Origin of the sequence: Tenacibaculum amylolyticum (assembly GCF_964511145.1) — a bacterium.
Lineage (GTDB): Bacteria > Bacteroidota > Bacteroidia > Flavobacteriales > Flavobacteriaceae > Polaribacter > Polaribacter amylolyticum.
In genome coordinates this window covers 1-43,809 of record NZ_CAZEFZ010000072.1, presented here as the reverse complement: position 1 = coordinate 43,809, position 43,809 = coordinate 1, and the positions used below count along the sequence as shown (strand labels likewise).

43 protein-coding genes and 1 pseudogene are annotated in these 43,809 nt (G+C 29.3%); 17 read left to right on the top strand and 27 right to left on the bottom strand.

The genetic code is table 11. The features are described 5' to 3' along the window. Nucleotides 1-550: 550 nt before the first annotated feature. Nucleotides 551-925, top strand: a complete 375-nt coding sequence (locus ACKTTC_RS17410; protein WP_408041134.1) for a helix-turn-helix domain-containing protein — start codon at nucleotides 551-553, stop codon at nucleotides 923-925. Between the two features lie 5 nt (nucleotides 926-930). Here the strand turns inward: ACKTTC_RS17410 and ACKTTC_RS17405 are convergent, their stop codons facing one another. The 12 genes from ACKTTC_RS17405 to ACKTTC_RS17350 all read right to left on the bottom strand — a co-directional run bounded on the left by ACKTTC_RS17405 (nucleotide 931) and on the right by ACKTTC_RS17350 (nucleotide 11,842). Further along, nucleotides 931-1,206, bottom strand: a complete 276-nt coding sequence (locus ACKTTC_RS17405; protein WP_408041133.1) for a hypothetical protein — start codon at nucleotides 1,204-1,206, stop codon at nucleotides 931-933. 2 nt (nucleotides 1,207-1,208) lie between these two features. Continuing rightward, on the bottom strand, nucleotides 1,209-1,928 hold the full coding sequence (locus ACKTTC_RS17400; protein ID WP_408041132.1) for a hypothetical protein: 720 nt from the start codon (nucleotides 1,926-1,928) through the stop codon (nucleotides 1,209-1,211). Next, nucleotides 1,876-2,049, bottom strand: a complete 174-nt coding sequence (locus ACKTTC_RS17395) for a hypothetical protein (RefSeq protein WP_408041131.1) — start codon at nucleotides 2,047-2,049, stop codon at nucleotides 1,876-1,878. Before ACKTTC_RS17395 ends, ACKTTC_RS17400 begins: the two co-directional genes overlap by 53 nt. 191 nt (nucleotides 2,050-2,240) lie before the next feature. Further along, complete coding sequence (locus ACKTTC_RS17390) at nucleotides 2,241-2,990, bottom strand: hypothetical protein (RefSeq protein WP_408041130.1); 750 nt, start codon at nucleotides 2,988-2,990, stop codon at nucleotides 2,241-2,243. A 267-nt stretch (nucleotides 2,991-3,257) separates the two neighbouring features. After that, nucleotides 3,258-4,706 carry a hypothetical protein gene (locus ACKTTC_RS17385; protein WP_408041129.1) on the bottom strand — a complete coding sequence of 483 codons (1,449 nt, stop codon included), beginning with the start codon at nucleotides 4,704-4,706 and terminating at the stop codon, nucleotides 3,258-3,260. A 203-nt stretch (nucleotides 4,707-4,909) separates the two neighbouring features. Then, nucleotides 4,910-5,833 (bottom strand): hypothetical protein, encoded by a 924-nt coding sequence (locus tag ACKTTC_RS17380; protein ID WP_408041128.1) that lies wholly within the window; start codon nucleotides 5,831-5,833, stop codon nucleotides 4,910-4,912. Between the two features lie 742 nt (nucleotides 5,834-6,575). Then, nucleotides 6,576-7,499, bottom strand: a complete 924-nt coding sequence (locus tag ACKTTC_RS17375; RefSeq protein ID WP_408041127.1) for a geranylgeranylglycerol-phosphate geranylgeranyltransferase — start codon at nucleotides 7,497-7,499, stop codon at nucleotides 6,576-6,578. A gap of 3 nt (nucleotides 7,500-7,502) precedes the next feature. After that, the gene (locus tag ACKTTC_RS17370) at nucleotides 7,503-8,429 is read right to left on the bottom strand and encodes a mevalonate kinase family protein (protein ID WP_408041126.1); all 927 of its coding nucleotides are present in this window, start codon (nucleotides 8,427-8,429) and stop codon (nucleotides 7,503-7,505) included. Nucleotides 8,430-8,470: 41 nt separating this feature from the next. After that, nucleotides 8,471-8,962 (bottom strand): toxin-antitoxin system YwqK family antitoxin, encoded by a 492-nt coding sequence (locus ACKTTC_RS17365; protein ID WP_408041125.1) that lies wholly within the window; start codon nucleotides 8,960-8,962, stop codon nucleotides 8,471-8,473. 10 nt (nucleotides 8,963-8,972) lie between these two features. Next, nucleotides 8,973-10,061 (bottom strand): diphosphomevalonate/mevalonate 3,5-bisphosphate decarboxylase family protein, encoded by a 1,089-nt coding sequence (locus tag ACKTTC_RS17360; protein WP_408041124.1) that lies wholly within the window; start codon nucleotides 10,059-10,061, stop codon nucleotides 8,973-8,975. Nucleotides 10,062-10,095: 34 nt separating this feature from the next. After that, complete coding sequence (locus tag ACKTTC_RS17355) at nucleotides 10,096-10,791, bottom strand: LytR/AlgR family response regulator transcription factor (RefSeq protein ID WP_408041123.1); 696 nt, start codon at nucleotides 10,789-10,791, stop codon at nucleotides 10,096-10,098. Continuing rightward, nucleotides 10,784-11,842 carry a sensor histidine kinase gene (locus ACKTTC_RS17350; protein WP_408041122.1) on the bottom strand — a complete coding sequence of 353 codons (1,059 nt, stop codon included), beginning with the start codon at nucleotides 11,840-11,842 and terminating at the stop codon, nucleotides 10,784-10,786. The genes ACKTTC_RS17355 and ACKTTC_RS17350 overlap by 8 nt, the downstream gene beginning before the upstream one ends. A 200-nt stretch (nucleotides 11,843-12,042) precedes the next feature. Between ACKTTC_RS17350 and ACKTTC_RS17345 the strand changes: the two genes are divergently transcribed. From ACKTTC_RS17345 to ACKTTC_RS17325, 5 genes are all read left to right on the top strand, one after another. Further along, on the top strand, nucleotides 12,043-12,423 hold the full coding sequence (locus tag ACKTTC_RS17345; protein WP_408041121.1) for a MotA/TolQ/ExbB proton channel family protein: 381 nt from the start codon (nucleotides 12,043-12,045) through the stop codon (nucleotides 12,421-12,423). Between the two features lie 510 nt (nucleotides 12,424-12,933). After that, nucleotides 12,934-13,845 (top strand): DUF6624 domain-containing protein, encoded by a 912-nt coding sequence (locus ACKTTC_RS17340; protein ID WP_408041120.1) that lies wholly within the window; start codon nucleotides 12,934-12,936, stop codon nucleotides 13,843-13,845. A gap of 80 nt (nucleotides 13,846-13,925) precedes the next feature. Beyond that, nucleotides 13,926-14,159: a hypothetical protein gene (locus tag ACKTTC_RS17335; RefSeq protein WP_408041119.1), complete on the top strand. Its 234-nt coding sequence runs from the start codon at nucleotides 13,926-13,928 to the stop codon at nucleotides 14,157-14,159. 43 nt (nucleotides 14,160-14,202) lie between these two features. Continuing rightward, nucleotides 14,203-14,826 (top strand): hypothetical protein, encoded by a 624-nt coding sequence (locus ACKTTC_RS17330; RefSeq protein ID WP_408041118.1) that lies wholly within the window; start codon nucleotides 14,203-14,205, stop codon nucleotides 14,824-14,826. A gap of 19 nt (nucleotides 14,827-14,845) precedes the next feature. Next, the gene (locus ACKTTC_RS17325; RefSeq protein WP_408041117.1) at nucleotides 14,846-15,145 is read left to right on the top strand and encodes a hypothetical protein; all 300 of its coding nucleotides are present in this window, start codon (nucleotides 14,846-14,848) and stop codon (nucleotides 15,143-15,145) included. Nucleotides 15,146-15,314: 169 nt separating this feature from the next. On the opposite strand, the gene ACKTTC_RS17320 is transcribed toward ACKTTC_RS17325, so the two are convergent. From ACKTTC_RS17320 to ACKTTC_RS17310, 3 genes and pseudogenes are all read right to left on the bottom strand, one after another. After that, nucleotides 15,315-16,526 carry a BaiN/RdsA family NAD(P)/FAD-dependent oxidoreductase gene (locus ACKTTC_RS17320; protein ID WP_408041116.1) on the bottom strand — a complete coding sequence of 404 codons (1,212 nt, stop codon included), beginning with the start codon at nucleotides 16,524-16,526 and terminating at the stop codon, nucleotides 15,315-15,317. Then, nucleotides 16,523-17,452 carry a GYDIA family GHMP kinase gene (locus ACKTTC_RS17315; protein ID WP_408041115.1) on the bottom strand — a complete coding sequence of 310 codons (930 nt, stop codon included), beginning with the start codon at nucleotides 17,450-17,452 and terminating at the stop codon, nucleotides 16,523-16,525. Before ACKTTC_RS17315 ends, ACKTTC_RS17320 begins: the two co-directional genes overlap by 4 nt. A 557-nt stretch (nucleotides 17,453-18,009) precedes the next feature. Then, a pseudogene (locus ACKTTC_RS17310) lies at nucleotides 18,010-19,278 on the bottom strand (hydroxymethylglutaryl-CoA reductase, degradative); the annotation flags it as partial. Nucleotides 19,279-19,427: 149 nt separating this feature from the next. Here ACKTTC_RS17310 and ACKTTC_RS17305 point away from each other — a divergent pair. The 4 genes from ACKTTC_RS17305 (at nucleotide 19,428) to ACKTTC_RS17290 (ending at nucleotide 25,219) form a co-directional block, all read left to right on the top strand. Beyond that, entirely contained in the window at nucleotides 19,428-21,617 is a 2,190-nt protein-coding gene (locus ACKTTC_RS17305; RefSeq protein ID WP_408041114.1) for a S9 family peptidase, read from the top strand. 19 nt (nucleotides 21,618-21,636) lie between these two features. Beyond that, nucleotides 21,637-22,995 carry a peptide MFS transporter gene (locus ACKTTC_RS17300; RefSeq protein ID WP_408041113.1) on the top strand — a complete coding sequence of 453 codons (1,359 nt, stop codon included), beginning with the start codon at nucleotides 21,637-21,639 and terminating at the stop codon, nucleotides 22,993-22,995. Between the two features lie 43 nt (nucleotides 22,996-23,038). Further along, a complete protein-coding gene (locus ACKTTC_RS17295) occupies nucleotides 23,039-24,610 on the top strand; it encodes a peptide MFS transporter (protein WP_408041112.1) in 1,572 nt (523 codons plus the stop codon). A 93-nt stretch (nucleotides 24,611-24,703) separates the two neighbouring features. Continuing rightward, complete coding sequence (locus ACKTTC_RS17290; protein ID WP_408041111.1) at nucleotides 24,704-25,219, top strand: thioredoxin family protein; 516 nt, start codon at nucleotides 24,704-24,706, stop codon at nucleotides 25,217-25,219. A 6-nt stretch (nucleotides 25,220-25,225) separates the two neighbouring features. Here ACKTTC_RS17290 and ACKTTC_RS17285 read toward each other — a convergent pair whose 3' ends face one another. The 4 genes from ACKTTC_RS17285 to ACKTTC_RS17270 all read right to left on the bottom strand — a co-directional run bounded on the left by ACKTTC_RS17285 (nucleotide 25,226) and on the right by ACKTTC_RS17270 (nucleotide 31,297). Next, the gene (locus ACKTTC_RS17285) at nucleotides 25,226-27,250 is read right to left on the bottom strand and encodes a ComEC/Rec2 family competence protein (RefSeq protein ID WP_408041110.1); all 2,025 of its coding nucleotides are present in this window, start codon (nucleotides 27,248-27,250) and stop codon (nucleotides 25,226-25,228) included. A 90-nt stretch (nucleotides 27,251-27,340) separates the two neighbouring features. Continuing rightward, a complete protein-coding gene (locus ACKTTC_RS17280; protein ID WP_408041109.1) occupies nucleotides 27,341-28,420 on the bottom strand; it encodes an energy transducer TonB in 1,080 nt (359 codons plus the stop codon). A gap of 357 nt (nucleotides 28,421-28,777) precedes the next feature. Next, on the bottom strand, nucleotides 28,778-30,472 hold the full coding sequence (lysS, locus tag ACKTTC_RS17275; RefSeq protein ID WP_408041108.1) for a lysine--tRNA ligase: 1,695 nt from the start codon (nucleotides 30,470-30,472) through the stop codon (nucleotides 28,778-28,780). Between the two features lie 324 nt (nucleotides 30,473-30,796). Further along, nucleotides 30,797-31,297 (bottom strand): DUF456 domain-containing protein, encoded by a 501-nt coding sequence (locus ACKTTC_RS17270; protein ID WP_408041107.1) that lies wholly within the window; start codon nucleotides 31,295-31,297, stop codon nucleotides 30,797-30,799. Between the two features lie 206 nt (nucleotides 31,298-31,503). On the opposite strand from ACKTTC_RS17270, the gene ACKTTC_RS17265 reads away from it, so the two are divergent. From ACKTTC_RS17265 to ACKTTC_RS17240, 6 genes are all read left to right on the top strand, one after another. Further along, nucleotides 31,504-31,980, top strand: a complete 477-nt coding sequence (locus ACKTTC_RS17265; RefSeq protein WP_408041106.1) for a hypothetical protein — start codon at nucleotides 31,504-31,506, stop codon at nucleotides 31,978-31,980. Next, nucleotides 31,973-32,344 carry a BlaI/MecI/CopY family transcriptional regulator gene (locus tag ACKTTC_RS17260; protein WP_408041105.1) on the top strand — a complete coding sequence of 124 codons (372 nt, stop codon included), beginning with the start codon at nucleotides 31,973-31,975 and terminating at the stop codon, nucleotides 32,342-32,344. The genes ACKTTC_RS17265 and ACKTTC_RS17260 overlap by 8 nt, the downstream gene beginning before the upstream one ends. Beyond that, complete coding sequence (locus ACKTTC_RS17255; protein ID WP_408041104.1) at nucleotides 32,344-33,840, top strand: M56 family metallopeptidase; 1,497 nt, start codon at nucleotides 32,344-32,346, stop codon at nucleotides 33,838-33,840. Before ACKTTC_RS17260 ends, ACKTTC_RS17255 begins: the two co-directional genes overlap by 1 nt. Before the next feature lie 119 nt (nucleotides 33,841-33,959). Continuing rightward, entirely contained in the window at nucleotides 33,960-34,847 is an 888-nt protein-coding gene (locus tag ACKTTC_RS17250; protein WP_408041103.1) for a hypothetical protein, read from the top strand. An 11-nt stretch (nucleotides 34,848-34,858) separates the two neighbouring features. Next, nucleotides 34,859-36,109, top strand: a complete 1,251-nt coding sequence (locus ACKTTC_RS17245) for a tetratricopeptide repeat protein (RefSeq protein WP_408041102.1) — start codon at nucleotides 34,859-34,861, stop codon at nucleotides 36,107-36,109. 164 nt (nucleotides 36,110-36,273) lie between these two features. Next, complete coding sequence (locus ACKTTC_RS17240) at nucleotides 36,274-36,738, top strand: hypothetical protein (RefSeq protein WP_408041101.1); 465 nt, start codon at nucleotides 36,274-36,276, stop codon at nucleotides 36,736-36,738. Here the strand turns inward: ACKTTC_RS17240 and ACKTTC_RS17235 are convergent. The 3 genes from ACKTTC_RS17235 to ACKTTC_RS17225 form a co-directional block, all read right to left on the bottom strand. Next, complete coding sequence (locus ACKTTC_RS17235) at nucleotides 36,713-37,252, bottom strand: hypothetical protein (protein WP_408041100.1); 540 nt, start codon at nucleotides 37,250-37,252, stop codon at nucleotides 36,713-36,715. The genes ACKTTC_RS17240 and ACKTTC_RS17235 overlap by 26 nt on opposite strands. Nucleotides 37,253-37,319: 67 nt before the next feature. Further along, nucleotides 37,320-37,880 carry a Crp/Fnr family transcriptional regulator gene (locus ACKTTC_RS17230; protein ID WP_408041099.1) on the bottom strand — a complete coding sequence of 187 codons (561 nt, stop codon included), beginning with the start codon at nucleotides 37,878-37,880 and terminating at the stop codon, nucleotides 37,320-37,322. 3 nt (nucleotides 37,881-37,883) lie between these two features. Further along, nucleotides 37,884-39,395 carry a GH3 auxin-responsive promoter family protein gene (locus tag ACKTTC_RS17225; protein ID WP_408041098.1) on the bottom strand — a complete coding sequence of 504 codons (1,512 nt, stop codon included), beginning with the start codon at nucleotides 39,393-39,395 and terminating at the stop codon, nucleotides 37,884-37,886. Nucleotides 39,396-39,450: 55 nt separating this feature from the next. On the opposite strand from ACKTTC_RS17225, the gene ACKTTC_RS17220 reads away from it, so the two are divergent. Continuing rightward, entirely contained in the window at nucleotides 39,451-40,245 is a 795-nt protein-coding gene (locus ACKTTC_RS17220) for a DUF2797 domain-containing protein (RefSeq protein WP_408041097.1), read from the top strand. 97 nt (nucleotides 40,246-40,342) lie between these two features. On the opposite strand, the gene ACKTTC_RS17215 is transcribed toward ACKTTC_RS17220, so the two are convergent. The 5 genes from ACKTTC_RS17215 to ACKTTC_RS17195 form a co-directional block, all read right to left on the bottom strand. Further along, nucleotides 40,343-41,275 carry a hypothetical protein gene (locus ACKTTC_RS17215; RefSeq protein ID WP_408041096.1) on the bottom strand — a complete coding sequence of 311 codons (933 nt, stop codon included), beginning with the start codon at nucleotides 41,273-41,275 and terminating at the stop codon, nucleotides 40,343-40,345. A 101-nt stretch (nucleotides 41,276-41,376) separates the two neighbouring features. Continuing rightward, entirely contained in the window at nucleotides 41,377-42,357 is a 981-nt protein-coding gene (locus ACKTTC_RS17210) for a hypothetical protein (RefSeq protein ID WP_408041095.1), read from the bottom strand. Between the two features lie 137 nt (nucleotides 42,358-42,494). Beyond that, on the bottom strand, nucleotides 42,495-42,884 hold the full coding sequence (locus ACKTTC_RS17205) for a nuclear transport factor 2 family protein (protein WP_408041094.1): 390 nt from the start codon (nucleotides 42,882-42,884) through the stop codon (nucleotides 42,495-42,497). Nucleotides 42,885-42,886: 2 nt separating this feature from the next. After that, complete coding sequence (locus ACKTTC_RS17200) at nucleotides 42,887-43,270, bottom strand: DoxX family protein (protein WP_408041093.1); 384 nt, start codon at nucleotides 43,268-43,270, stop codon at nucleotides 42,887-42,889. 77 nt (nucleotides 43,271-43,347) lie between these two features. Beyond that, entirely contained in the window at nucleotides 43,348-43,716 is a 369-nt protein-coding gene (locus ACKTTC_RS17195) for a helix-turn-helix domain-containing protein (RefSeq protein WP_408041092.1), read from the bottom strand. Nucleotides 43,717-43,809: the final 93 nt, after the last annotated feature.

The following is a 43,809-nucleotide window of genomic DNA, read 5'->3' as shown; positions in this document are numbered from 1 at the left end:
ATGCCTTCCCCTTCCAAAAGGCATTAAAGAAAAATGATAATGGTATATAATCAAATCACTTGCTCAACTACAAAAGAGGATTGTCTTTATATTCCAAATCAAATGAAACCCTACTTTTTATTTTTAATGGAGTACTTTTTGAAACTCCAAATAGATCGTATTAATTTTTAAAATCAACCCAAGTAATATTTCATACTTGAGTTGATAAGCCACCCTATGAAAAAGACGACATCTTAGGGAATTAAATAAGGTTCCTCCGAAAAAACCTACATATGTTCCCACCCCTCTACGGAAAATAGCCCCCCGTTGAGCTATAGGATATTATAGCATTAATTTATTGTTTACTCAACTAATTATAAAATAGCTGACTTATATCTCTTTAACTTTAGCTTAATCAACTTATTCTGATAATTAAATGACTTTAACAAAATACATTTAATTCCAATAGACTTAATTTGTCTATATTTGGATTAGAATCACAATGCAATTATACGAAATATTTCGTGTTAAAAAAATAAAAACACGAAATATTTCTATATTTTATCACTTTATGGTAATTACTAGTAAAACAATTAAAGATTTTAGGAAAGAGAATAATATAACTCAACAAGCTTTAGCTGAGTTAATAGGTGTGACATGGAGGACTATTCAAAACTATGAGTCTGGTGGGAAAATTCCTAAATCAAAAAATGTTTTGTTTAGTAATGTATTTGAAGAGTTTAGTAAAAAAATAGAATCTTCAACAAATGAAGAGTCTTTAGAACTAACAAAAGAGGAATCTAAGATGATTAAAAATATAGTATTGTATAAAACTAAAGCACTGTTAGAGCATGAAACTTTTAAAATGTGGTATTCACTTCAAAAAGATAAATTAGAATTAGATATTCTTACAGAATTAGAGAAAAAAGGAAAACTTAAGAAATAAGATAATTATATTAAATCATATTTCAACTTTATATGCAATAACTTATCTTCTATTAACCGTTTTTCTGAAATAAATAATTTTGTTCTAATAATATCTTCAGTTATTTTAAGTAATTTATTTTTAAAATCTATAACAATAGTACTATCTTCTCCCAAAAAAACTTCTAAATCTTTTAATATTTCGAATTGTTTTTTTTCAAATTCATCGTTATTCAATTTTCCTTCTTTGAAGTCTTTAATTATAACTAACATCTTTTCATGAATTAACTCTGCTGATAACATAATTAAATTGATTTTCTATTTAGATCAAACAGTTCATTTCCTGTAATGACTAGTTTTTCTAAATCTTTTTGAACTTTATTCTTTTTTAATACTATTTTTTTGATAAAATAAATTATAATATAAGTGATTATTGTAGCTAAAATAGCAGAAACTATATAAGTAAGGTTATATGACCATTGCGGTAAATCAGATACTGGTATTATAGAATGAAATACCCAGAAAAATGATATACCAATAAAACCAAAACCTCCAATCATTAAAATTATTCTTATTTCGCCGATTAGCTTAGGGAAAATAACAATAAATATAAATAATAAAGATATGATTAGCGCATATATTGATCTTCCGAACTCATGTAAAAAGAGTCTTAAAGACTCATAACCCCTATATGAAAATTTTTTCTTTAATTCTTTTCTAGTTTTATGAAAACCTTTAAGACTCAATGCCTTTTGTTTTGTTATATTAAATAGTTTATCACTTAAATCTAATTGACCTATATTTTTTAGTTCCTCGGCAAGTAAATTATATTTCTTATCTGCACCTTTTACTATTTTACTGTAATTCTTATAATGAGTTTTATAAGGAGTCCACTCTTTTAGCTTAGTAAATTCATTATGTAAAAAAGTGCTAAAGAAAGTTAAAATAACAAAGAGACCTATAATGATTCCTTTAATCTTGACCTTCCATTGGGTCTTCGTCATCTTCAAGTTCTCCTTTGTCAATAAGTTGTGTTTCAAATTCACTTTCAAACCTATTTAATTCTTCAATTTTTTTAGACTCATCAATACAACTAGATAAAAAAATACTAAATAGTAGAACTAAAATTAGTGCTATTTTCTTCATAATTACTCTATTTTAAAAATTAATACTAGAGTAAATATAGTTGTATTTATAAATGTATAATTACTGATTTAGTGTTCATATATTTCGGGGGTATATGAGCCACTAAATTAATACTTTTTTTAGAAATATAAGATTGAAAACATATTTTGCGTTTTCTATTGCGTTACGCAAGGAAGCCTTATTACTTATATTTATTGTTGTGTGGCATTATTAATTACTGTTCTATTAAGATACATTTCTTCTTTAACAAATTTTGAAGCTTTTTCTTCAAATTCTTTTTGAGAGATCTCAAAAGCAAAAACTGACCATTTTAGTCTATTCCATTTGAATCCAGCACGAAACCAATCATCAAAAAAACCTGAATATTTTTCATTATAGCAGTAAACATATTTAGGAGAACTTTTCTTATAAAAATAGTCTTGAAGTTTACGATACTTTAACTCATCTTCCGTCAATTTATAGTGTCGAGCAAATTCTTCGTCATAGTTACACCTTTGAAGATTATAAAAATCTATTTTATCATTCAGTTTATCAAAAACTTTTTCATTTTCATAGAACTTATTAAAATCAATATTTTCCAATATAAAGTTCTTATCTAAATATTTTAATTTTGTTTCTTCTGATGCAATTTTATCATATTCATGTTTATGAACTTCATTTTCCCATTCAAGTATTTCGTTAAGAACAGGTTTCCCTTCGTATCTATCAGCTAAATTGGAATATTTTTCATAAACCCAATCTATTTTCTTCAACATCTGACCTAATTCTTTTTCTCTTTCTTTAGAGAAGTAATTATGTAACTCTTGAAATTCATTAAACAATGAATGTTTCAAGACCGAGTTGTCTTTTTCAGATAAATCAAATATCACAAAGGATTGAACTTTTTGTACAGATTTATAGTCTATAAACTTTTTGACTTCATTTAATATCTCGTTGTTCATTTTAATATGATTTTATTTTTAAAAAATTGGAGTTTATATCCAAAGTTCTTAGTTAGTAATACATTCTTCAAAGACCATAATGCCACATAAAGTTTGACAAAAGAGTAGTAAGAGGTAAAAACAGATTTACTTTTCGATTTAGCACTTAGTCAATTTACAATTCTATTGTTATTTTTCTTTTAACTGTTAAATTATAAATTTGATGGACTTTGTTAATATCTGCTAACTTTGGGTTTGACACTTAACCTTTATTATTTTTATATAATGTTACCCAATCGCTTTTTCAGGTACAATTCTTTCATCCGCTTCTTTCAAATATCCTAAGTCAAAATTAGTAAAGTCATAATCATCAAGATGCATTGAAAAGTGAAACTTCTTTGTTTTTTCAGAACTATTATCATCTCTCACTTTTTTTAATACTGTTTCTATTGTCAAGTTAGAATTATTTTGTAGGACTTGAATTAATTTATCCCAAGTATAAATATCCATAACAAATAAATTTGAGTATGGAATAATTGAATGCTCATTATTTTTCCATTTTTTTAAAGTTTCCTCTTCTAAAAACTGATTCCAAATATCTTGAGTAGTTCCCAGAAATAATTTTTTATATGTGATAATTATTCCAAAATATTCTGGTTGTTTTTTTAAATTATTAGCAACATTAACCATTTGTTTTATATATGCTTTAACTAAGTTTTTTCTAAATTCATTTCCAAGAATTTTGTCTGTAGGATTTGCACTTACATATGGTTTTGATTCTATGGCTTTAACCTCTATTAAAACTTTGTCTGAAATAATAAAGTCAACTAAATTTTCTTTTAATCCAACTTGTTTTTTAAGCTCATTTTCGGTCACGTAATTTTGCTTTGACTCATCAAGACCTAATTGTACATATTTCTCTAATCTTAATCCAAACTCAGTCGTGAAATTTTCATCTTTTTGCTTTAAAAACTCATAGAGAAAATAATTAAAATTATGGTGAAGAATATCTTTATGTGGAATCAATAACTTTTTATTGTGCAAGAAATAAGGTTTTCTAGTAAAGAATGATGGTTCAAATGTTTGAAGATTATAATTCTTTAATACTCTATTATCTTCATTTAATATTTCGTGAATATTGTCTTTAGATACAGTTAATAAATCTAAATATGATTTTAATTCATTTTCAGAATAGAGAGTTGTTAATAGTTTTTTTATATTATCATTAATGTATCCATAATATGGGATTTTTGTTAATTCGTCTTGATGAGAATAAAGCCAAATTATATATGAAATATTTAGAAATGTTGATATTGATAGGTTTGTTAAACTTTCAAACGATTTTTTAATACAATATTTTGATTTTAAATCATTAAACAAAATTAATTGTCTAGAAAAAGTATCCCACCAAGTAATTTCTTGATATAGGAATTGTTGATGAGCAAGTATAGTAAATGTCTTAGTAATACTCTGTCCTTTTTTTATACGAAAAGTATTATGTGACCTCTCTAACTCGTCTAACTGATTTAATAGTTTTACAATGTCTGTTCTGTTTGCTATTTTAGCTTTATATTTTTTATCTGAAAACTCTAAATTCCATTTTAATAATATCAATGGATGCCAAAATCTATGTTTTCTTTTACTTTTTTCAAATTCTTTTAAAAGAATCAGAAGTTCATTAGTAACAGAATCAAGTGTAAAAGTTCTTAATTTATTTCTTATTGGTTTGAAATCCATAGTTGGTTTTTAGCTTGTGGTTAACGTCTCGTATAATAAACTAAGGACAGTAGATAAGCGATAAGTTTCATTTGATACTAAATCAAATACAATATTTTGCTTTTGTCTTTTTGTTCAAAATGTCAAATCTTATATTTAGCGACCTTATAGTTTTAAATTAGCCCTAAACCGTCCTATATTTTTTATACATTATTAGGTTTCCGTTATTTTTTTGTTTTAAATAAGGTTATCAGTTTCTTAATCAAACTTCTATTTTCATATTCAAGAAGCTCATTTTTAATAGTGTTGATTTGTTCTTCTTTTTCTATGATGATTTGGTTTGAATTATTTAACTCTAATTTTAAATTCTGATTATTTCTTATTAAGTTATTTACCATTTCTTTTTTATTAATTAACTCTTGTTCAATCTCTCTCTTATTTTTTTTTAGGTTATAAACTTGATTTCCTAAGGCTCTATTTGAGAGTGTTCTATATTCAAGTGAGGTTTCTATTTTATTCGAAAGTGTTATTTCAAGTTCTTTTTTATAATTTTCAAGCTCTTTTTCATCAACATCCTTCCCCTCAAATTTAAATTTCAAATCTTTGGTGGCATCAATTTCCATTAGTGGGATACCCAAGAATTGAAAGTGTTTTCTTTTTGTATCATCGGGACTATGGGTTACATTTACTTCAATTGCGATTTGACCTCCCCAATATTTTACTAATTTTTTTGAATTGGAAAAACGAATCAATAAATCAGGAATATACTCAACTACTTTTTTCTTTTCTGTACAATAAATCTTAATCCTTTCTTTTTCGTGTATTATACTGTCAGGTATAATAGTCAAATCATAATTATTAACTCTTAAATTCAAAATTTTAAGTTCAGATATTACTTCGGTTATATATTCATGAGTAGTTGTCATTCTGTTTTGACTAATATTTTTTGGTCCTGAACCACTAAAACAGAACTTAGATGAATTTGAGCGAATGTGAACATTATGTCTTATTCCTTGAATAGGTTTTGATTTTAATTCAAGATGCTCCCATTTTGTAGGTTCTTGAGAGCAAAGTTTCTTATATCTATAACAAGAAATAGTTTTCCAGTTTCCATCTAGTAAATATTGGGCTAAATACTTTGAATTCATTCTTATTTATGAGATGTGTTTTAATCATATCTAACTGTAAATATATGAATCGGAGAAAGTCTAATATATAAATATAGGCATTATATACCCTTCTTTTAATTTATCATGGTTATCCAATTATAACAAAACAGATAAACAATTGAAATGTAATTATTTTTATAAACGAATGTTATTCCATTAATGTTAATATAAAAATATAAATAGTCATGTCAAAAACAAATTCAAAATTATGAGTTATTATTTACAAAAATTAGATATTAAATATTTTGATTAATTAGAATTTTATCGGAGAAGTCATTTAGACTATTAAACTCAAGATTTCAAAAATTTAAAGTTGTAATATTCCTCGTAGGAAATTAACCTTACATCTAGAGGTTAAACTATATATTTTTAGATTTTTTATCTTTGTGTAAAAGTTTTTTCTAAAATTTTAGAAAAAAACTACACTTTTACCCGAATTCTTACCCCTTAAAACTTAAAATACTAAAAAACAGGCTTATAAATAATTAAAAAATCACCCGTTTTGGGTGAATAGCAAGTGTGTTTTTGAATGTAGTTTTGCGACAAAGAAATATCATTATGCAAGCTAACATTAAATATTTGATTGTAGGTTTGTTTATATGCATGTGTAATGAAAACCTAGATTAAGGAAATTTTAATTTTATTAACGAAAAGAAGAAGTGAATTAAAGAGGTCGTCTAATTTTAGACGATTTTTTTATAAAAAAACATATAAGCTTTTGCTAGTTTAACTGCTCAATAACTTTGTCTAGAAGTAATGATTTATCTACAAGTAATAAACTAAATACTCCAATTAATAATAGAAATTTTAAAATATTATGGAGAAGCTGATATTGTTGCCTATTTACAGCTTTCCAAGCATATATTGCAATAAATAAAAGTGTAATACTTGTTAAGTAAAAATAATACTTCATATAAGCTATAGCAGGATAGCGAAACAAAAAGCCAATAGGAATTAAGGTTAAGAGTATTAAAAGTATAATTAATTGCTTTGTTTTTCTTTCGCCGTAAACAATAGGAAACGTGTTATAATTGTTAGCAATGGCACCTTGGATATTTTCTAAATCTTTAATAAGTTCTCTAACCATAAGAATTAGAAATAAGAAAATAGCATGGATAAAAATAACTGTAGAAAAGTTCTTGAAATGAACAAAGATGACAAAGAAAGGTAGGATGGTTAAAATAGTTGCAGTAATTAAACCAACTAAAGGAAATCGTTTTAGTTTATGAGAATAAAACCAAATTCCAAAAATATATAAAGCAAAGAATAATGCAGCTCTCCAAGAAACCAACCAACCAAATGCAAAACCAATAAAATTGAGTAAAAAATATAAAGAAAGTTTGGTTTCTTGTTTGATTTGTGCATCTAAACCAGACTTTATGGGTCTGTTTATTCGATCAGCTTTTACATCGTAAAAGTTATTAATAATGTATCCAGAAGCAACTACACAAACTGTTGCTAATACTAGATATAATAAATGCCAGTCTAATAAAACATGTGTGAGGGATTTTTTTTCTGAGAAAATAAAAATAGCAGCTAAATACTGAGCTGCTATTAATACTAATATGTTATAACCTCTTACAACAGATAATAAGCTAAGAAGCTTAACAAATAATTTGTTATTGTTAGAGATTGAAAAGTTCATAGATTAAAATCTATAGACAATTTCTAATTTATAGTTTTCTAAACTTTTTTGAGCTTTTTCGTAATCTTCAGTAAAACCTAAAATGTATCCGCCGCCACCAGAACCGCATAATTTTAGATAATAATCGTTTGTTTGAATTCCTTTTTCCCAAACTTTATGAAAAGCATTAGGAATCATAGGTTTAAAGTTAGCTAAAACTACTTTAGATAAGTTCTTAACATTTCCAAATAACGACTTTACATTTCCTTTCAAGAAATCATCAATACAAGCATCTGTATAAGTTACAAACTCTTCATGTAACATTTTACGGAAGCCTTCATTTTTCATTTTGTTCATGAAAATGTTTACCATTGGTTCTGTTTCACCAACTTGTTCTGAATCTAGTAAGAAAACAGCTCCTTTACCTTCTTTTTGAGAAGGGATTCCTGTAGCTTCAATGTTTTCTTTAGAATTAATTAAAATAGGTAAACTTAAATAAGAATTTAAAGGATCTAAACCAGAACTTTTTCCATGGAAAAAAGATTCCATTAAAGAAAAAACAGCCTTTAACTTGATGAGTTTATCTCTAGTCAAGTTTTCTAAGACAGTTATTTTATCAGTAGCGTACTTGTCGTAAATAGAAGCTACTAAAGCTCCAGAACTACCAATTCCATATCCTTGAGGAATAGAAGAATCAAAATACATTCCATTAGCAATGTCGTTTTTAAACGCTTCTAAGTCAAATATAACTAAATCAGAATCTAATGTTTTTAAGTACTCGTAAAAATTCAATAAATTCTCATTTGACTTTTTTGCCTCACCAGTCAAATGTTGTGCTGTCTTTAAAGCTCCTTTATAAGAGTTAAAAGGGATTGCTAAACCTTTAGAATCTTTAATAATTCCATATTCACCAAAGAGTAAGATTTTAGCGTAAAATAAAGGTCCTTTCATCTAGTTCTTAATTTTAACTACAAAGATACGTAATTATTTGTTTAATAAACATTTTTGTAGAAAGTCTTCCAAACCCCAACTTTCTCATTATCCTTATATCTTCCTTTGGTTTTAATTTTTCCGTTTTTATAAAAGGTTTTCCAGTTTCCTTGCCTCTTACCGTCTTTGTATCTTCCTTGTTCTTTTAATTCACCACTATCATAAAAAACTTTTCGAACTCCATTTAATTTCCCATTTAGATAGTTTGCTTTATGAGATGGTTTTCCGTTTTCATGATAATAGGTGACCAATCCGTCAAAAACTTCTTTATTAGGAGTTTTAACAGTGCTGTAGCCTTCCATTTGAACTTGACCATTTTTATAATAGTCAACAATCCAAAAGCCTTCTTTCATCTTCTTAGGGTCAGGCCTATAGTAAAAGCTATTGTCTTTAGTAGTTTCTTGCCAGTTCTTATCAAACCATATTGTTTTTTGAGCACTGACAGATACTGTAAAAAATGAAATTAGAAAAAATGCAAAAAATAATTGTTTCATGGTTAAGGGATTATAAGTTACTAAGGTCTTTTGCGCCGGGACCTGAACTATCGCTAATATACTGATTTTTTTGGCAAAAAGCTAATAGTCTGTCTTTTATGAACTTGTTAATCGCCTCTTTTTCTTGTTCTGGAAATAAAAGGTGTACGTTAGCACCAGCATCTAGAGTAAAACATACATTACTGTTTGTTGCAGCTCTATACTTCCAAATTTCATTAATTATTTCTAATGTGTTAGGTTTCATAAGAATGAAATAAGGGTTACTAGTAAGCATCATTGCATGCAATGTTAAAGCTTCACTTTCCACTAAGTTTATAAAGCCTTTAATATCTCCTTCTTGTAGAATTTTAGATAGCTTACTTAAATTATCATTCGCTTGTGAAAAACGGTTTTCTGCATAGGGATGATTATACATTAAATTATGTCCAACAGTACTAGATACTTGTTTTTCTCCTTTGTCTACTAATAAAATATTGTCTTGATAATTTTGGAATATATCATGCACTTTGTATGGGAACTGTACTCCGTATAAATCCGAACTTCCAGGTATTTCAGGGTGTTTTCCCCAAACAACCATAGGTCCTTCAATACTTCTACTGGCACTTCCTGAACCCAATCTGGCTAAAAATGATGCTTTTTTGTTAAAGAAATCATCGGTAATATTAGGTTGCAATGCTTTTTCTAAACTCATTAGGCACATGGCAATAGCGCTCATACCACTTGCAGAAGAAGCAATACCGCTACTGTGAGGAAAAGAGTTTTCTGAATGAATTTCCATAGTGTATTCAAAAATGTATGGACAATACTCTTTTATTCGATCAAAAAACTTCGCAATTTTAGGTTTAAAATCGTCTTTCTTTTTACCTTCAAAATACAATTCAAACTGTGGAACACTTACAGTTTCAATTTTAGTAAATTGAACTTTGGTAGTTGTATGGCAATTGTTTAGTGTAAAACTTATGGAAGCATTTTTAGGAATTTGAGGTTCGCTTTTTCCCCAATATTTAACTAATGCAATATTACTAGGAGTTTGCCATGAAAACACAGCTGTATCTATTTGTTCAGTGCTTTTTTTAAAAATAAAATCTTCGGTATTCAAAATTTTTAAATTTTGTGTAAAGATATGGTATCACTCACATTTCAGCTAATTTTTGAAGCACACTTTCTTTAAAGCTTCTACTAATAGGGAGTGCCTTGTTAGAAATTTCTATAAACTCATTCGTATAGGATTCTATTTTTGTAATAGAAATGATATAAGATCTGTGTATTCTTAGAAAATTATATTGAGGGAGTTTTTGTGCGATATTACTAATGGTTTCTCTTGTAACAATTGTTTTGTCGTTTAAAAAGATTTTTACGTAATCTCCAATACTCTCTATATATAGAATTTGATGAAAATCTACTTTTACCATTTTTCTCTCCGAACGAACAAATAAGAAGTTAGGAGTAGTGTTTTTAGTATGAATAGTTTCCTTTTTGGGTATTTTTTGAATGGCTTGTAAAAAACGGTCAAAAGCAATCGGTTTTAAAAGGTAATCAACTACATTTAAATTAAATCCGTCTATAGCATAATCTCTGTAGGCAGTTGTGAAAATAACATTTGCTGAATTATTAATAATGCGAGCTAAGCTTAAACCGTTTACTTCTGGCATATTGATGTCTAAAAAATAAATATCAATAGTATGTTGTTTAGAAAAGTCAATAACTTCAAAAGCATTCTGAAAGCTACCTATCAATTGTAAATTTGTTGTTTTTTCTATAAACGTTTCTAGTATTTCTCTAGCTATAGGTTCATCGTCTACAACAACACAAGTGTATGTTTTATTCATTTTTCAAAGGAATTTTTAAATCGATACTGAATGTGTTTTTCTCTTCTAAAATTTGTAATTCAAAATTATTGTCAAATAGTTTTCTCAAACGTTCTTTAATATTTGTTAAACCAATTCCAGAAGTAGTTTCTTTGGTGTTAAAAGCAGTGTTCTTGCAGGAAAAATGAAGAAACTGTTCTTTTGTTTTTATAGATAGTTGTATCGTTAATTGTTTATTGATCGGAATTCCGTGTTTAAATGCATTTTCTACAAAAGGTAATAAGAGCATAGGTGGAATTAATGTTTTAGGAACTAAATTTTCTTTTGAGAAACTTATCTGTAATCCTTCTTGAAAACGTATTTTTTCTAAAGAAATATAATCTTCTATATGTTGAATTTCATCTTCTAAAAGCACAAAAGGTTTGTTGATTTGGTATAAAATATAATCTAAAAGACTAGAAAGTTTTAAAATGACTTCAGGAGTTTTTTCAGATTTTTTTAATGCAAAACCATAAATAGTATTTAGTGTGTTGAACAGGAAATGTGGATGAATTTGCATTTTTAAATACTTCAACTCTTGTTCTTTTAGTTGTAGTTGCGTTTCTAAAAAACGATTTTTTAAATCTTCACTTTTTAAGTTCGATTGATAATTGTGAATAATCAATCCAAGAATTACAATAATAAGTACAATAAAATATACTCCAAAAACAATATAAGGAACAGTTTTAGTAAGTGGAGCAGCATTGCCATCTGTAAATTCATAGGAAAAAACCATTCCGTATAGAATAGATAAGACAATAAAAAAGAAAGAAATAATAAATGTATAAGCTGCGTATAGTATGAAAAAGAAATATTTTTTCTTGAAAAGATATCTAGGAAGTAAAAAGTACAAAAAGAAATATCCAACTCCCATAGTGATGGGAATTAAAAACTTAGCAAAGTGGTTTATATAGGCTATATTGCTAGTGCCATAACCTATATAATAGGTGTAAAAAAGATACACTCCAAACCAAAAAAGAATATGGGCGCATATAGTTAAAGGCCAACCACTAATTTTTTTGTACGTAATCATTGTTGCAATATCAGCTTTTTATAATAAAAAGATTTTCTTCTTGCGATGAAATTCAAAAATAACAAGGGTTTCAACAGGTTTACCAAAAGTCTTAAAAATCATGTTGTATTTAATGCTAGATTTGTTATTGGTCGAAATCAGAAAAAAAGAAAAGAAGCTATCGATAGTTTTGGAGCATATTAACTTTAAAAATTATAACTATGAACTTTTTAATTATAGGAGAAATTTCGAAAAGAATGTATGAAGGGGGTCCGGTTTTTATGTATCCAATCTTAATTTTATTTTTCGTTTGCCTCGGTCTAGGTATTTGGGCCTTTTTAAAAGGAGATGAAGATGGTAAAAAGAAAGAGCTGTTAAGTCATGTAAGTTTGTTTACAATGGTATGGGGTTTTTTCGGAATGATGATAGGTTTAATAGAGGCGTTTGATGCTATATCAGCCGCAATAAGTATTAGTTCAGCAGTAATAGCTGGCGGTTTAAAAATTGGTTTACTAGCACCATTATTTGGAATGTTTGTTTTCTTAATAGCAAGATTACTATTAATAGTCTTACTTATTAAGGATAAACCTTTAAGAGAATAAAATAAGAATCCTTAAACTATTAAGGATTTATCTAGATATACTTTTATCATATTTTGCAAGAGGATTGTATCATCAATATACTGTAGAGAAGTATGTTGATGCGTTCCTCTTGTGTTTTAATAACTCTCACTTTTAAACTTTAATAAATACTTTTATGAGAATGCCTTTATTTGATTTCCTGTTTAATGGAGATCTAAAATTTGTTGTTATACTTTACACCTTTTTAATAGTAGCAATCGTCTTTTTTGTGAAAAAAATAAAAACGAAGGAAAATCAAGAATACTATAATTTGAAACTGAAAAAACTAGTGAATTGGAGCTTGTTAATAGCTTTATTTTCTTTATTGTTAGGCTTGTTACATAGCTTTTATTTTATATCGAAAGCGAAAGGAATTGCGACAAGCTTATTGTTTAGTGGTTTGTCGAATATGTTAATTACACCAACTTTAGGAGTGGTGATAGCAATAATTATTAAGCTTCTAAGTACATCGTTACCTTTAAAAAGAGCATAATGAAAAAGTTATTGTTTATAATTGTTGCACTATGTTCTATAGACTTAGTGGCGCAAAAGAAAGGAGATGAGTATCGAAGAGAAGGAGAATTAGACAAAGCGATAGATGCGTATAAGAAAGAATTCAGAAGTAGTCCTGAAAATTCTAATAATACATACAATCTTGCTTGTGCATATGCATTACAATATCAAAAAGATAGCGCCTTTCATTATTTAGAGTTAGCGCTAAAAAACGATACAACATTATGGGCTTTGGCAGATAATGATTTGCTGTCGCTTTCTGAAGATAAGAGATGGAGTTTAATAGAAAATAGACAGCTAAAAAAATATCAGGAGCAGAAAGGGAAATTACCAAAAGTAACATATGCAAAAGAGCTACTTCGATTAATTATGAAAGACCAAGCGTTAGACTATCAGTTAGATATGGCTAAATTGTATTTCATGAAAAAAGCTAAAGTACCTCACTGGTATTATCCAATTGCTAAAATGAAAGAAGAGATTTCTAAAGGAAATTTTATAAAAATGGAAAAGCTACTTGAGGAAAATGGCTGGCCGACCTATTCAACTGTTGGGAAAATTGCAGCAGATGCGCCACTATTAGTAATTAACCATCATAAAGAAGATGAAATTAGAAAGAAATATTTAACAAGAATTAAACAAGCTTGTGAAAATAAAGAAGGAAGTTGTTTAGAGTATGCAAAAATTCATGATAGAATTTTGGTGAATGATGGCAAAAAGCAATTATACGGAATGCAGTTTCGGTATAATGAGAATAGAAATTTAGAGCCATTTCCAATAGCATCTCCAGAATATGTAGATAAACGTAGAAAAACGATAGGCTTAGAACCGTTAAAACAGTATTTGAAAAGAAAAATAAATTACAATTGGAAAGTTGAACAAAAAAACAAATAGTTTTGAAGGGTTTATCTATTTATAATACCTATTTCTAAATGTGTAGAAATAGGTATTTTTGTATTCTAATATTTTACATTTTGAATAGAAAAATAAAACTGATTTGGGATTTTAAAGGTCCTGATGGTCTAGAAACTGCAAAACATCATTGTATACATTTAAAAGAATTCTCTGAAATAGAGCAATTGCATCATTATGAAGTAAACCATCAGCAATTAAATGAAATGCATACGATTGCTTATATAACAGTAGATGAGGTTGATATGAAAAAGTATAGAGATGCACTAAAACCTCACCGTGGAGAATTAGGATAACTACGTTAAAATAATCGTATATTGTTTAATATATTTATACGGCATGAATTGGAAACAGATCACTATTATTTGTATGCTTTTGAGTTGTTGGGTAACCAATGCTCAGTATACATTTGATACTTATATAGCACATAAATCATTAGTAAACTCCATTCGTATTTCGAGCGATATTATTGAAGGAAGAACAACTTTCTTTGAAAAACAGTCTGAAGAAAAACCGCTAATGTTTCAGAAAACAAAAGTGAGAATGGGAGAGCTGAATAGAATCGCAAATAACTTATCAAAATATATAGAGAAAACTCAGAAGGAAATAAATTCTGAAAGAGTTTTATATGATTTGATAGATCAAGACGCCTATAGGAAAATCTTCTTTAAAAGTAATGGTAGATTGACAGCTAGTGGACTAGACTTAAAAAGAAAAATTGATAGTCTATATGTACAAGCAAAAAATGTTAATGTACATGCATTATCTCAATTAGAGAATTTCTATGAAGGACATTTTAAAACCAATGGAGAATATTATAATCACGATGGGGAAGAGATTAGTTTTTTCGATCGACTGTTTTATGATAAATCCAATTACGGTATGATGATGGCGATGAATTATTTGATGCTAGATGTTAAAATGTATCAACTATTATACTACGGTACAATAATGAGTTATTAATATTAAAATAAAAACGAATATGTATTTAATTAACCTACAAGCAAAACCAGAAAAAGAATCAGAATATTTCGATAAAGTAGCAGGTGCTTTTGTAAGTGTTTATATAGATTATATAGATGGAGAAGGAGCTATACAATTAGCTAAATTTTATACAGAAGAAGAAGGGTGGAAAGTAGAAAGTGTTGATGATGAGTTTTTTGAAATTGAAAATGAAGGAGAGTTAGATGATGAGTTACAAGAGTTTTACAAAGAAGCAAAAGAATATGGCTATACAATGGTTTTTAACTGTTACGAGTCAGAAGAAGAGGGGGAAGAATAATTAATTGCTAGCTGTAAATCAAAATCTAAAGAAAATAGTTATTTATCCAATTATTACAAGAGTTGTTCTTGGAATTGGAGTTTGTCTAGCTATTTTCTTTAGATTTTAAAATATTATAGTTTCCAAATAATTATTTGAAGCTATAAATTACATGTAAATTGCTGTTTTGTTAACTAGTAGCTAAAGCATTCGCACAAATAAATCCACCAGTCCAAGCGTTTTGAAAGTTAAACCCACCAGTAACAGCGTCGATGTTTAAAATTTCTCCAACGAAGAACAAATTAGCATGTAGTTTGCTTTCAAAACGTTTGAAATTAATTTCTTTCAAATCAATACCACCAGCAGTAACAAACTCTTCTTTGAAAGTAGATTTTCCTTCCGCTCTAAAAGTAGTATTTGTCAGTTGCTTACTAATTGCTATAAGTTGATTTTTATTAATATCAGCCCAATTTTGTTGTAATCGAATTTGTGATGCTATAAGCAAACGTTCCCATAAACGTCTTGGAATTTCTTGAAACGGAGATTTTAATCCAATTTGCTTACGAGCATTTGTTTTCTTTAACTCATTTAGTTGATGTAGAACAGTTTCTTCAGATAAAGATAACCAGTTTACAACTACTTCATATTGATAAGCTTTTTCAGCTAAAATTCGAGCGCCAAAAGCAGAGAGTTTTAACACAGCTGGCCCACTTAATCCCCAATGTGTAATTAATAAAGGGCCATAATTTTCTAGTTTTGTTCCAGAAATTTTTACGGTAGCATTAGGTACAGAAACACCTCCAAGATCTACAATTCTTTTATCTTTTATGTTGAATGTAAATAAAGAAGGAACAGTTGGAATGATTGAATGCCCTAATTCAGAAGCATATTCCCAAATCTTTTTACTGCTACCTGCTGCAATTACAAGTTTATCGGCAATGAACTGTTCGTTTTTAGTATTGATAACCCATTGTTCATTTTCAGAATAAAATGAAGTTACCCCATGGTTTTTTAAAACCTTAATATCGAGTTCTTCAATAGCTTTTTGAAAACAATCAATAATGGCTTGTGAAGTATTTGCTTCAGGAAAAACCCGATTGTCACTTTCTATTTTTAAAGGAACTCCGCGATTTTCAAACCATTCAAAAGTATCACCTGTCATAAATTGATGAAAAGGTCCTAACAGTTCTTTTTTTCCTCTAGGGTAAAATTTAGTAAGTTCTTTAGGTTCAAAACAAGCGTGTGTAACATTACAACGCCCTCCGCCAGAAATTTTTACTTTTTGTAATACTTCTTTTCCTTTTTCAAGAATAATAATATCTAAATCAGGATTTAATTCCTTCGCATTTATAGCAGTGAAAAAACCAGCTGCACCACCACCTATAATTACAACTTTACTCATAAAATCATGTCTTTATAAGGAATTACTGTGTGAAATCCTTTTTCTTTAAAATATGTAATAGTATCATTATTCCCAGTAACCAATACAAAATCACCACCCCAAGCGCCTAAACTTTTAACAGCTCCTGTGTATTCTGGAAATAATTTAGATTTTACAGTTGGTAATTGTATAATTGAACTGATAATTTGTTCGTGTTCTTCTATAATAAGTTCTAATTCCTGAGTAGTTTTAGCACTTAAAAAAGCAGTTGATAATTCAGAAATACGCGTAATTTCTTTTTGAATATGTTTGTTGTTTTTACGGTATTGTGCAATACCTTCTCTGCTATTCTGTTTTTGATTTAAAAAAACAAAATACAATTCTTCATGAAAGCTAGGGGAGAAGCTAACTGGAGTTACAATTGGCTTTGTTTGTTCTAATTGATAGTAAATAGGAGTATTGTGTTGTGCGCAAGCAATATCATAACCACTACCAGAAAAAGCATTCCATAACAAATCAAACGCATTTACATTTGCCCAAGAAGCAATATTGTTAATTAAAGTAGACGAACTACCTAATCCCCAATTTTGAGGGAAAGTTAAATGTGTTTTTACAATATACCCTTTTGATGTTTGTAAGAAGTTTGAATTCAGATTTCTTGCTTCTTGTAAAATATTTTGTAAAGTTTCTGCAATTGTTTCAGAACTCCCTTCTTTATCAGAATTAAAAGTAGCAGAAGTTAAGCGCAGTTTAGGTAAGTCGAAAGTAGCTTCAAACCAACAATCTCCTTCATTTGTAAAACTACCCCAAACAAGTATAGGTTCTTCAATTTCTTGAATAACTAAATCTTGTCCATAAGTTGTAGGGACAGCTAATGATGTCGCTCCATCAAGAACTACATATTCTCCTGTTAATAATAATTTACCGTTGCTATAATATTTTTCCAAAACAAATCAATATCAAGTCGAGCGCAGTCGAAACATAAATCTAATTATATAAAATTTTTAAGACCTCTCGACTGCACTCGAGGCGGCTTAAATTATACTAATCCAAACTGTTTAAAGTGATGCGTAAAATGCTTTACCTGAAACTTTTTCCAGTATTTGAAATCTAATTCACCAAAGAAAGGGTGTATTGCTGTTCTTTCTGGATTATTTTCGTAAACCTCAAAAAACAATTGAACTTGCTGTGCTAAATCATCTATAGCTTCTGAAATAGAACTGAATTTTACTGGTGTTGGTTCTTCAGTTAAAAAAGGAGCTTTAAAACCAATTTGTAATTCTCCGTCAGTATTTAAAAATGGTTTTCTCCTAGCTGTTTTTTCATCAGAAACAAAAACATCTATTTTCCAATTACCATTGGCAATTTGAGTAACAGCACTTAGATGCTCAATCATTTGTTGTGCATTCATTTTACCAAAAGCAGGTTGCATGTCATTGGTTAGTTTAGAAAGTTGATTTCTAATATCCTTTTCATCTGAAAAATTTACCCAATTAATAGAAGGCTTACGAAGTGAATTTAATTTTTCTACAACAGCACTATGCGATACGGTTCTGCTTTCAAAATAAGCGGCAACAGCTTCTTTTTCAGCAGGAGTTGCATGATGTTGATTCAAAATATTCATCAAGTGCATTTTCATATGTCCATGCTGTATTCCTTTTGTCGTTAAGGCACGTAAAGCAGCAAAATTTTGAGCTAAACCAGCAGCAGCAATAATTTGCATTAAAGTTCTTGCTGAAGGTTGTTGCATCATATCTAACGATAATTTAGCCATTGGATGCAAAGCTGTTAATCCTCCAACAGTTCCTAAAGCTAAAGGAATCTCTATCCAAAACTTGAAAATGCCATCAGAAACTTCACAATGTGTTAAGCTAGTATATTCTCCATTTCGTGCAGCATATGCATGCGCACCAGATTCAATGGCTCTAAAATCGTTTCCAGTGGCTAAAACAACAGCATCTATACCGTTCATAATTCCCTTATTATGGGTAACTGCACGATAAGGTTCTATTTGAGCAATCTTTACAGCTTGTTCAAATTTATAAGCAAATTTTTCTGGATTTTCTCCACCTAAATCAGCTACAGGGCAACTTACTTCTGCACGTACAACACAATCAGGAACATAATTAGATAAAATGCTCATGATGATTTCAATATCTTCTTTCTGAAATCTTTTAGCAATTGCTTCTAAACAAGAATTGATAAAATTTGCTCCCATACTATCCTTTGTTTCAAAAGTAACATGCAGTTGATAGTAATTGGCTAGTTTATCGGTTTTATCAATTAGTTCAATATCTAAAATTCCACCACCACGTTTCTCCATGTTTTTAGTAATTGGAGCAGTAGCAGCATACAGTTCAGTTTTTGTTTGTTGAAAGTAGGTAATAAGATCTTTTTTATTTCCAGTATATAAAAAATGAACCTGTCCAATTTTTGTTGTAGAAATAACTTTAGTTTTAAATCCACCTCTGGTACTCCAATATTTTGCAACTTTAGAAGCAGCAGCAACTACAGAGCTTTCTTCTACAACCATGGGAACTACATACTCTCGCCCGTTAATTACAAAATTAGGAGCGACACCATAGGGCATATAAAAATTAGAGATTGTGTTTTCAATAAAATCATCATGGAGCTGTTGTAGTTTTTCATCAACATTCCAATATTGCTTAATGGTCTGAATAATCTCAGGCTGGTTATTAAAGTAGTTTTTAGCCAACCAATCGATTTTCTCTTCTTTAGAAAGTTTAGAGAATCCAGAAATAATCTTCGACATTCATCTTGTTTTTATGAAAAACAAAGATATATCTTTCGAGGAAATCACATTTTACAAATGTACTTTTCTGTTAAATTAAGGTGAAATTTATTATTTTTTCGTAAACTTGGCAGTCGTTTTATCAATTTATCAAATAAATAACCTACTTGATGAGAAAATTATGCTTACTAGCAATTTTTGGACTGCTTTTTACCGTTAAAAGTCAAACAAATACAGCTAATACTTCTACTAGTGGCAAGGAAATTACTTTAGAAGAAATTTGGAATGGAACTTTTACCCCAGAATACATGAATGCTTTAAATTCTATGAATGGGGACTTTTATTCTGTATTAAATGTAGATCCTGCTACAGGAAATACTAGTGTAGATAAATATAGTTATCTAACGCAACAGAAAGTGGAAACTATTGTTAACAGTAAGGATTTATATGGATTATCATCTTTTAGTTCTTATTCTTTTAATAATGACGAAACTAAATTGTTATTAGGAACAGACTTTAAAAAAGTATACCGTCATTCATACAAAGGAACTTATTATGTATATACAATTGCTACTAAGCAATTGGCTTTAATAGGAAAAGATATTCAAGAACCAACATTTTCTCCAGATAGTAAGAAAGTAGCATACGCAAAAGATAACAACCTATACGTTAGAGATCTTGTAGGAAATGCTGAAATTAGAATTACTACCGATGGAAAAGTAAATTCAATTATTAATGGTACTACAGATTGGGTATATGAAGAAGAGTTTGGTTTTGTAAGAGCTTTTGATTGGAGTAAAGACAGTAACTATTTAGCTTTTTTACGTTTCGACGAAACTGAGGTTCCTGAGTTTTCTATGGAAGTTACAGGAAATAGCTTATATCCGTCTGTAAATAAATTTAAATACCCTAAAGCTGGAGAGAAAAATGCGAAAGTAGTTTTAAACTTATTTAACTTCTCTCAAAAAAATATAAGAAGAATAGATTTAAGAGGATATGAATATATTCCAAGAATTCAGTGGACGAATCAACCAGATGTATTATCGATTACTACATTAAATAGACATCAAAATGATTTAAAATTATATTTCTACAATGCAACGTCTAAAAGCTCAAAAGTAGTTTTAAACGAAACAGATGAAGCATACGTAGATATCCAAGATAACTTAACGTTTTTAGCAGATAATAGTTTTATTTGGACTAGCGAAAAAGATGGGTTCAACCATATTTACCATTATAACAATGATGGAACGTTAAAGAATCAAATTACTAAAGGAAGTTGGGAAGTAACCAATTACTACGGTTATAATAAAGAAAGTAAAAAAGTATTTTATCAATCTGTAGAAAATGGTTCTATTAATAGAGGAGTGTATTCTATTAATTTAGATGGAACAGATAAAAAATTATTGACTCCAAAGAGTGGTCAAAGTTATGCGTCTTTTAGCAAAAACATGCAGTTTTTTATCAATACATATTCGTCAGCGAATCAGGTGCCTACTTACACCTTGTATAGCAGTGATGGAAAAAAGATTAAAACACTTATAGATAACTTAGAGTTACAAATAAAAGTTAAAAGATATAACTTAAGCAAAAAAGAATTCTTTACAGCTAAAATTAATGGGAACGATTTAAATATGTGGATGATTAAACCTGCTAATTTCGATCCTAATAAAAAATATCCAGTATTAATGTTTCAATACTCAGGTCCAGGTTCTCAGGAAGTTGCAAACCGTTGGAATAGAAGTAATGACTACTGGCATCAGATGTTAGCACAAAAAGGTATAATTGTTGCTGTTGTAGACGGACGAGGTACCGGATTTAAAGGAAGAGATTTTAAGAAAGTAACACAAAAGCAATTAGGAAAATACGAAGTTGAAGATCAAATTGCTGCAGCTAGATTTTTAGCAAGACAACCATATGTAGATGCGAGTAAAATTGGAATTTGGGGATGGTCTTATGGTGGTTTTATGAGTTCTAATAGTATTTTAAAAGGAAACGATGTGTTTTCTATGGCAATTGCTGTTGCTCCAGTAACTTCTTGGCGTTTTTACGATACAGTATACACAGAGCGTTATATGACTACGCCTCAGGAAAACCCTAGTGGATACGATGATAATTCTCCAATTAATCACGTAGATAAATTAAAAGGAAAATATTTATTAATACACGGTTCTGGAGACGATAATGTGCATGTGCAAAATACCATGAGAATGGTAAATGCATTAGTAGGAGCAAACAAACAATTTGACTTGTTTATTTATCCAGATAGAGCGCATGGTATTTATAAAGGAAAGAATACAAGGTTGAATTTATATACAAAAATGACAGACTTCGTATTAGAAAACCTGAAAAACAAATAAGAACTAAAAACTATAAAGAATGAACAACTCAGCAATTAAACAAAAGGAACTTTTTGGGCATCCTATTGGCCTATATGTCTTGTTTTTTACAGAAATGTGGGAACGTTTCTCGTATTATGGAATGAGAGCTATTTTAGTATTGTACTTAGTAGCAAAAACTACTGATGCGAATGCTGGGTTAGGATGGACAAATAAAGAAGCATTAGCTTTATATGGTTGGTATACAATGTTAGTATACGTTGCTTCAATTCCTGGAGGTTGGATTGCAGATAAAATTTTAGGGCAGAAAAAATCTGTTTTATACGGAGGAATTCTATTAGTAGCTGGACATAGTGTGTTAGCAATAGAGCAAATGTGGGCTTTTTACACTGGTTTAGGATTAATTATTGCTGGTGTTGGAATGTTAAAACCAAATATCTCGACAATGGTAGGTGGTTTATATAAACCAGGAGATATCCGTAGAGATAAAGGGTTTACTATTTTTTATATAGGAATTAATATAGGTGCTTTCTTAGCTGCTTTAATTGTAGGATACGTTGGAGAAACTTATGGATGGCATTATGGATTTGGTTTAGCAGGTATTGGAATGGCATTAGGATTATTACAATATGTTGCTGGACAAAAACATTTAAAGCATGTTGGTAATTTCTTAGGTGTTTCAGAAAACATTGAAGAAAAAGAAGCAATGAAAAAGCCTTTAACCAAAATAGAAAAAGATAGAATCGTTGTTTTATTTATTTCATTCTTATTAGTAATTATTTTCTGGGGAGCTTTTGAGCAAGCTGGAGGATTAATGAATATTTATGCAAAGGATAAGACAAACCGTATGTTAATGGGATGGGAAGTTCCAGCTTCATGGTTCCAGTCTTTAAACGCAATGTTCATTATTTTCTTAGGAACTTCTGTTGCAGGATATTGGGCACACAGAAAGTTAAAAGGAAAAGTTGCTACTTCTTTATTTAAGATGATTATTGGATTAATCATCATGGGAACTGGATTTTTCTTTATGTCTGCTGCAGCAGGACAATATGAAGCAGACGGAGCTTCAGCAATGTATTGGTTAGTATTAGCATACTTATTCCACACTGTAGGTGAATTATGTATTTCACCTGTAGCATTATCTTATATTACAAAATTAGCTCCTTTAAAATATGCTTCTATAATGATGGGAGTTTATTTCGCTATGACTGGTTTTGGTAATAAATTAGCAGGATTGTTAGGAGAATCTGCATCAGAATTAGGTGAGTTTACAGTATTTACAGGTATCGCTGTATTTTGTGTTGCTTTCGGACTTTTAGTTTTATTATTTAGAAAAAAGTTAGAAACACTTACTCATGGAGCAGAGGATAATGAAAGAGATTTAACAGGAGAAGAATAAAGTTTTCCTAACTAAGGATAATTAGTAATCAAATATATTTTTAATGAATACAGATATTTTATTTAAAGATAAAGTACTAGGGCATCCAGCGGGGCTGTTTGTGCTTTTCTTTACAGAAATGTGGGAGCGTTTTTCTTATTATGGAATGCGTGCTCTTTTAGTACTTTTTTTAATAAGTTCAATAACTGATGGTGGTTTTGGTTGGGAAAAAGCAGAGGCTTTATCTTTATATGGAACATATACTATGGGGGTGTATTTAACACCTGTTTTTGGAGGTTTAATTGCCGATAAATTATTAGGATATAGATGGGCTGTAATTTTAGGTGCACTTATTATGACCTTAGGACATGCTGCGATGGCGGTTGAAACTCCACTATTTTTATATATAGGTTTAGGATGTTTAATGGTAGGTAATGGGTTATTCAAGCCTAATATGACTTCTATAATTTCTAATATGTATAGAAACCATGAAGGAAAAAAAGATGGGGCTTATTCTATTTTCTATATGGGAGTGAATGCAGGTGCATTCTTAGGAATTATGCTTTGTGGGTATATAGGAGAGAATTACTCTTGGTCTTTAGGATTTGGATTAGCAGGTATCTTTATGTTCTTAGGGATGTTACAATTTTATTTTACTCAAAATATCTTTGGAGATATAGGTTTATCTCCTAAAAAGAAAGAAGAGTTGAGTTTAGAAGTAATTGGTAAAGATGGGGATCAAGATTTTGTAGATAAAGCAAATGAGGAAGAAAATACACCTAAAAATATTGTAATAGATAGATTAATTGCTGTAGTAATATTTTCATTATTTACAGTATTCTTTTGGGCTGCATTTGAGCAAGCAGGTGGTTCTATGACAATTTTTGCAGAAGAATATACACAAAGAAACCTTTCTGGAGGTTATGGTACTTTATTTAAATATATAGATGCATTACTAACAATTCTACCTTTAGGAATCATCTCGTATGTTTTATATGTGTTATTTAAAAAGACTTTTGCTAAATATGCTCTAGGTAACATTATACTTTCAGCTAGTTTTATTGTTATTTGGGGTATAGTTATCTGGAAAGTTAATAGAGATTTTTCTAAAGAAAGTGTTGAGGTTCCTGCTACTTGGTTTGGGATATTAAATTCACTATTTATTATTACGCTTGCACCTGCATTCTCTAAATGGTGGGAAAGTAAGTATAATATTTCTGGACCAATGAAGTTTGGATTAGGACTTTTATTATTAGGAATAGGATTTGGGTTTTTAGCGATGGGATCAGGAGATATAATTACTGGTGAGCCTATTATAAAAGTAAGTATGTTTTGGTTAATCGCAGCCTACTTATTCCATACTATGGGAGAATTATGTATTTCTCCGGTAAGTTTATCTTACATTAGTAAATTAGTTCCTGCTAAATGGATCGGATTTATGTTTGGAGTTTATTATCTATTTATAGCAATGGGTAATAAATTAGCAGGTACAATAGGAAGTTATATAGAAGAGATTGAAAAAGCGTATTCTATTTCTGCATTTTTCTTAATCTTTACAATAGTTCCTGTAGTTGCAGGTTTAATTATTGCATCATTAAGCCCAGTAATGAAAAAATTAATGCACGGAGTAAAGTAATAACATATACTTTAAGAAGATATTAAAAACCTGTCAAGTATTATTTGACAGGTTTTTTTGTAAATTTGGAATACTTATTGAGACATACTGATTATGAGAAATATTTTTTTAGTAGCTGTTTTCGCTATAACAGCATTAACAGCAAAAGCGCAGGAAGTAAATTGGGTATCATTTGAAGAAGCTTTAGAGCTGAATAAAAAGAACCCTAAACCAATTTTAATAGATTTATATACAGATTGGTGTGGTTGGTGTAAGCGTATGGATGCAACTACTTATAAAAACGAAGTAATTGTAAAGTTTATAAACGATAATTACTATGCAGTTAAAATGGATGGAGAAGGAAAAAAAGATATTACTTTTAAAGGAAAAACATTCAAGTTTGTGCAGAAAGGAAGAAGTAAATACCATGAGTTAGCAGCGGCTATTTTAAATGGAAAAATGAGTTATCCAACTACCGCTTTTTTTAATAAAGATGAGCAATTAGTGCAAGCTGTTCCTGGATACCAAACTAAAGAAAATTTTGAAAAAATTTTAGCATACTTTAGTGGAGATGCATATAAAAGTACTCCATGGAAAGATTTTGAGAAAAACTTCAAGAGCGCTTTATAAAGCTATCTAATATAACAATCTATAAGCGCCATTTTGCCCTGTGTGGTAAAATGGTGTTTTTTGTTTTTTACAAGTTTCTTTCCATCGGTTGATATAACTTTTATAATTAGTTCCATTAGCAATAATTAATTGAGGTTGTATATTTTTAATCAAACGATTTAAATTAATCTTTGGAGAATGCTCTAAAACAACAATACTATTTTTAAGTCCTTTCTTAGGATATACTCCTAAACTGTCTATGAATAAAATATACTGCTTGTTTAGATGGAGAATCGCAGGTCTTTTATTTAGTGTGTCTAGCTTTATATTCTCTTTTTGTATATAAGAAGATATTATTTGGTTTTTACTAGTAGAACTACTATCTAAATTAGGAAATAATTGTAAAATTTGTCCTTTTCGTATACCAGTAAGAGAACTTTTATTCTTGTGAAATATGATGAACTCATTCTTCTGATTTTTAGTATACTTTTGAATGACTAAAGTAATTTGTAGAATGAAAATAGAAGACAATACAAAAATTAGTCGTTTTACAGTAGCTTTCTTTATAAATTGAAATGATACAACTAATATAATGTACCAAAGGAAGAGCTCTACGTAAGACATAGAAATTTCAGTAAGTACAAATACCTCCTGTTTGGAAATCCATATTATAATCGCGTTCATAAAAGCAATAATTTTTCCGTAGCATATGGCTAAAATGTTTGGAAGTACATTTAGTAAGGCAAGCACAGCGATTAAAATACCTCCAAATAAGATGAAACCAAGGAAAGGAATGATAAGCAAATTAGAAAGTAAAAATAAGCTTGGAAATTGATGGAAGTAATATAAGCTTATAGGCAATACTCCAAGCTGTGCAGCAATAGAAACTGTACTTAATTGCCATGTTTTGTCAATCAGCCAGTATTTAGGTTTCCATAAGGAGTATAATAAAGGTTGAATCCAAACAATACTAAACACAGCAAGATAACTCAATTGAAAACCCACGCTAAATAAAAACATTGGATGTATTAATAGTAAAAAGAACATAGAAGCGATTAACGAATGTTCAATGGGCTGTTGCTGATTCATATTCATTCCAATAATCATAAAGGAAAACATTGTAACAGCTCTAACTACCGAAGCAGATAATCCTGTAAGGATAGCAAAAGAACTCAGGAGAACGATAAGTAATACAGATTTTATAACTTTTCCGTAAGGTAAACGTTCAATAGGCGTAAGTAAAAAACTTAAAAAGAAAGCTAAAATTCCAATGTGTAATCCTGATATGGCTAGAATATGAATGGCACCAGCTTTTGTGTAGCTCTCTAGTAAATCTTTTGAAATTTCATCACGTTGCCCCAATAATAAAGCATTAATTACAGCAAATTCATTTTGTGAGAAGTGTTTCTCTAAAGATCTCTGAATTTTACTTCTTATTTTATAAGCTATTCCTCTTATCGAATTTTTGCTATTTGATATGAGCTGTACGTTTTTTGAGTTTGTGAAAATTTGATGATATATCCCTTGTGTTAGTAGGTATTTCCGATAATCAAATTGATGTGGATTTAAAGGTGAATTAATTTCTTTTAGATTTGATGGAGTTAATAAGATTGTATTAGGAGTTAATTTTGGTGCCAAAGAGTCTTTTCGAATATTAAGAATTACTCTACCTGTAGCTTTTTGTTGATCTAACTGCAGAACATCAGCTTTGTATCGATTATAATAAGAGTTAGATTTTAAAACGCTACTTATTTCAAGTAACACTGTAGGGTGATCCTTTAGTGTCTTAATATAATGATTTACGTAGTTTTTTGAATTGGTAATATAAGTAGTACTAATGCCTAAGAACACAAAAAGAATATAAGTGGTAATTGTATAAACTGTTCTTTTTTGTAATACTTGAGTAATTATTAATATACAGAGAAGTCCATTCAATAATCCTATTAATAAAAGAAAACTAAATTTCCAGATATTTAGATAGAATTGAATGTAAATACCTAAAATAAGACATAGCAAAAAACAGGTAGGTGTGTACCTAAATAACTTTTTCATAACATTTTAAAGTTATGAAAAAAATCTTAAAAAGAAAAAGCTGTAGGATTTCCTACAGCTTTTCTAAAATATTTTAATAAGTAATATGTATTAGTTTAATGTGAATCGGATTGGAAATTCGTAAGAAACATCTACAGTAACATTATCTTTTAAAGCAGGTTTAAAATCTGGTAACTTCTCGATAAGTCTCTTAGCTGCTACTTCTAAAATTTCACCATTTTCCGGTCCTTTCGCTTTTAAATTAACAATTTGACCAAAACTATTGATTACAAAACTAACATTTACAGTTCCTTGAATATCTGCGTTAATTGCGTCTACTGGATAAGCAAAGTTTTCTTGTACATGTTTTTGTAATTGTTCAATAAAACAATCTGTTGTTGCATCATTATTCTTCTTACATTTTGGGAAAGAAGGAATTTGTGTTACTTCACTAAAAGTGAAAATTTTTCCTGTTTTTACTTTAGTTTTAGGTCTAATGTTAGTTCTCTCTACCCCAGGGATTTTAAACTTAATTTGTAAACTATATTGAACATCAATAGGTGTTCCTAAGTGTTTTCCAGGGACAAATCTAGGTAACTCATCTACAATTCTTTTTGCTTCCTCTCTTAATAACTCTCCTTTATAAGGGAATAATGTATTATTAATTACAGTATTTCCTTTTTTATCGATAATAAAGTTCACCATAACTCTTCCTTGTACTCCAGCTTTGTATGCTTCGGCAGGATATTGGAAATTTGTTTGGATATGGTGAGACATAAGTCTTCTAAAACATTTTTCCTGTGCAAGTAATGCTTCTTGTTCACACTCTTTAAATAAAGGAATTTGGTCTGCTTTATAAAAAGAAACAACACCATTTTTACTCTCTTTCTTTAGAGACAGGTTGTTAATTAAATTGGTTTTTTGTTTTACTTGAGTAACCTTTTGTTGGTAGCCAGAAGATAAACCAGCACTAGTCGCCATGTTTCTCTTTCTTCTTACTCTTTTTCTACTTGTAACTTCAAAAGATACTTTTTTGCCTTTCTTTTTGTCTTTGTCTTTCTCAATAACACATTTAGTAATACTGTTTAAATCTAAAACAGGATCACTTTCTGAGGTTTCACATGTATTGGCTTGCTGAGATAATGAACTTAGACTAATTAATAGGGCGGGGAATATTAATTTAAATTTCAAAAGTTTAAGTTTTTAGGGATTAGGGGCAACTAAAATAATTTTTTTTTACAATTTTAACAATATAAAAGTCGATTTTTTAACGAAATATTGATATTGTTAACATTAAAACAACGTAGAATTAATATTGAAAAATTGCAGAAAAAAAATAAAGAATTCTAAGAATTAGCTAAGAGATTAACTGAGTATTTATATAGATGGGTTAAGTGTAAGATAATGAGGTTTATAAAGGTTTTTGGAAAAGAAATGAATAATGACAATAATTAAAAACGCCACTTCAAATTAAAAGAATGATACTTTTATGAAGTGACGTTATATTTTTAGAAAACTACTTTTTAAAGCAGTTTCTTTTTATAAACTTTATGTTAGGCTAACAAATAAACCATCATCGTTTTTAGTAACAGCAGCTAGTTTATTTTTTGTTAAACCTTTAATTGTTTTATCCCACTTTTTGTTACTTAAACCAGATTGAGTCTTTAATTCATTTAAAGCAATTGTTTCAGCTTTCTCTAGTAAAACTAAAACAGCTTTTTCATCATCGTTTAATTCTACAGTAGGAGCAGCACGTTCTGGTTTCATTTGTGGGAAGAATAATACTTCCTGAATAGAAGGATTGTTTGTTAAATACATAATTAAACGATCCATTCCAATTCCTAAACCAGAAGTAGGAGGCATTCCATATTCTAAAGCACGTAAAAAGTCCTGATCAATAAACATTGCTTCATCATCTCCACGATCTGCTAATTTTAATTGTGCTTCAAAACGTTCACGTTGATCTATTGGGTCGTTTAACTCTGAATAAGCATTGGCGATTTCTTTACCACAAACCATTAATTCAAAACGTTCAGTTAACTCAGGATTATCTCTGTGTTCTTTAGTTAAAGGAGACATTTCTTTCGGGTAATCAGTAATAAATGTAGGCTGGATATAATTTCCTTCACATTTTTCACCAAAAATCTCATCAATTAATTTTCCTTTACCCATGGTTTTATCTACTTCTATTCCCATGTCTTTAGCTGCTTCGAATAATTCTTCTTCAGTCTTTCCTATAATATCGAAACCAGTAAAGTGCTTAATAGAATCAGCCATTGTTACACGAGCATAAGGCGCTTTAAAATCCACTTCATGTTCTCCAAAAGTAGCTTTGGTTGTTCCGTTTACAGCAATAGCACAATGTTCTAATAAGGTTTCAGTAAACTCCATCATCCAGTTGTAATCCTTATATGCAACATAAATTTCCATTGCAGTAAATTCTGGATTGTGAGTTCTATCCATTCCTTCATTACGGAAGTTTTTAGAAAACTCATACACACCATCAAAACCACCAACAATTAATCTTTTTAAGTATAATTCGTTAGCAATTCTCATATATAATGGAATATCTAAAGAGTTGTGATGCGTTATGAATGGTCTAGCAGCTGCACCACCAGGAATAGGTTGTAAGATTGGAGTTTCTACTTCAAAATACCCAGCATCATTAAAGAATTGACGCATCGCATTAAAAAGTTTCGTTCTTTTTACAAACACTTCTTTTACATGTGGATTTACAACTAAGTCAACATAACGTTGACGGTAACGTAATTCTGGATCAGAAAAAGCATCATATATTTTCCCGTTTTCATCAGTTCTAGGTTGCGGTAATGGTTTTAACGATTTACTTAGTAAAGTAAAACCTTTAACCATTACAGTAATTTCACCAACTTGTGTTTTAAATAATTCTCCTTCAATCCCTACAAAATCACCTATATCTAAAAGTTTTTTGTATACTTCATTATATAAAGTCTTGTCTTCACCAGTACAAATTTCATCACGATTAAAATATACTTGTACTCTTCCTTCACTATCTTGCAATTCAGCAAAAGAGGCTTTACCTTGTATACGACGAGACATTAATCTACCAGCAATAACTACCTTCTTACCTTCAACATATTTCTCTTTAATCTGTTTGGAATTAGCATCTAATGGAAATAAGTTAGCTGGATAAGGGTTGATTCCTAGCTCACGTAATTTTGTAAGCTTTTCTCTACGTACAATCTCTTGTTCTGATAATTGCATTGATATTCTTTTTATGTGTTTGAAATTAAAGGCGCAAAGATACAATCAATTGAAGAATTAAACAATATAGAGTAACGTTGAAAAGAAGAAAGATTAAAGCTATAAACACACAGTTTTTATTCTTTTTGACACTTAGGGAATAAATTTTTATTAAAAAAAAGTATTTTTTTGTTTGGAGGTATTTTAAAAGTTGTTATATTTGCAGGCTGTTTAATTTTAAAAACAGCGTTTAGTTGTGTTGTATGGCAAGAAATTGCCTAGGTTTTGTTAACCAATGGAAAGCTTCCCTAACGGGATGCTTTTTTATTTTATGCCTATTTCATTTTAAAATATACTGCTTTTATATTCCCAAACTTTTATTAGAAACAGCACAAAAAATACAGCTGCTACAGAAAATTTAATAGTTACAGATGCTAAAAAACCTAAGAAGGCACCAAAAGAAGCTTTAATGGCTCTATTAGTATCTTTACTGTCATATAATAATTCACCAATAAGAGCTCCTAAAAAAGCACCGATTAGAATTCCAAAAGGAATAGGAGAGAAGAGTCCAATGATTAATCCAATTGTAGTACCATAAGCGCCATATTTTGTGCCACCAAACTTTTTGGTTCCCATGGCAGGAATAAAATAATCAAGTATAAAAATAAGTAAAGCTATAAAAAGAGTGATTCCTAAGAATGTCCAATTTTGAGGAACTGCTTTTGTAAGATGTAATAAAAGTAGGCCTATCCAACCAGTTATAGGGCCTGGTAAAATTGGAAGAAAAGAACCTACGATGCCTAAAAAAACAAAAATAAAACCTAATAAGGTTAAGAATATATCCATAGAATACTAACAATTTATTTAATGATAGGACGATTGTATGTGTCCTTTGTTACAATGTCAAAAAATCAATTCAAGGATTTTCTAGGTTTAATGGTACTTCTGTAAAGGGTTTATTATTAATGAATTGATTTTATAACTAAAAAATTAGTTTAAACTAATTTTTTAGTTATATTTGTAGAAGCGAACAATAAATAAATGTTTTTGAAATGAAAAAGATGGTATTCTATATATATGTATGTGTTGGTTTGTGTGCGTGTAATCAAACTGATATGCAGGTAACAAGTGTACATGACAAAACTGCTTTTGAGAAATTTAAAAAGTTAGATTTAGATGCAACGTATCAAAATCTATTAAATCCTGACTTTTCAACAAAGGAACAGTATACAGAGGTAGTTAATTCGTGGAGAGGTTTTCATGAAAAAGTAAATACGATTTTACAAACAAACAAGTTTTCTTGGGAAGTTGCAAAACCTACCATTACTGTTGTTAATAAAATTTATTTTGATAAAAACGGAAATATCGATCATTTTTTAGTCAATATAAAAAATCCTGATATTTCAGATGAGGTTAAGGAAAGTTATAGAAAATTATTAGCAGAGAATATAGATAAACTTTCTATAAACCTAAAAAGAAAAGAACAATTTGCACAATGTGGCAAGGTAAAATATCAAAACTATGAGTAAACAATTAACAAAGGCCGAAGAGCAAATAATGCAAGTATTATGGGAATTAAATGAAGCTTCTGTAAAAGAGGTAATAGCAGAGTTACCTAATCCAAAGCCAGCGTATAATACTGTTTCTACTATTATAAGAATTTTAGAGACAAAAGAATTTGTTGCCCATAGAGCGAAAGGAAGAGGATACGTGTATTATCCAATTATAGAAAAAACAGCTTATAGTAACCAAAGCTTGCATAAACTAATGAATGGTTATTTCGAGGGATCTTTTAGAAGTATGGTGTCTTTTTTTATGAAAGAAAACAAATTAGACATTAAAGAGTTGGAAAGTATTTTAAAAGAAGTAGAAAAAACTAAAAAAGAGAAATAATGCTTACGTATATTATTCAAGTTATATTATTCCAAGTACTGTTTTTAGGAATTTACGACCTGTTTTTAAGTAAAGAAACTTTCTTTTCTAAAAATAGATTTTACTTACTCATTACAATAATACTATCTTTTGTATTACCGCTTATTAAAATTCCAACGATACAAAAAGTAGTAACAGAAGAATACAATATCATTTTACCAGAAATTGTGCTTTCTCCACAAACAGTTATAGAACAACAAAAATGGTATCAATCTATAAATTACTTAGATGTATTATTTTGGATTGGGGCGTCCTTTTTTGTAGCAATATTACTGTATAAATTAGTTAAGATATTTTCAATTGTTTATAAAAATAAAGTAACAAGATTTTCAGACTATAACTTAGTATCGTTACCCAATAGTACAAAAGCATTTTCTTTCTTTAACTACATTTTTTTAGGAGATAAAATAGAGGAAAAACAAAGAGAAAAAATAATTACACACGAGTTAGTTCATAGTAAGCAAAAACACACGCTAGACTTACTGTTTTTTGAATTTTTAAAAGTGGTAATGTGGTTTAATCCAATGATTTGGGTTTTTCAAAAACGTATTTCGTTAGTACATGAATTTTTATCTGACGCAGTAGCAAGTAAAACTACTGAAAAGAACACATACATTAATAGTTTGCTTTCTGAAGCATTTCAAGTAGAGCAAATAGCATTCATCAATCAATTTTATAAAAGTTCGCTACTTAAAAAGAGAATAATTATGATGACAAAAAAACAATCAAAAAAAGTACAGCAATTAAAGTATCTATTATTAGTACCGGTATTAGCAAGCATGTTGTTGTATACAGCATGTTCAGAAAATGAACCTTCTATAAACCAGCAAGAAAAAGTAAGTGAAGGAAAAAATCCACCACCGCCACCAATTTTTAAGGCAAAAGGAAGTGTAGATGTTCTTTATGGAAAAGAAGTACCAACTACTAGAGAATATAGCTTTGATGAATTATCAGAGCAAGAGCAAAAAGATTTTTCTAAGATAAAAAGTACTTTTAAAGTAGTAGGCGATACATTCAAATTACGAATTTTTGAAGGAGAGAATGATAGAAAAGTGGTGTTTATCGATATGAAGGAAATCATTAAGAAAACAAAAAAAGCGTATGCTGAAGAAGGGTTGGTTCCATTTTCAGTGCTAGATAATCCACCAGCTTTTATAGGAAAAGGTACAGGAAAAGACAGTTTCAATAGAAATATGGCCGATTTTGTACAAGATAATTTTGATTCAAAAATTGCAAATACATTAGGATTAGAGCCTGGAAAAAAGAGAATTTATGCACAATTTAGAATTGACAAAGAAGGAAACGTTGTAAATATTAAGGTAAGGGCACCACACCCTAAATTAAAAGAACATGTAAAAGAAATGATAGAAAAGCTTCCGCAAATGACACCAGGAGAAAAAGATGGGAAGATTGTAAAAGTAGGGTATGTATTACCTATCACATTTGAAGTGAATTAATTAAAATAAATGAAAGAAAGAGTTTTTATAAGCTTGATTATAATGCTGTGATTAAAAGCTGAAGGTTAACCTTCAGCTTTTAATGCAGCCTATAGTGTACTTTTTAAAATGAAATGAAAATGAAGTATTTACATATATTAATGCTGTGTTTTGTTATAGATATATTGTATTCACAGCAAGTTCCAGATCTCGAATTCGCTCCAGAGATTACAAACAAATATGAAGGAGTAATTTATGTAGATCATGCACACAATAACTTTCATAGAATTGATAATAGATTCAAACCATTTGCTAACGTTTTAAAAAAAGCAGGTTATTCTGTAAAAGCTTTTGAAAATCCTTTTACAGAAAAGAATTTAAAAGATGTAAAAGTTTTAGTTATTTCTAATGCTTTATCAGCCAATAGTAAATCTCCATTTGTTACTCCTACTGAGAGTGCTTTTACAAATAAAGAAATTCAAAACATTAAAAACTGGGTAGCACAAGGAGGTGCACTATTTTTAATAGCAGACCATATGCCTTTTGCTGGAGCGAGTAAAAAACTAGGCGATGCTTTTGGATTTACTTTTTATGATAGCTTTTTATTCGATAAACGTAACAGAGGTATATTTGATTATACAGAAGAAGAAAACGAATTAGGAGTTCATGAAGTTATAAATGGGGATGATAAAAGTGAGAAAATTACAAGCATCAGAACGTTCACTGGTCAAGCATTTAAAATTCCTAATAAAGCAACTTCTATTTTAAAAACGAATGAAAATTTAGTTGTCTTTTTACCAGATACAATGTGGCGCTTTTCTGAAAAAACAAAACGATTTCCAGCTAAGAATATGTCACAAGGAGCTGTAATGAAATTTAAAAAAGGAAAAGTTGCTGTATTTGGAGAAGCAGCAATGTTTACGGCACAATTAGCAGGGAAAAATAAATTTAAAGTAGGAATGAATGCTCCAGAAGCTTCTCAAAATTATAAATTGTTATTAAATATAATTGCTTGGTTAACTAAATAAAAAAATAAATTATGATCAGAAAAAGTGTACTTATTGTTTTTACATTAATGATATTTCATGTAAAAGCTCAGGAAGAGTTTAAATCAATAGATAAATTAATTGATGTAGGAAGATATCATACAGCGTTAACAGAATTAAAATCGCTATCTCCAACATTTAAAAGTAGCTATAAAATAGCAATTCTATACGATGCTATAGATAACCATAAAGAAGCAGCTAATTATTTTAAACAAGCATTAACGTTTAAAGACGATTATAAAACAAAAGTTAAGTTAGGTAAATCTTTACGAAAGGATAAAAAAATAACAGAGGCTATTCATGTATATGAAGATATTCTAAAAACTGATCCTGAAAATCTTTTGGTAAAATATGCATTGAGTAAAATGTATTTACAAAAAGGAGAAGCAAAAAAAGCAAAAGGTTTATTACAGAAATTAATAAAAGAAGATCAGAACAATGCTAATTTTCATTATCAACTTGGTATTGCAAATACTGCATTAGGAAAAAAATATAAGAGAGTAGATAATTTTCTGGATGCTTATAATGTAGATGCACAACATTTTAATGCTATAGAAAAATTAGCAAGAGCATTTACCAAGTTACGAGATAAAGATTCTGCTTCAATTTTTATTAATAAAGGATTGGCATTACGTCCTAATCATTTGAATTTAAATAAGCTAAAAATCAACAGGCTTTTTCTAGATAAAAAGTATAATGAAAGTTTACTTCTTTTGAAGAATTTGGATAGTATAGCTCCTAATGAACATTATACAAATAGTATGTTGGGAAAAACATACCTAAAATTGGAGCAGTACGATAATGCAAAAAAACACTTTCATAAAGCAACAAAAATTAACAATGAAGATTTTAAAAGTTATATTTATTTAGGAGAAATTTATTTAAAACAAAAAGAAATAAAATCTGCGATGTACAATTTTGCAATGGGAAGTTATATGGGGAAAGAAAAGCGAGATAAAGCCCATACAGGTTTAGCAAAGGTTTATCTAGAAATGAAATTGCCTAATAGAGCTATAGAAGAGTATAAAATAGCTGTAACTGAAAATGCAAATAATTATAAAGCACTTTATGAATTAGCAAAACTTTCAGATAATTATTACAAGGATAAAAAAATAGGACTCCGTTTGTACAAACGATATTTAGATCGTTTTGAAAATAAGGTTCCTGAGATAGATGCTTTTGTGAAAAAAAGAATAAAAGAAATTAAAAAGTCATATTTCTTGAAAGGAGAAATTGTAGAATGATAAGAAGGTAAAGATTTTTAATGTCGTATAGGTTTCAATAGAAAGAAAAAAGACATAAATAGCGTTAAAAAGAACAATTTTTAAGCAAATTGAGAAAGTTTAAACAAGTTGTAAATCTATTTTTTATATTTTCACTTTAAAAATCTCATAAAGTGAAAATTAGAATGATTTGTTTTTTGATTGGGTTAAGTACTTGCACTTCGTGTAATTACTTTTCTGGTGAGAAAAATAATGCAAGTCATTCAGGAATAGATACTATTGTTGATTTTTCTACGGTAGATGTTTCTCCTTCTTTTAAAGAATGTGAAGATTTATTAGATGCAGAAAAAACTGGTTGTTTTAGAAAGCAGATTAGAGAAAAGTTTGCAAAAAGACTAAGCAGATATGTGTTCTCTAGTGAAGAAGATATAGATGAAACAATTATTCTAGTATTGAATATCAGTCAGAACGGAAAAATAGTAGTAGAGAATGTAACATCTTCTGAATATGTAAAGGAAAACTTACCAGAACTTTCTGAAATTTTAATGCAAATGGTAGATAGCATACCCAATTTATATCCAGCAACAAAAAGAGGAATACCAGTAACTACGCAATATAAACTTCCTATACGAATACAAACCAAAGACTAAGTAGAACAATAATAAAAGGGAATAGCACAAAAGAAACTGAAAGTACAATCCAAAGTATAAAAGTTACTTTATTAAAAGTACGTGGTTGCTCTCTTTGTATTTTTTGTGCTAATGTTTTTATAGGTAGTTGTAATAAATCATATTTGCTAATTCCTAAGTCGATAATACCATGATATTTTAATCCTGTTTTATATCCTTTTAAAATCTCTTTTGGATAGCGAAAAAAGGCAAAGCCCATGGTCCATAAGCTAAGAAAACTAATAGGAAAGTAGCGCCAAATACCAGTGGCAATTTCCCAGCCAGCTATAAAACTTTCTCCTTTCCAGGAAGTATCACATTCAAATAGCACATGCTCTATGTCGTGTATATGAATTACTTTTTTACGAAATTCAGTATTAGGAACTTTTAAAGAGAAGAATTTAAAATCTAATTCAAAAAAATCTAAATCTTCGCCACCGTTTTCAGGAATACCATTTTCTTTATAAAAGACATCTAGTTTTTTAGCAATAATCATAACTTTTCTATTAATACGGGAAAATTAGCGACTATTTCTAATGTAATGATTGACAATTGTCAAGAACTTACTTTCCTCTAATTCTACTAAATGTTTCTGGAGTCATGCCTAAGAAAGAAGCAATGTGTTTTGCAGGTACTCGATTGAATAATTCAGGTTTTTTCTGAAGCAAATCTTCATAACGTTCATGAGAAGTATGCAATAGTAAACTATCTATTCGTTCTGCAAGGTCTATATAGATTTTCTCTAAAAATAAACGCCCAAAATGTTCAAATTGATGACTTTTTGCAGATAATCGTTCTAAGTCTTCTCTTGAAATGGCTAAGCATTCAATATCTTCTAGAGCTTCAATGCTATACTTACTTTTTTTTCTTTGAATAAAACTATCAATAGCAGTAATACTTTCCTGTTCTTGTGCAATATGAACTGTAATATCTTTTCCGTCTCGATAGTAAAATACCCGAGCAATTCCAGAAAGCAATAAGAAAAAGTGCTTACAAATAGCATTAGAGGTATGTATTAAATCTCCTTTTTTAAACGATTTTGGAATCGCTACTTCTTGTAAAGCATCAGCAATTTCTTTGTTTTCTAATAATAAATCAGCGTTATGTAAGAAAAAAGAATCCAAATTTTATTGTAATTGATTTAGTTCTTCAATGAACTCACGCTTGTTAGATAATCTAGGAACTTTATGTTGTCCTCCTAATTTGCCTTTTTTCTTGAGCCAGTCGTAAAATAAACCAGAACGAGCTTGATGCACTTTAGGCATGTTTAATGTCATATTGTTATAACGTTTTGCTTCATAATCGGAATTGCAATTTTTTAAAGCATCGTCTAACATTTCAGTAAAGAAAGATAAATCTTTTGGTTGGTTATGAAACTCAATAACCCATTCATGCGCTCCTTTTTCTTTCCCATTCATAAAAATTGGAGCTACCGTATAATCTTTAATACTGGCATCTGTTTTTTTACAAGCAGATTTTAAAGCCTCTTCAGCATTTTCAATAATTAACTCTTCTCCAAAAACATTAATGTGGTGTTTGGTACGTCCAGTAATTTTTACACGATAAGGTTCGGTGCAAGTAAACTTAACAGTATCTCCAATTAAATATCTCCATAAGCCTCCGTTGGTTGTAATTACAACAGCATAATTAACATTTTCTTTTACATCAGAAAGTGGAATGGCTTTTGAATTTTCACCATCATATTCACTCATTGGAATAAACTCATAAAAAATTCCGTAGTCTAACATTAATAACAATTCATCAGACTGATTTCTGTCTTGGATAGCAAAGAATCCTTCAGAAGCATTATAAGTTTCGTAGTATTTAAAATCTTTGCTAGGAATAAGTTTTTTGTATTGTTCTATATAAGGTTTAAAGTTTACACCACCATGAAAATAGACTTCTAAGTTAGGCCATACTTCCAAGATATTGTCTTTTCCGGTTTTCTCTAAAACTTTATTCAACAATACTAACATCCAAGAAGGAACACCAGCCAAACTAGTAATATTTTCATGAATAGTTTCGTCTATTATGGCGTCCATTTTTGTTTCCCATTCGCTCATCAAAGCAACTTCTTGTTTTGGAGCAGAACTATAATCTGCCCAAAAAGGCATGTTTTCTATAATGATTGCAGAAAGATCTCCAAAATGAGTGTCATTGTCTTCATAGATAGCAGAACTTCCTCCCAAACGAAGTCCTTTTCCAGTAAAAAGCTTTGCATCTTCGTTGTTGTTTATATACAAGCAAAGCATGTCTTTTCCTGCTTTAAAATGACAACCTTCTAAAGCTTCATCACTAACCGGAATAAATTTACTTTTAGCATTCGTTGTACCACTAGATTTTGCAAACCATTTAATTTTTGTAGGCCAGAATAAATTTTGCTCACCTTTTCTACAACGTTCAATTAAAGGTTCTATACTTTCATACTTCTGAATAGGAACACGTTTCGCAAAATCAGCATAGCTTTCAATAGAAGAAAATTGTTGTGCTTTTCCAAATTCGGTATTTTTAGCTGTGGTTATTAATTTTAGTAACAGTTCTTGTTGAACATCAACAGGATATTTTAAAAATAATTCGATTTGATGCTTTCTTTTTTTAAGAAACCAAGAAATTATAGAATTTATAAACTGGAACGGCATTTTTAACCTCGAATTTGTAAGTTTGTTGTTGGCTAAAAATAGTAAATTTTATAACATGCAATACACAGGCGTTTTAAAAAAAATGAGAACTGAACTTTTAGATACAGTTCAGTATTATTTAGATATGAAAACTGATTTTTTAAATGTAAATCAGTTACTTAACAAAAAGATAGAAATGACTTTTGTTACTTATGAATGTTTGAATTGCGGTTTAGAGAAAGAAATTTACCGTCAAGGCTTTTGTAAATCCTGCTTTTTTGAGACACCAGCTGCTGGAGATTGGATTATGAGACCTGAATTAAGTAAGGCACATTTAGATGAAGAGGATAGAGATTTAGAGTATGAAAAGAAAGTACAATTGCAACCTCACATTGTGTATTTAGCAAATTCAAGTAATGTAAAAGTTGGAGTAACACGTAAAAGTCAAGTACCAACACGTTGGATAGATCAAGGTGCGCACGAAGCTATAGAAATTGTAGAAGTACCAAATCGTTATTTAGCCGGAATTACTGAAGTTGCATTAAAAGAGCATGTAGCCGATAAAACTAACTGGCGTAAGATGTTGAAAAATGAAATTGAAGATGAAGATTTGAGTAAATGGCAAGAGCGTTTGCATAGTTTTATTCCAGAAGAAGCCCAAGAGTATTTTATAGAAAATAATAAAGAAACGAAAATTAATTTTCCTGTAGAGAAATATCCAGAAAAGCCGAAAAGCTTAAATATTAAAAAGGAAGGAAGTTATACAGGAACGTTGGTAGGAGTAAAAGGACAGTATTTTATTTTTGAAGACAATACTGTGTTTAATGTAAGAGCTAATGAAGGATTGGTGGTAACTATTAATGTGTTATAATGAATCGATATTCATTACAAAAAGTATTTTCTAAATATTAAAAAGCTCATAGTTTTAAACTATGAGCTTTTTAATACATTTAATTTTTAGTGAAACTTTAATAAACCCAACGAAGTTCGTCTATTTTATAGCTAACTCTTGGTTTTCCTGCCTGACGCGTTTCCATAAATGCTTCTTCAGCATTAAAATAAATACGTATTTGTTTTGCAGGAAGTGTGTAGAAAGAATCACGAAGAGCAAAGGTATCTGTACCTTCAAAAGAAGCAAAACTTCTTTCAAATCTCTTAACAATAGATGTACCTGCCCAAGCAATGATAGAAAAATCTGTTATGGATTTATATACATTATCACCAGAAAGCCTCCAATGTTTACCATGCAACCATTCATACTTCATGTGAATACCATAATCAACTCGTAAAACTCCCATATAATAAGTATTAACAAAAGCTTCAATAACAAATTTTACAGGTGTTCCATTATCTCCAAAGTTGTATTGATATTTTGCATCTACCCAACCTCTTTTAATAGCGTCAATCTCTGTTGTAGAAGATTGTTGTTTAATATTATAAATTGTTACATTGTTATAATTTGATACAGTACTAGTTTCGCTGTTGTTTTTAATTTTTTCAAGTAGTTTAGTATCTTGTTTGTCAATAACATATTGTACCCAATCTTTAATATAGATAAGCTCTGAGCCAATTATAATTTCTCCATTGTAATTATATAAATTCAAAATAAAATCAGCATATCCTTTTTCTTGCAGTTTTTCATTTTGTTGTAGTTTTTGAAACCCTTTTTCTTTTAAGTAATTTTTTAAATCTAGCATTAGAGAGTTGTTGTCTAGAAAAGACTGAAATTGATCTTTATCCTCAAAAACCAAGCGATCATTTTCAATTTTAGGAAAACTACTCTGAGGAGCTAATGATGCAGATACATCATTGTCGTCAGAACAACTAATAAAACTCAAAGGAATCATTAGTAATGTTATAATTAATAGTAATTGTTTTGAGAGACTTCTTTTGTTTTTCATAATTAAATAGTGTGTAAATAAATTTGATTTAAATTTTTTAGGAGTTTGCTACAGTAAACTCTATTGAAGAATTTTAAGGGAAATATGGCTTTCTATAACTTTTAGATTACAAAATTAGCAACCCATTCACATTCTTGATCATATTCAAATCTATATTCAAAAAACAAAGTGTCAGGTTTGGTTGGGTCTTTGGATTTAAGTCTACCTTTAATTACTAACCTATAATTTAGATTTCCTGGAATGGCATTAAATTTAGGAGCTCTAATGATCATATCAGTATTACTAACTTGTTTTCGGTAAGGAACAGATTGAAAAATATTTGCACCAGTATCTGTATTAGTTAATTGAATAGTTACGTCAAAAGCTTCTTTAATTATAACTTCACCAGCTGGCTTCCAAATATATTTGCCATGTCTCCATTCATATTTAGAGTTTACGCCAGTATCAATGCTTAATGCAAAAGTGAAAGGCCCAGACATATAATACGTTTTATTAAGGAAAGCCTCATATACAAATTTCATTGGAGCATAACTGGGATGATGCACTTCATGTTGGTACTTTGCATGCGACCATTTAGCCTGAGCATTCTCATTAATTTGTAATGGTATTTTTTGTTTTTCAATATTAAAAACAGTTACATTTTTTGAGAGAATCTTCTGATTTTGTGTTAACTTTCTTTTTATACTCTGCAATAATGATTCATCTTGATTAGGGATGAGGTATTGTGTCCAATTTTTTATGTAAATAATATTTGAACCAATTTGAATTTCTCTGTTCTCATTGTATAAATCTAAGATAAAATCAGCATAACCTGTTTCGTTATCATTTACGATACTTCTTAAGGATTTAAAATTTTCAGCTTTAGAAAGCTGTTTTATAGCTGATAAATCCTCGACAAATTGGACATAGTGATCACTATTTTCAAAAACAAATCTACCATTTTCAATGTTTGGAAGATTATCTTCTGCAATCAAAGGAATAGATGTGTCATTGTCATCAGAACAACTAATAAAACTCAAAGGAATCATTAGTAATGTCATAATTAATAGTAATTGTTTTGGGAAACTTCTTTTGTTTTTCATAATTAAATAATTGATTAATATTTGATGATAAAATTATTTAAAAAGGAAGCTAAAAAAATCACCCGTTTTGGATGATTTTAAAAAGAGTTAAAATTAAAAGTCAAGGAAACTTCAATATGGTATTATTAAAATAAAGCTTATTGTGTTACTATTATTTCTCTTATAATTTGCCAACGGTTTTCCTCATAAACTAAATCAATACTTAGCACCAAATGTTCTTCTTTGCCTGTTAAATTAACTTTTCTAGATAATATTATATGAGCTGTTGTCTCTTTTATTTCAGTATGATGAAATTGACTCCAAGTATTTAAAGGAGCCTCATTATTTTCTTTCTTTTGTTGAAATAAAGCGATGAATTGCTGTTTATTTGAAATTACTTTTTCATTTTTAGTATTGATGAAAATAACTTGAAGTTTACCGTGATAGAGACTCTCTAATGTGTCAATATCAAATTGTGTTCCTGCTGCAATTAGGTTTTCTATAGTTTGAATTACAGTTTTTGTATTCGTTTGTAGTTCAGTATTCATTCTTAATCATCACTGTTTACTTGGATATAATTTCCAAAAACTTTTCTATCGTAAATCCAAGATATAATGGTAAAAATAGTTGCGAGAATAGAAAATAAATATTCTCCATCTAACACCATCAAATGTGCAAAAAAAGCAAGAATAGCATCGAATAGAAATCCAGCGTAAGCTAATTCTTTAAGAAAAAGTGATCTTCTTGTTAGGATAACTATAGGGGCTATGATTTTTAAAAAAGCTAGAGGATAAATGATCCATGTAGGAAATCCTAAGTTGATAAAAAAACTTTCAGCTCTTGGGTAATTAAAAATATACATCATAGCTCCCATGATGAATAGCATTGATAATAATCCTGTACTAATCCAATAAATTGTTTTATTTGTATTCATTTTATTCAAAATTTTAATGAGTACAAAGATCTGTTGAGGTTAGTATTTTTTAATTATCGATATATGTTTTAAAATAGTCAATCTGTAACCGAAGAGGTTTTTGTAAGTTCTTTTGAAAATTGATTAGGAGTAATTCCTGTATGTTTTTTAAAAAATCGAATAAAATTTGATGGCTCTTTAAAACCCATCTTATACGCAATCTCTTGGGAGGTATATTTATTTTCAGAAATATTTCTTTTAACCTCTAATAATAACCAGCTATCTAAAAAAGCTTTAGCTGTTTTTTGTCCAATTTCTTTACAAATATCATTTAAGTATTTATAGGAAACAGAAAGTAGAGATGCGTAGTCTTTTGCATTATGAGAAGAAGTATGATGTTGGGTTATAAGCCGCTTAAATTTTATAAAATCGTTGTATCGCTGGCTTTCAAATGTTGTGAAATTCACCTCCGATAACCGTATAATTTGAAGTAATAACTGAATAGTTGCACAACGTTAAGTTAGAACTTGTAACTATTTCAATGACATAAAAATTAATTT

Coding starts and splice junctions, on each gene's coding strand:
- ACKTTC_RS17410 (WP_408041134.1), top strand. CDS start 551: ATGGTAATTACTAGTAAAACAATTAAAGATTTTAGGAAAGAGAATAAT.
- ACKTTC_RS17405 (WP_408041133.1), bottom strand. CDS start 1,206: ATGTTATCAGCAGAGTTAATTCATGAAAAGATGTTAGTTATAATTAAA.
- ACKTTC_RS17395 (WP_408041131.1), bottom strand. CDS start 2,049: ATGAAGAAAATAGCACTAATTTTAGTTCTACTATTTAGTATTTTTTTA.
- ACKTTC_RS17390 (WP_408041130.1), bottom strand. CDS start 2,990: ATGAACAACGAGATATTAAATGAAGTCAAAAAGTTTATAGACTATAAA.
- ACKTTC_RS17385 (WP_408041129.1), bottom strand. CDS start 4,706: ATGGATTTCAAACCAATAAGAAATAAATTAAGAACTTTTACACTTGAT.
- ACKTTC_RS17380 (WP_408041128.1), bottom strand. CDS start 5,833: ATGAATTCAAAGTATTTAGCCCAATATTTACTAGATGGAAACTGGAAA.
- ACKTTC_RS17375 (WP_408041127.1), bottom strand. CDS start 7,499: ATGAACTTTTCAATCTCTAACAATAACAAATTATTTGTTAAGCTTCTT.
- ACKTTC_RS17370 (WP_408041126.1), bottom strand. CDS start 8,429: ATGAAAGGACCTTTATTTTACGCTAAAATCTTACTCTTTGGTGAATAT.
- ACKTTC_RS17365 (WP_408041125.1), bottom strand. CDS start 8,962: ATGAAACAATTATTTTTTGCATTTTTTCTAATTTCATTTTTTACAGTA.
- ACKTTC_RS17355 (WP_408041123.1), bottom strand. CDS start 10,791: ATGAATAAAACATACACTTGTGTTGTTGTAGACGATGAACCTATAGCT.
- ACKTTC_RS17350 (WP_408041122.1), bottom strand. CDS start 11,842: ATGATTACGTACAAAAAAATTAGTGGTTGGCCTTTAACTATATGCGCC.
- ACKTTC_RS17345 (WP_408041121.1), top strand. CDS start 12,043: ATGAACTTTTTAATTATAGGAGAAATTTCGAAAAGAATGTATGAAGGG.
- ACKTTC_RS17340 (WP_408041120.1), top strand. CDS start 12,934: ATGAAAAAGTTATTGTTTATAATTGTTGCACTATGTTCTATAGACTTA.
- ACKTTC_RS17330 (WP_408041118.1), top strand. CDS start 14,203: ATGAATTGGAAACAGATCACTATTATTTGTATGCTTTTGAGTTGTTGG.
- ACKTTC_RS17325 (WP_408041117.1), top strand. CDS start 14,846: ATGTATTTAATTAACCTACAAGCAAAACCAGAAAAAGAATCAGAATAT.
- ACKTTC_RS17320 (WP_408041116.1), bottom strand. CDS start 16,526: ATGAGTAAAGTTGTAATTATAGGTGGTGGTGCAGCTGGTTTTTTCACT.
- ACKTTC_RS17305 (WP_408041114.1), top strand. CDS start 19,428: ATGAGAAAATTATGCTTACTAGCAATTTTTGGACTGCTTTTTACCGTT.
- ACKTTC_RS17300 (WP_408041113.1), top strand. CDS start 21,637: ATGAACAACTCAGCAATTAAACAAAAGGAACTTTTTGGGCATCCTATT.
- ACKTTC_RS17295 (WP_408041112.1), top strand. CDS start 23,039: ATGAATACAGATATTTTATTTAAAGATAAAGTACTAGGGCATCCAGCG.
- ACKTTC_RS17290 (WP_408041111.1), top strand. CDS start 24,704: ATGAGAAATATTTTTTTAGTAGCTGTTTTCGCTATAACAGCATTAACA.
- ACKTTC_RS17285 (WP_408041110.1), bottom strand. CDS start 27,250: ATGAAAAAGTTATTTAGGTACACACCTACCTGTTTTTTGCTATGTCTT.
- lysS (WP_408041108.1), bottom strand. CDS start 30,472: ATGCAATTATCAGAACAAGAGATTGTACGTAGAGAAAAGCTTACAAAA.
- ACKTTC_RS17270 (WP_408041107.1), bottom strand. CDS start 31,297: ATGGATATATTCTTAACCTTATTAGGTTTTATTTTTGTTTTTTTAGGC.
- ACKTTC_RS17265 (WP_408041106.1), top strand. CDS start 31,504: ATGAAAAAGATGGTATTCTATATATATGTATGTGTTGGTTTGTGTGCG.
- ACKTTC_RS17260 (WP_408041105.1), top strand. CDS start 31,973: ATGAGTAAACAATTAACAAAGGCCGAAGAGCAAATAATGCAAGTATTA.
- ACKTTC_RS17255 (WP_408041104.1), top strand. CDS start 32,344: ATGCTTACGTATATTATTCAAGTTATATTATTCCAAGTACTGTTTTTA.
- ACKTTC_RS17250 (WP_408041103.1), top strand. CDS start 33,960: ATGAAGTATTTACATATATTAATGCTGTGTTTTGTTATAGATATATTG.
- ACKTTC_RS17245 (WP_408041102.1), top strand. CDS start 34,859: ATGATCAGAAAAAGTGTACTTATTGTTTTTACATTAATGATATTTCAT.
- ACKTTC_RS17240 (WP_408041101.1), top strand. CDS start 36,274: ATGATTTGTTTTTTGATTGGGTTAAGTACTTGCACTTCGTGTAATTAC.
- ACKTTC_RS17235 (WP_408041100.1), bottom strand. CDS start 37,252: ATGATTATTGCTAAAAAACTAGATGTCTTTTATAAAGAAAATGGTATT.
- ACKTTC_RS17225 (WP_408041098.1), bottom strand. CDS start 39,395: ATGCCGTTCCAGTTTATAAATTCTATAATTTCTTGGTTTCTTAAAAAA.
- ACKTTC_RS17220 (WP_408041097.1), top strand. CDS start 39,451: ATGCAATACACAGGCGTTTTAAAAAAAATGAGAACTGAACTTTTAGAT.
- ACKTTC_RS17215 (WP_408041096.1), bottom strand. CDS start 41,275: ATGAAAAACAAAAGAAGTCTCTCAAAACAATTACTATTAATTATAACA.
- ACKTTC_RS17210 (WP_408041095.1), bottom strand. CDS start 42,357: ATGAAAAACAAAAGAAGTTTCCCAAAACAATTACTATTAATTATGACA.
- ACKTTC_RS17205 (WP_408041094.1), bottom strand. CDS start 42,884: ATGAATACTGAACTACAAACGAATACAAAAACTGTAATTCAAACTATA.
- ACKTTC_RS17200 (WP_408041093.1), bottom strand. CDS start 43,270: ATGAATACAAATAAAACAATTTATTGGATTAGTACAGGATTATTATCA.